The following is a 57,378-nucleotide window of genomic DNA, read 5'->3' as shown; positions in this document are numbered from 1 at the left end:
GATCGAGTCCGCGCTTGCCTTGGTTGGACGGGCTCCTATGTCTGCAAGCTTGCTGAAGGTGCTTATTCCTTATTATGAAGCTGGCGGCCGATACGGTCGGGCGGAGGATGCGATTTTCCATATGTTGGACGAATTGGAGCGATCGCAGGAAACGGAGGAGCGGCTCGAACAGCTCGGACTCGGCATTCGGATGTACGAACGATGGCTGGGCTTGGATTCGGCGGCGCTGGAGCAGGGCAACTTGTCGAAAGAAGAAGTGGAAGACGGCCTGAACGAGCTGATTCGCATAAAAAAGAACATTTTGGAGCAAGGATAAGCCGTACGCATTCTTGAGTGAAAATGCGAACTATTTCTGTTTTGAACAAAATAATGTTCGTCTTTTAGAGTTGACATGCGGTGTTAAAGACTGTTAAACTAAAGAGGATGAAAGCCTTAAAAAATCGAATAGTCTCGTATAAAGTCGGGAATATGGCCCGAAAGTTTCTACCCGAAAACCTTAAATTTTTGGACTACGAGTGAGCGAAGTTTCAGGGGTCGGCATAAGCATGCCAGACCTTAGCTTGCGCTTGTGGAGTATTCTTGTCGTCCTGCCGATAGACTGCGCTTGTCAGTACTATCCAATGGGCGTTTTGTTTTTTTTGCTTCTATAATATAGGGTCAAACATCGATGCGACCGACACGGAGGTTACCAATGTCTGTTCTTGTTGGAGTCATTATGGGCAGCCAGTCCGACTGGGAAACGATGAAGCATGCTTGCGACGTGCTGGACGAGCTCGAAGTGCCTTATGAAAAGAAAGTCGTCTCCGCTCACCGGACGCCCGACCTGATGTTCGAGTATGCGGCATCGGCGGCGGACCGCGGATTGAAGGTCATTATTGCGGGAGCCGGCGGCGCGGCGCATTTGCCGGGTATGGTGGCGGCGAAGACGGTACTGCCGGTGATCGGCGTGCCGGTGAAGTCATCGACGCTGAACGGCCTTGATTCGCTGCTGTCCATCGTCCAGATGCCGGGCGGTATTCCGGTCGGCACCGTGGCGATCGGCAATGCCGGTGCGACAAATGCAGGGCTGCTGGCCGCTCAAATGCTCGGAGCCTTCGATCCGGCGCTGCAGCGCAAAGTCGCGGAACGCCGCGAAAAGATCGCGCAAACCGTTATCGAAAAGAGCGTGCTGGAATGACGCGGCAGACCGAACAAAACCGAACGTACGACCCATCGAAAGTATTGCCCCCCGGCGCTGCGATCGGCGTGCTTGGAGGGGGACAGCTCGGGCGAATGATGGCTCTGGCGGGAAGCGGCATGGGGTATCGGTTCGTGACGCTGGACCCGACACCGGATTCGCCTTGCGGCCAAGTGGCCGACCGGCAAATCGTCGCGCCTTATCATGATGTCGATGCCGCCCGGCAGCTTGCGGAGCTGGCCGACGTCATCACGTACGAGTTCGAGAACGTGGACGCCGATGTCACCAAGCTGCTGATGGCCGAATCGTACGTGCCGCAAGGCAGCAAGCTGCTGTACACGACACAGCATCGGCTGCGCGAGAAGCGGGCGATTGAAGCCGCAGGCGTCAAGGTCGCGCCGTATGCCGAAATCGGCAGCGTGGAAGAACTGCGCGAAGCGGTCCGCCGCTTTGGTACGCCGTGCGTGCTGAAGACGGCGACGGGCGGGTACGACGGCAAAGGGCAGTGGGTCATCCGCTCGCTGGACGAAGTGCAGGAGGCGTACGATACGCTAAGCCGGGCCCGGACGGAACTGGTGCTGGAGCAGTTCGTGCATTTCACGAAGGAGCTGTCGGTCATTGCGGCCCGCAGCCCGCGCGGAGAGGTTAAAGCTTTTCCCGCTGCGGAGAATGTGCATGTGAACAACATTCTGCACTTGTCCGTCGTACCGGCGAGAGTACCGGAAGAGGTGCAGCGGGAAGCGGAGCGGATGGCGCTGCGGATTGCCGAGGAGCTGGATGTGATCGGCCTTATCGCCGTCGAGCTGTTCCTTACCGCGGATGGAGAGCTATTCGTCAACGAATTGGCGCCGCGTCCGCATAACTCCGGCCACTATACGATGGAGGCGTGCCGGACTTCGCAGTTCGAGCAGCATGTGCGGGCGATCGTGAACCTGCCGCTTGGAGACCCGGGGCTGATGACGCCGGTCGTCATGGTCAATGTGCTGGGCGAGCATGTGCAGCCGCTGCTGGACTGGATCGCCAAGCCGGAAGCGGAGCAGGTGCCGGGCGTGACGGCGAAGGTGCATTTGTACGGGAAGCAGGAGGCCAAAGCCGGCCGCAAGATGGGCCATGTGAATCTGCTCGCGACGTCGCATGAGGCGGCTTTTCGCTGGATAGAGGCTTCAAAAATATGGGACGCTATATAAATAAGAACGGTTCGGATTGAGTATTGTTAACCGGATAAAAGCGGAGGATGGAGAAACCATGATCGAACGTTATACGAGACCTGAGATGGGCGGCATTTGGACGGAAGAAAACAAATTTAAGGCATGGCTCGAAGTCGAGATTCTTTCCTGCGAAGCGTGGGCGGAGCTGGGCGTAATCCCGAAGGAAGACGTCGTCGAGTTGCGCAAAAACGCGGGCTTCAACATCGACCGCATCTACGAAATCGAGCAGGAGACGCGCCACGATGTGATCGCCTTCACGCGTGCGGTATCCGAGACGGTCGGACCGGAGCGGAAATGGGTGCACTACGGCTTGACTTCTACGGACGTGGTCGATACCGCGCTCGGTTACTTGCTGAAGCAGGCCAACACGATTTTGGAAAAGGACCTGCTCAACTTCATTGAGATTTTGAAGGACAAGGCGGTCGCTTACAAAGATACGCCGATGATGGGACGGACGCACGGCGTGCATGCCGAGCCGACGACGTTTGGGCTGAAAATGGCGCTGTGGTACGAGGAAATGAAGCGCAACCTGGACCGTTTCCGCTTTGCGGCGGACGGCGTGCAGTTCGGCAAAATTTCCGGCGCGGTCGGCACGTACGCGAACATCGATCCGTTCGTCGAGGAATTTGTGTGCGGCAAGCTCGGCACGAAGCCGGCGCCGATCTCCACACAGACACTGCAGCGCGACCGTCACGCGGAGTACATGGCGACGCTGGCGCTGATCGCGACCTCGCTTGATAAATTCGCAACAGAAATCCGCGGACTGCAAAAGAGCGAATTCCGCGAGGTGGAGGAGCCGTTCGCCAAGGGGCAAAAAGGTTCGTCTGCGATGCCGCACAAGCGCAATCCGATCGGCTGCGAAAGCATTTCCGGACTGGCGCGGGTCATCCGCGGCCACATGGTTTCCGCTTACGAGAACGTGACGCTGTGGCATGAGCGCGATATCTCGCACTCCTCGGTCGAGCGGATCATTTTGCCGGATGCGACGATCCTGCTCAACTATATGCTGAACCGCCTGGGCAACATCGTGAAGAACCTGACGGTGTTCCCGGAAAACATGAAGCGCAACATGCAGAGCACGTACGGCGTACCGTTCTCCGGCCGCGTCATGACGAAGCTGATCGACAAAGGCTTCAGCCGCGAGCAAGCGTACGACACGGTGCAGCCGCGCGCGATGCAGGCTTGGGAAGAGCAGCGCTCGTTCCGCGACATTATCGAGAACACGCCGGCGATCCGGGAGCATCTGAGCCTGGAAGAGATCGAGGACGCGTTCAATCCGAGCTGGCATTTGAAGCATGTTGATACGATTTTCAAGCGTCTCGGCTTGAGCTGATCTAAACGGGGGAGGCCTGACGAAGCGATGAGTGGAACGACGACAACGGCCATTTCGAGCGCCGAGCCTTATGTGAAGGCGCCGCTGCTCTACAAAGGCAAGGTCCGGGAGCTGTACGATCTCGGCGAGCACTACCTGATCGCGGTCACCGACCGCATCTCCGCGTTCGACTGGGTGCTGAGCCCGGCGGTATCGGATAAAGGCAACGTGCTGAATTCGCTCAGCCGCTTCTGGTTCGAGCAGACGGTAGGCATCCAGCCGAATCATCTGGTGCATGCCGACGTGGACCGGCTCGGGGAGCTGGTCACGGACCGCGAGATCATGAAGGACCGGTTCATGGTCACGAAAAAGGCGCAGCGGATCGACATCGAATGCGTCGTGCGCGGCTATATTACCGGCGGCGGTTGGCGGCAGTACCAGAAAACCGGCGAAGTGAACGGGCACAAGCTGCCGGCGGGCATGCGCAAGAACGAGCGGTTTCCGCAGCCGATTTTCACGCCTGCCGCGAAGAACGACGTCGGCCACGACGAAGACATCACGATCGAGCGGATGACCGAGCTGGTCGGCGCGGAGCTGACACAGCAGCTTCAAGAGATTAGCATTCGGCTGTACGAGTTTGCACGGGAATTTTGCGAGGCGCGCGGCATTATTTTGGCGGATACGAAGTTCGAATTCGGTCTTATTGACGGCGAAATCATCTTGATTGACGAAATTTTTACGCCGGATTCCTCCCGCTTCTGGGACAAAAGCAAGTACGAGCTCGACATCGAGATCGACGGCATGGACAAAGAACCGGTCCGGACCTATTTGTCCGGCACCGATTGGGACAAAAACAGCGAGCCGGACCCGCTGCCACCCCATGTGGTGGAGGAGACTTCCCGGCGTTACCGCGATATCTATAACCGTTTGGTGCAAGGGTAAGCTGGCTTGCCGGGGCGGTAAGCCGCCGCTCCGCGGATAATGCACTTCAGGATAGGCCCAAAATGATTAACTTAATGTGGGAGGTACTTTTCCTAATGTTCAAAGCAACGGTATACGTAACGATTAAGCAAAGCGTTCTGGATGTGCAAGGAACCGCCGTACAGGGCGCGCTCCACTCGATGGGCTTCGATGAAGTGGAGAAGGTGAGAATCGGTAAATATTTGGAAGTGGAACTGAACACAAACGACCGGGCTGCGGCGGAAGAACGGTTGAAAGCGATGTGCGAGAAGCTGCTCGCGAACACCGTAATCGAGGATTACCGTTTCGAGCTGGTACAGGGTTAATCAAAAGGAGGCGCGCGTGATGAATTTCGCGGTGTTGGTATTCCCCGGCTCCAACTGCGATATCGACTGCTACAAGGCGGTAGAGGATACGATCGGACAGCCAGTGGATTACGTATGGCATACGGAAACGGACTTATCGAAATATGATTGCATTCTTATTCCCGGCGGCTTCTCGTACGGCGACTACCTGCGCTGCGGCGCGATTGCCCGTTTTGCTCCGGTGATGAGCGCTTTGGTGAAAGCGGCGGAGGAAGGAAAATACATCCTGGGCATTTGCAATGGATTCCAGATTTTGCTGGAATCAGGTCTGCTGCCAGGGGGGATGCTGCGTAACCGGTCGCTCAAATTCCGCTGCCACGCAGCGATGCTGCAGGTAGAAAATACGAACACGCCGTTTACTTCGGACTATGCGAAGGGCGAGCTGATCAACATTCCGATCGCCCACGGCGAAGGCAACTATTATTGTGACGAGGCGACGCTGGCGGAGCTGAAAGCGAATAACCAGATCGTGTTCCGTTACGAAGCGGGCAACAATCCGAACGGCTCGGTCGACGATATTGCCGGCATTTGCAACCGGGCGGGCAACGTGCTGGGCATGATGCCGCATCCGGAGCGGGCGGTACACGAACTGCTCGGCTCGGCGGACGGACGGAAGATGTTTACATCGATTTTGAGCACCTGGAGGGAGAAGCATGGCGCAGCAGCTATCGGCTAAGGAACCAACGGCAGAGCAAATTGCCGAGCAGCAGATTTATAAGCAGTTCGGCGTATCGGATGCGGAATATGACAAAATTTGCGGGTTTTTGGGCCGGAAGCCGAACTACGTCGAGATCGGCGTATTCAGCGTCATGTGGTCCGAGCACTGTTCCTATAAAAATTCGAAAGCGGTTCTCCGCAAATTCCCGACAAGCGGACCCCGCGTCCTGATGGGACCGGGCGAAGGCGCGGGCATCGTTGATATCGGTGACAACCAAGCGGTTGTGTTCAAAATCGAAAGCCATAACCACCCTTCGGCGGTCGAGCCATACCAAGGCGCGGCGACGGGAGTCGGCGGCATTATCCGCGACATTTTCTCGATGGGCGCAAGACCGGTGGCGGTATTGAACAGCTTGCGCTTCGGTCGTCTTACCAATGAGCGCGTCAAATATTTGTTCGAACACGTCGTTTCGGGTATTGCCGGGTACGGGAACTGTATCGGCATCCCGACGGTCGGCGGCGAAGTCATGTTCGACGAGAGCTATGAAGGCAACCCGCTCGTCAATGCGATGTGCGTCGGTCTGATCGATCACGACAAGATCCAAAAGGGCGTCGCCAAAGGTGTTGGCAACCCGGTCTTCTACGTCGGACCGGCGACGGGACGCGACGGCATTCACGGCGCGACGTTCGCTTCCGAAGATTTGACGGCGGAGTCCGAAGCGAAGCGTTCCGCAGTTCAGGTCGGCGATCCGTTCATGGAGAAGCTCGTGCTGGAAGCGTGCCTGGAGCTGATCAACTCCGGCATCGTCATCGGCATTCAGGATATGGGTGCCGCAGGCTTGACCTGCTCCAGCTCGGAGATGGCGAGCAAGGCCGGCAACGGCATGGAGCTGTATCTGGACGAGGTGCCGCAGCGCGAGGAAGGCATGACGCCTTACGAAATGATGCTGTCGGAGTCGCAGGAGCGGATGCTGTTCGTCGTGAAGCCGGAGCATGAGGCTCAGGCGAAAGCGATTTTCGAGCGTTGGGGGCTGCACTGCGCGAAGGTGGGCAAAGTGACCGACGACGGCAACCTGAAGCTGTATCATAAAGGCGAACTGGTCGGCGACATGCCGGTCAAAGCGCTCGTAGACGATTGCCCGATGTATCACAAGCCTTCCGCGGTACCGGCTTATTATGAAGAGAACGGCAAGATCGATACGCTTCGTTACCCGGAAGTGACGGATTTGAACGGCGCGCTCAAGCAGGTGCTGGCTTCCCCTACGGTAGCGAACAAAGAATGGATTTATAACCAATACGATTATATGGTACGTACCAGCACGGCGGTTCAGCCGGGTTCCGACGCGGCAGTCGTAACGATCCGCGGCTCCCGCAAGGCGCTGTCCATGTCCACGGATTGCAACGGACGCTTTGTATATCTCGATCCGGAAGTCGGCGGCCGCATCGCCGTTGCGGAAGCAGCGCGCAACAACGTCTGCTCCGGCGCGGAGCCGCTGGCGATTACGGACAACCTGAACTTCGGCAGCCCGGAGAAGCCGGAAATTTTCTGGCAGCTGGAGAAATCGGTCGACGGCATGGCCGAAGCTTGCCGCAAGCTGAATACGCCGGTCATTGGTGGCAACGTCAGCTTGTACAACGAGAACGCCAAAGGCGCGATTTATCCGACGCCGGTCGTCGGGATGGTCGGCTTGGTGCATGACACCGACCATATTACGACGCAGGGCTTTAAGCGTGAAGGCGACGTGATCCTGCTGCTGGGCGAGACGAAGGCGGAGCTGGGCGGCAGCGAGTTCCAATATGTCGTACACGGCGTCACGGAAGGCCGTCCGCCGCAAATCGATTTGGACGTGGAAAAAGCGCTGCTGGATGCCGTGCTGTCGGCGATTCAGCAAGGGCTTGTCGCATCCGCGCACGATCTGTCCGAAGGCGGACTGGCCGTCGCGCTGGCCGAGAGCTGCATGAGCGGCCGTCTCGGTGCGAAAGCGAACTTCGCTTCGGAGCTGCGCCCGGATATCGCGCTGTTCAGCGAGAGCCAATCCCGCCTTCTGCTTAGTGCCGCTCCGGACAAAGCCGAAGCGCTGCAAAAGCTTCTGATAGAGCGCGGCGTGCCGGTGCAAACGCTAGGTACGGTCGGCGGCAGCTCGCTGCAGCTTCAAGTCAATGGAAAACCGGTTATTGATGCATCTGTGACGGAACTAGAAAAGGTTTGGAAGGATGCGATTCCATGTCTGATGAACAGCTGATCGGCGGACAGGGACAAGAGGCAGCGAAAATCGTTCGTTCGGCATCCGGAGAGGCTACGCCGCTCTGGACCGGACGCTACTATAACGAAGGCCATACCGGCCAAGACAGCTTTATGGACAAGCTGGGGGAAGAGTGCGGAGTTTTCGGCGTATTCGGGCATTCCGAAGCCGCTTCGCTCTCGTACTACGGCCTCCATGCGCTGCAGCACCGCGGGCAGGAAAGCGCGGGCATCTGCGTAGCGAACGGCGAGTCGTTTCATTATCATCGCGGCATGGGGCTTGTGAAGGAAGTGTTCAACAACGACAACCTCGCCCCCATGACCGGGAGCGCTTCGATCGGACATGTGCGTTATTCGACGTCAGGCGAAAGCAAGCTGGCCAATGCGCAGCCGCTCGTGTTCAAATACCGTGGCGGCGATCTGGCGATTGCTACGAACGGCAACTTGACCAATGCGCCGCAAATTAAGGAGCAGCTGGAAAAAGAAGGGTCGATTTTCCAAACGACCAGCGATACGGAAGTCGTAGCGCACTTGATCGCCCGGTCGAAGCAGAACGATATCGTCTCCGCCGTGAAGGAGACGCTGCTCCGGGTGGAGGGCGCGTATGCGTTTATGTTTTTGACGAAGGACAAGCTGATCGTCGCGCGGGACCCGCACGGCTTGAGGCCTTTTGTGATCGGCCGTCTTGGCAACGCGTGGCTGTTTGCTTCCGAATCCTGTGCGTTCGACACGGTCGGCGGCAAGTATTACCGCGACGTCGAGCCGGGCGAGCTGCTGGTGCTGGACTTCAAAACCGGCGCGGTGACGGAAGACCGGTTCTCGCCGATCAAGCAGCGTGCGATCTGCGCGATGGAATACATTTATTTTGCCCGGCCGGACAGCGACATCGACGAGACGAACATCCATTCCGCGCGCAAGCGGATGGGACGCCAGCTGGCGATCGAAGCGTTCGTCGACGCCGACATTGTCACCGGGGTGCCGGATTCCAGCATTTCCGCCGCGATCGGCTACGCGGAGCAAACGGGCATTCCGTATGAGCTCGGCCTGATCAAAAACCGCTACACCGGCCGGACGTTCATCCAGCCGAGTCAGGAGCTGCGCGAGCAGGGCGTCAAGATGAAGCTGTCGGCGGTGCGCAGTATCGTCGAAGGCAAACGCGTCGTCATGATCGACGACTCCATCGTGCGCGGCACAACCTCGCTGCGCATCGTCAACCTGCTGCGCGAGGCAGGCGCGAAGGAAGTGCACGTGCGGATCAGCTCGCCGCCGTTTGCGAACCCGTGCTTCTACGGTATCGACACGCCGAGCCGCAAAGAGCTGATCGCCGCGGTCAAATCGGTGGAGGAGATCCGCGAGGCGATCAACGCCGATTCGCTGCATTTTCTCAGCAAAGATGGACTGCTCACGGCTATTGGCCGTCCGAACGTGGAAGTCAACCGCGGGCTGTGTACGGCCTGCTTCGACAACCGCTATCCGACGCCGGTGCCCGACGAAGCCGCTCTTGGCTGCGGCTGCGATTAGGCGGCAACGCCGCAAGCATGTTTTTGACCTAACCCGGCGGTCCCGGGCTGCCCGGACCGCCTTTTTACGATAGCGCAGATTTTCCTGCGCAAAATTTTTTGACGGAGCGCTTAGGCGGAGGTTCGTGTGTCTGCCGGAGAGTCCACGTGCCGCCTTTGAAAACGGGTTATTTCCACTGCGAATATCAATGAAGATAACCCGTTTTCAAGAGCGGCCGCAGGCAGACAGCACGAACTGGAGCCGGAACAAGCGCAGCCAACCACTTTTGGGGAGGAACAATCCAAGTGTCCGATGCATACAAACAAGCCGGTGTCGATATCGCGGCCGGCAACGAAGCGGTAGAGCGCATGAAGAAGCACGTCAAGACGACCTTCCGTCCGGAAGTGCTGACAGATCTCGGCGGCTTCGGCGCGCTGTTCGGCCTGAACAAAGACAAGTACGAAGAGCCGGTGCTCGTTTCCGGCACGGACGGTGTCGGCACGAAGCTGAAAATCGCTTTTGCGATGGACAAGCACGATACCATCGGCATCGATGCCGTGGCGATGTGCGTGAACGATATTGTCGTGCAGGGCGCGGAACCGCTCTTTTTCCTCGATTATCTTGCCTGCGACAAGGTCATTCCGGAAAAAATCGAAGCGATCGTTAAAGGTATCAGCGACGGCTGCGTGCAGTCGGGCTGTGCGCTGATCGGCGGCGAAACCGCGGAAATGCCGGGGATGTACGGCGAAGGTGAGTACGATATCGCGGGCTTTACGGTCGGCATCGTCGACAAGAAGAAAATTATCGACGGCTCCACGATTCGTCCCGGCGATGTGGTTCTGGGGCTCGCATCGAGCGGCGTCCACAGCAACGGCTTCTCGCTCGTTCGGAAGCTGCTGCTGGAAGACAAGGGTTACAGCTTGCACGATACGATCGACGAGCTGGGCGGCCGTCTGGGCGATACGCTGCTCGTACCGACGAAGCTTTACGTCAAGCCGGTGCTGGCGGTGCTCGAAGAGGTATCGATTAAAGGAATGGCGCACATTACCGGAGGCGGCTTCCTGGAGAACATTCCGCGTGTACTGCCGGAAGGCGTTAACGTTGAGATCGATTACGGCTCCTGGCCGATTTTGCCGATTTTTCAATTGATGCAGCGGGAAGGCGGCATCAGCAACAACGATATGTTCCGGACGTTCAACATGGGGATCGGCATGGTCGTCATCGTGGCGGAAGAGCAGGCTGCACGGGCTGCCGAGCTATTCGCGCAGCATGGTGAGAAAGCCTATACACTCGGCCGCGTAACGGCAGGGGAGCGTATAGTTACATTTACCGGGGCGGTCGTATGAGAACCGAACCGTTGCGTATTGCCGTCTTCGCCTCGGGCAGCGGAAGCAACTTCCAAGCGATAGCGGATGCGGCAAAAGCAGGCCGGCTCGATGCGCGCATCGAGCTTTTGGTCTGTGACCGGCCGAATGCAGGGGTAGTCGAACGGGCCAAGCAGATCGACGTGCCTGTTCATACGTTTCGTCCGAAGGACTACGATTCGCGCGAAACGTATGAGCGGGAAATTTTGACAATGTTACAGCAAAAGCAAGTCGAACTTGTCGTTCTCGCAGGGTATATGCGCATTGTGACCAAAGTACTGGTAGACGCGTATTGGGGACGCATGCTGAATATTCACCCTTCGCTGCTGCCATCGTTCCCGGGTCTCGATGCCGTAGGGCAGGCGCTGCGGCACGGGGTCAAGGTGATCGGCGTGACCGTTCATCTTGTCGACGGGGGCCTCGACAGCGGACCGATTTTGGCGCAGCACGCCCTAGACATTGAACCTGGCGATACGGAGGCTTCCGTCTCCGAACGAATCCACCGCATCGAACACCGATTGTACCCCGAAGTGATACAGGCGATTGCCATGGGAAGCATCCGCTTGGAGGATGCTGCCAATAAACCTAAGGAGGACGGGACCGCACCATGAGCCAAACGACGAATCAAACGGAAGTATTGGAGCTCCGTTACGGAATGAACCCGCATCAAAAGCAGGCGAAGCTGATCGGAGAAGGGACGCTGCCGATTAAGGTAGTGAACGGTGATCCCGGCTTCATCAATCTGCTGGACGCTTTTAACGGCTTCCAGCTCGCACGGGAGCTGCGCCGCGCAACGGGGCTGCCTGCTGCCGCCTCGTTCAAGCATGTAAGCCCGGCCGGAGCAGCCGTAGCTGCGCCGCTGACGCCCGAGCTGAAGAAAGCTTACTTCGTGGAAGGCTTGGAGCTGTCGCCGCTCGCGACCGCTTATGCACGGGCACGTGGCGCCGACCGCATGTCCTCATTCGGCGATGCCGCTGCGCTCAGCGATATTGTGGACGCCTCGACGGCGCAGCTGTTGAAGCGGGAGGTGTCCGACTTGGTCGTGGCCCCGGGATATACCGATGAAGCGCTGGAGATTCTCCGCGCCAAGAAAAACGGCGGCTACCTGATTCTCCAAATCGATCCGGATTTCGTTCCGAATCCGGTCGAAACCCGTACGCTGCTCGGCATGACGCTGCAGCAGGAGCGCAACGATGCCGTCATCGACGAAACGGCGCTGGAACGCATCGTGACGAACAACAAAGAGCTTCCGGAGAACGCGAAGCGCGATCTTCTCATTGCGCTCGTTACGCTGAAATATACGCAATCCAACTCGATCTGCTACACGCTGGACGGCCAAACGATCGGAATCGGCGCCGGTCAGCAATCGCGCATTCACTGTACCCGTCTGGCGGGTGACAAAGCGGACCGCTGGTTCCTTCGCCAGCATCCGACGGCGCTGAACATGGCCTTCCGTCAAGGGCTTTCCCGCGCGGAGCAAAACAACGCCATCGATCTGTGGCTGGAAGAAGAGCTGACGCCGGTGGAGCAGGCGGCTTGGGAAGCTTGCTTCGAGCAAGTGCCGGCACGTCTGACGCGCGAAGAGAAACGCGAATGGCTGAGCAAGCTGCGGGGCGTTTCTTACGGCTCCGACGCCTTCCTGCCGTTCCGCGACAATCTGGACCGTGCCAGCCGCAGCGGCGTCAAGTACGTCGTGCAGGCAGGCAGCTCGATGCGCGACGAAGAAGTCGTGAAAGCGGCCAACGATTACGGCATGGTGATGGCTTATTCGGGAGTCCGTTTGTTCCACCATTAAGAAACGAAGCAGGCATTGCACAGCACTGTCCAAGCTTATGCTTACGAAGCGAGCATTGCTTTCACAAATGCTCTGAGGAGGAATACTCAAGTGTCGACGAATAGAGCCGCGCAAGCGGAGCAATATTTTCAAAGTTTGCGGCAAAATGTGTACCCGGGCCGCGGCATCGTGATCGGCCAGACGCCGGACGGCACCCGACTTGTGCAGGTGTACTGGATCATGGGGCGCAGCGAGAACAGCCGCAATCGCGTATTTATCCAAGAGGCCAACGGATTTGTCCGCACCGAAGCGAAGGACCCGGCGAAGCTCACCGATCCGTCGCTCATCATTTACTACCCGGTAAAGCACGCGAACGGCGCGCATATCGTCACGAACGGCGATCAGACCGATACGATTCACGAGGCGCTGCTTTCCGGCAGCACGTTCGAAGCCGCGCTGGCCACCCGGACGTACGAGCCGGATGCGCCGAATTTTACGCCGCGAATCAGCGGGTTGATCGATGTGAACGACGGACAGTTTGCCTATAAGCTGTCGATCCTAAAATCGAGTGGCAACACGGAGGATCAGACCCTTCGTCATACGTATACGTACGAGAAGGCGTTGCCGGGCTACGGCCACTGCATCCACACATACGCCGGCGACGGGAACCCGCTGCCTTCGTTCCAGGGCGAACCGGCACTTGTACCGATTGCCAGCGACGACATCTGGCTAATCGCGGATGCCTACTGGCAGGCGCTGAATGACGAGAACCGTATCTCGCTGCTCGTCAAAACGATTCAGATCGAAAGCGGAGAGACCGAGCTGCTGATCGTCAACAAAGAATAGGAGGAGCCTCAACGTGCGGATACTGGTTGTAGGTGGCGGCGGCCGCGAGCATGCGATATGCTGGGCGCTGAAGAAAAGCCCCAAGGTCACGGAACTGTACTGTGCGCCGGGGAACGGGGGCATCGCGTCGGTTGCCGAATGCGTCGCGATTCAAGTGAACCAATTTGAGGAAATTGCGCAGTTTGCGATCGACCATACGATCGATCTGGTCGTCATCGGTCCGGACGATCCGCTATCCGAAGGCATCGTCGATCATTTGGAAGCGAAAGGTCTGACCGTATTCGGACCCCGTCAAAATGCGGCGATTATCGAAGGCAGCAAAGTATTCACCAAGCAGCTGCTGAGAAAATATAACATCCCGACGGCCGCTTATGAGTCGTTCGAGCGGTACGAGGACGCGGTCGCTTATTTGCGCCGGCAGCAAGCGCCGATCGTCATTAAAGCGGACGGCCTCGCGGCAGGCAAAGGGGTCGTCGTGGCGCAGACGCTGGATGAAGCGGAAAAAGCGCTGCACGACATCATGGTTGCCAAGGTATTCGGCGAATCCGGCAACCAAGTCGTGATCGAGGAATTCCTCACCGGCCAGGAAATGTCGATTCTCTCGTTCGTCGACGGCGAAACGGTGTGCCCGATGGTGCCTGCACAGGACCATAAGGCCGTCTACGATAACGACAAGGGACCAAACACCGGCGGTATGGGCACCTACAGCCCGCTGCCGCACATCCCGCAAGCCGTGATCGACGAGTCGATCGAGACGATCATTAAGCCGACGGCCAAAGCGATGGTCGCCGAAGGGCGGCCGTTCCGCGGCGTACTGTTCGCAGGCCTGATGCTGACGCCGAACGGACCGAAGACCATCGAGTTTAACGCCCGCTTCGGCGACCCCGAGACACAGGTCGTGCTGCCGCGGCTGAAAACCGATTTGCTGGATATTTTCCTTGCTGCGGTCAACGGAAGGCTGGATCAGATGGAGATTGAATGGAGCGAGGAAGCGGCCGTTTGCGTCATTTTGGCGTCTGAAGGCTATCCGGCTTCGTATCCGAAAGGACTTCCGATCGAAGGCTTGGAGGACGTGCAAGAGTCGATCGTATTCCACGCGGGAACGGCCGTCAAGGACGGCGCAATTGTGACCAACGGCGGCCGCGTGTTGGGCGTGACCGCGCTTGGCCGCGATATTGCCGAGGCCCGCGCCAAAGCGTATGCGGATGCCGATCGCATTCGATTCCAAGGCAAGCACAATCGTACGGACATTGCGAAGAAAGCGCTCGTGTAAATGCGAACCGGGGTAAAGGAAACGTTCCTTTGCCCCGTTTTTTTTGCGTGCGGCGAAGCCTTACCTGCTACTTGCGTCCGCTACCTTTAATCATGATTTTGTCCCAATTTCGATAAACGTAAAAAACAGCCCATATCGCTCCGACTACCAATATCCCCGACAGCCAATAGTTATGCACGTAATAGGAAAAAGCGCGCAAGGCTATTCCTCCCAGTCCATTTTCGAATTAGTGTTCCCTAACCGCGGAAAAATAAAGCGCCTGACTCCTTTAAAGGAGAGGCGCTTATTCGGTATCTTTATTATTTCCCGGCAACCGCGAGCTTCGGAGTCGCCGCTTGGGCTGCCAGAGGCTGCTTGCCTCTGCCGAAAGGAACAACCATCGGCGTGCCGAACAGCGGGTCCTCGACGATTCGTGATTCCAGCTCGAACACGCTGCGGATCAAGTCTTCGTTGACGATATCCTGCGGCTGTCCTTCGGCCCATACTTTACGGTCTTTGATAGCTACGATGTTATGTGCATAGCGACAGGCAAGGTTAATGTCATGAAGCACCATGACGATGGTGCGCTGCTCGCTTTCGTTCAGCTCGTACAGCAGATCGAGTACTTCGATTTGGTGCGCCAGATCGAGGTACGTCGTCGGTTCGTCAAGCAAGATCGTCGGCGTGCCTTGCGCCAGCGTCATGGCGATCCAGGCCCGCTGCCGCTGGCCGCCGGACAAGGAATCGACCGTACGCTCGGCGAGCGGCTTCATATGCGTCAACTCAAGCGCGCGCTGTACCATGGCTTCGTCTTCCTTGGACCACTGCTGGAGCCAGCTTTGATACGGGTAGCGGCCCTGCTTGACTAGCTGCAGTACCGTCAAGCCTTCCGGAGCCGCGGGGCCTTGCGGAAGAATCGCCATGCGTCTGGCGACTTCCTTGGTGGACATCGTCGCAATGTTGCTGCCGTCGAGCACCACTTGTCCGCTCTGCGGCTTGAGCAGCCGGGCCAGAGAGCGGAGCAGCGTCGATTTGCCGCAGCCGTTGCCGCCGATAAACACCGTTATTTTTCCTTTTGGGATTTTGATGTTCAGCTCTTGAAAAATGCACGTATCCCCATAACAGAGGCACAGGTCGTTCGATTGGATGGCAGTCATAAAATCTTCTCCTTCGGTCTCAGAGCCCGGCGATAAGCAGACATGACACAGACGGAACGTTGTCGACAGTGTAGGACGACTCCCCGTTCCGCTTGGCATAGGCCGGGCTTCTCTGTTTTACATGGTGTCCGTGTTCAAGGCTTCGCATCGATATCGACTGGTTATTAACCTAGTTAACGGTTGCGGCTGCGGTACAGCAAATAGACGAAGAACGGCGCGCCGATGCAAGCGGTGAATACGCCGGCAGGAATATCGAGCGGTGCAAACAGCGTCCGGCCGGCGAGGTCGGACAGCAGCAGCACGATCGCTCCGATGAGCGCCGATACCGGCACCAGCGCGCCGAAGGCCGGGCCGACGAGCTTGCGGGCCATATGCGGCGCCATCAAGCCGATGAAGCCGATCGCTCCACCGAACGCTACGGCGGCTCCGCCCAAAGCAACGCTGAGCAGCAGAAGTAGGAACCGCTGGCGCTGGACGGCGCTGCCTACACTGCGGGCGACTTCTTCGCCAAGCTCCTGGATGTTGACATGCCGCGAATAGATAATAATCAGCGGCAGCAGCACAATAAACCAAGGCAGCAGCGGCGTGACGGACTTCTCCCAAGATACGCCGTAAATGCTTCCGGTCATGAACGTAAGCGATTGGTTCGCCAGAACGACGGGACCGGAAATTAACATCATATACGAGATCGAGCTCATAGCCGCCGCGAAGCCGATGCCGATCAGCACGAGCCGGAGCGGGGTCACGCCGTCTCCTTTCCACGAAAGGGCATAGACGACGAACGTAGCAATGAAGGCCCCGGCGATGGCGAATACCGGCAGCAGATGAATCGTAATTTTGTCCGAGAAAAAGAAAAAGAACGAGACGGCCCCGAGCGTTCCGCCCCCGGTCATGCCGACCGTATCGGGCGAAGCCAGCGAGTTGCGCACGACGCCTTGCAGAATGGCCCCGGCCACCGCGAGCGACGCTCCGATGAGCACGGCCATCAGAATGCGCGGCAGTCGAAGCGAGCGGACGATCATCTCGCTGGAATCGTCTCCGAAGCCGAAGACCGAACGGACGACTTCGCCCGGCGGAATGTAGACGCTGCCGATGCCGGTGCTGAGAATCATGACGGCAATCGCGACAAACAGCAGCAATAACGTGACGGCCAGCGCTCTTTTGCTGACAAGATACGAGAAAGCTTTTCCGCGGACGACAAAGTACCGGCTGGATTGACGGCTCATGACAGCTGCCCTCCTTTGCGCGCGATATACACGAAGAAGGGGACGCCAATCAGGGCGGTCGTGACACCGACGGGAACTTCCTTCGGCATGGCGATGAACCGCGCCCCGACGTCGGCGCTAACCAGCAGCAGCGCACCGAGCACGGCGCAGTAAGGAATGAGCCAGCGGTGGTCGATGCCTACCAGATAGCGGACGATATGCGGCACGATGATGCCGACGAATACGACCGGTCCCGCTACGGATACGGCGCCGCCGGCAAGCAGTACGATGACGACGGCCGCCGCGGCTTTGACAAGCAGGGTACGTTGGCCGAGCCCTTTGGCGACGTCCTCGCCCATGGCGAGCACGTTGATTTGCGGCGAGAGGAGCAGGGCTCCTACCAAGGCCGCGAGCATATAAGGAAGAACCGCGTTAAGCATCTCCATTGTCCGTCCGGCCACCGAGCCGACGAGCCAGAACAGCACTTGATCGAACGCTTTGCCGCTGCCGAGCAGGATGCCTTGGGTCAGCGACGCGAAGAAGGCGGTGACGGCCGACCCGGCGAGCGTAATCTTGATCGGGGTCAGGCCGTCGCGCCCGATCGAACCGAGAAAGTAGACGCCCCCGGCGCTAACGGCCGCCCCCAGAAACGCGATCCAGGTATACCGGGTCATGCCCGAAACGTCGAACAGGGCAACGGATAAAACAATGGCAAACGCCGCTCCGGCATTGACGCCGAAAATACTCGGCGATGCGAGCGGATTGCGGGTAATGGCTTGCATCAGCGCACCGGCTACGGCGAGGCTTGCGCCGACTGCGGCGGCGATAAATGCCCGGGGCACGCGCGCCGTCTGGATAATAATATGCTCGTTGGAGCCGTCGAACTGCGTATAGGACGCGATAACGCGATCCCATGAATAATAGTTAAGGCCGAACATGACGCTGGCCGCCATAGCCAGAGCGAGCAGTACGAGCGCTGCGATCAGGCCGATGATTTTGGAAGAGCGACGATGAAGTGGATTGTGCATAAAAAAATAGCCTGCTTCCTGTCTTAACCTATAGTATAAACGCTTTATTTCATTGTATGAGAACCATTATCAACTGTCAATGAATCTGAGAATCGTTATCATAAAATAGTTGACAAGCAAGCCGCTGCTCAGTAATATTAACCAAGTAAATGATAATGATTATCAATTATTTATGGCATTCGCAATTATAATGAAGACATCAAGAACAACCAGAGATCAGGAGGTCGCATATGTTTTCCCTTAACCGGTCATTTCGTCTAAAACCGGCGGCGCTGCTTGCCGTCGTCTTATTATTGTCCGTCTGGCTGACGGCCTGCGGTGAGAAGCCCGCAGCGCAGTCGGGTGCCAAATCCGGAGAAGCTGCGGCACCGGCCCAAGCGGACGGTAAGCGCAAAGTCAAGCATGCCATGCGCGAAACCGAGGTTCCGGCAAACCCGCAGAAGGTCGTCATTTTGACCAACGAAGGGACGGAGGCGCTGCTTGCGCTCGGCGTGAAGCCGATCGGCGCGGTGCAATCGTACACCGGCAATCCGTGGTTCGATCATATCAAAGCCGATATGGAAGGCGTCAAAGTGGTCGGCGGCGAGCAGCAGCCGAACCTGGAGCTGATCGCATCGCTCAAGCCCGATCTCATCATCGGCAACAAAATGCGCCACGAAAAAATTTACGACCAGCTCAAAGCCATCGCGCCGACCGTCTATTCGGAAACACTGCGCGGCGAATGGAAAGACAACTTCAAGCTGTATGCGGACGCACTGAACAAAAAAGCCGAGGGCGAGAAGATCATCGCCGCATTCGATAAGCGGATCGAGGACTTCAAGCAAAAAGCCGGCAGCAAGTTGAGCGAGAAAGTGGCCGTCGTCCGCTTCATGGGCGGCAAAACCCGTTACTACTACGGCAATATGTTTACCGGCGTTATCTTTAAGCAAATCGGCATTGCCCGCTCCGATGCCAAGAACGACGAGAAGGCGTTCGAGGACATTACGAAAGAACGGCTGACGGAGCTGGAAGCCGCCGACCGGGTCATCTATTTCACCTATGAGACCGGCGACGGCAAAGGAACCAAGCAGGAAGAAGAATGGATGAACGATCCGCTCTGGAAAAACTTGAAGGTCGTCAAAAACAATAAAGTGTTCAAAGTGGACGATGTCATTTGGAATACGGCGGGCGGCGTCAAAGCTGCCAACCTGATGTTGGACGGCTTGTACAAAATGTATGACGTGAAGCCTTAAACACCCATAGCAGCACCCGGACCGGCCGTCGAATCAGACGGCCGGCTTTTTTGCATTCTGTAATTTATTGGTGCTATCCCCTTGGAAGTTCGTGTATAATGATGTCGAATATGTGGGGCAGGAGGAGCGATCAATGATTTCATTTGAAAGGCCGATGGGGATCGGTGCGATTTTGGACAGGAGCTTTCAGATCTACCGCAAGCATTTTACGGTGACGTTCTTGCTGATGCTGCTGTTTTTCGGCCCGCTTTATCTTTTGCAAAACCTGGTGCTCTTCGATGTGAGCAGCGTTTCGCTCCTTCCGGAATCCGGGGAAACGATTGCCGATTCGATAGACCGCTTCGCCGAAGCCAGCGGATCGGGCGACGAACTGCGTATAGGGTTGCTGTTGTTTTCGTTCTTGCTGATGCCATTATACATGCTGGCCGTATTTCCGGCAGCGATCTCGTCACAGCTTCATCTGGTCCGCGCCGCCGCCGATGGAGCTTCCGTGGGCTTCAAAGAGCTGTTGAGAAGCTCGTTTTCCCGTTATTGGCCGATGGTAGGAAATACGCTGCTGTTCGGATTGATTCTCATGGGCGTATATATGGCGATCTCTACTGCTGTCGTGTTCGGGGTTATTATTGTCGCCGCGGTAACGATCGGCATCGGCGCCGGCATTTCCGAACTGGGTTCCGATCCGTTCGGCAGCAGCATCGTGCTGGTTGTTTTGCTGGTCGGTATGTATTTGCTGGTTGCGCTGCTGGTGATGGCAGGGATCGGCTTTTTCGCTATCCGTTTCGGCTTTTATTTGCCGGTCGTGGCGCTGGAGGGCGCCCGTTCGTCGCTAAGCCGAAGTTGGAGGCTGACCAAAGGGAACTTTTGGCGTATATTCGGCATTTACCTCGTCCTGTCGATTATTTACGGCGTCTTTATGATGGGGGCCTATGCGCTTCTGATCGCGGTATTCAAATTGTCTCTGCTCGGCCAATTGATTTACATTGTGCTGACGCTGCTGATCACGCCGATCTATATGATCCCTTATGCGGTGACGTACTTCGATTTGCGGGTGCGCAATGAGGGGGCTGATCTGGAGCAGATGCTTGCCGCCGGTCAGTCGTACGGGTCATACAACGGCCAGTCGGGAGAAATGGGATATGCGTCCGGTTCCGTGCAAGCCGGCGGCTCTGCCTATGCTGCGGAAGCCGGGGCAGGGCACACTGCGGACGAAGCGGCGCGAGAGGCGGCAGCAGGGCACACGAGCGGAGCTGTGCAGGACCGAGTCGGATCTGCCGGGGAAGCCGTCCGCGCTCCGGACTTGACTACGCCTGCCGGACGGGAAAACGGAAGTCCCGAGGACCCGTCGCCGGAACGCGAGTCGGCCGATGCCAACGGTTCGAAGGAGCCGGAAAAGAAAGATGAATAGCGACGATTGGAAAGCGGAAAAAAAACAGCTGGAAAGCATTCTGGAACGCGACGAATACACGGCGTATTTGCGAGGCGACGGACGGAATCCCGTCATCGAGTGGCTGGAGCGGATGTGGCGAAAGGTGATGGACTTGTTCCCGGACATGTCCGTTCCGCCCGGCACTCCGAAGGTGCTCGCCTACGTCCTGCTCGGTCTGCTGCTTGCCGTCCTTGTGGCGGCCATCGTCTGGCTTGTGCGCGGCCTGATCCTTCTTCGCCGCAGCCGACGGCGCAGCGTGTTCCGCAGTGCTGCGGAGCTGGACCGCTCCTTCGCCGCATTGCTCCGGGAAGCGGAGCAATGTGCAGCGGAGGGCGATTATCCGGAGGCGGTACGCCGGACGTTTCTGGCGATGCTTCTGCTGATGGACGAACGCGAATGGGTGCGAGCGGAGCGGTGGAAGACGAACCGCGAATATGCGGAGGAGCTGTACGAGCGGCAGCCGGGGGCGGTCGAGTCGTTCAAGCAGGCCGCTTCTTTGTTCGAGCTCGTCTATTACGGAGGCGGTACGGCGGGAGCGCACGAATACGGACGGATGACCGAGCTGTTGGCGCCGTACCGGCGGGAGGAGGCGGGTTATGTTTAAGCGGAACAAGCTGCAGATCGCTTTGGCGGTCAGCATCGTCGCCTTTCTGCTGTTCGGATACGTTCTGGTCAAGCCTGATCTGCCGGATCTTCCTCCGTATCTGTCGACTTCTGCCGACCGCGACGGTACCAAAGCGGTATTTACGATGCTGAAGGAGCAGGGCGCACCCGTCAAAGCCTGGAAACAGCCTTGGCGGTCTCTGCCAAGCGGGGGGCGTCATAAGCTGATCGTCATTCAACCGTATACGCTGGGGGCCAAGGAATGGGAAGAGATCCGCACGTGGGTAAGCGGGGGCAATGAGCTCGTGCTGTTTCATGACGCGCCGGCAGAAATGGATGGATTCTCCCTTACGAAGACGGGGGAAGGTGGTTCCGGCGCTGTGGCGATCACCGACTTGACAGGTCAGTTGGGAACTGGGCTCAGCGGGAAGGTGGCATCCGCTTACCGCCTGAAGGAAGCGCCGGGCATGAAACCGCTGCTGAAGGATGAGCGCGGCATTATTGCGGGACGCACGGAAGTCGGGCAGGGCAGCATGACGCTGCTTCTCGTCCCGGAGTGGATGAGGAACGACCGCATTTTGGAGTATTCGCATTTTGAGCTGATCCGGCCGTACATACAGACAAGCCCGGATACCGGGGGGCTATGGTTCGACGAGTATCATCACGGGCTTTACGAAAAGCCGGGCCTGCTTGCGGTATATCCCGGCTGGCTGCTCGCGGTGCTGCTGCAGCTGACGCTCGGAGCGCTGCTGTGGCTCTGGATGAAGGGCGTACGCTTCGGGCCGGCTTATACGCCGCGCGCATGGATGGTGCGGCGCGGGGACGAGACGCTGCTCGCCGCCGCAGGGTGGTACGAGCGCCGCGAGCTGGCGCGGGAAGCGCTGGCACACCAAGCGAGATATATCCGCGGGCTCATGCGCGAGCGATGGGGCGTACGCCTCGATGCGACCGTAACGCAGGTGCTTGCGGCCGCCAAGCCGCACTTGAGCAAGGGGGAGCTGGAGCAGCTTGCGGCGGTGATGCGAAGCTGGCAGGCCGCCGAGGAAGTGGCGAGCTATTCGCCGAAGCAGTTCGAGAAAGACAGCCGGATGGCCGATGGCGTGATCCGTAGACTGGAGAGGGAGTGAGCCGATTGCAGCAGTTGCTGGAACAGATGGAGAAGAGCGTGATCGGACAGCGGCACAATATTCGTCTGCTGCTGACCGCTTTTTTGGCCGGGGGGCATGTGTTGCTGGAAGGAGTTCCCGGGCTTGGAAAAACGAAAATGGTACGCACGCTTGCCGAATTGACGGACGGTTCGTTCAGCCGGGTGCAGTTCACGCCGGACATGATGCCGAGCGACATTACCGGCAGCGTGATTTTCAATATGAAAGACAACGAATTCCAGACGGTCCGCGGTCCGGTCTTTACGAACCTGCTGCTGGCCGACGAAATTAACCGTACGCCTCCGAAAACGCAAGCCGCTCTGCTGGAAGCGATGGAGGAGCGGCAGGTGACGATTCAGGGTACGACGTACCGTCTGCCCGATCCGTTCTTCGTCGTCGCGACGCAGAACCCGGTGGAGTACGAAGGCACGTATCCACTGCCTGAAGCGCAATTGGACCGCTTTTTATTCAAGCTGACCGTATCGTATCCGAATTTGGAATCGGAGCTTGCGATTTTAAAAGAACACGTTCCTTTCTTCGCCGCTGCGGAGAGGAAGGAGAACGCCGCGTTCTCGCTGGACCGGTTGAAGCAGCTTCGTACGGAGATGCAAGAGGTAGTCGTGCAGGACAGTCTGGTCGAATATATTGCCGTGATCATCCGCAAAACCCGCGAAGACAAGCGGCTCCTGCTCGGGGCGAGCCCGCGGGCGGGGATTGCGCTTATGACAGCGGCCCGTGCCTGGGCGCTGCTGGACGGGCGCAGCTTCGTCACGCCGGACGATATTAAGACCGTAGCCGTTCCGGCGCTGCGGCACCGTCTGCTGCTAACGCCGCAGGTTGAATTGGAGGGAGAGACCGGTGACCACTTCATCCAGGAAACGCTGGCCACGATTCCGGTCCCTCGTTGACGCGCTTGAGAAGCGTCTGATCGTGCCGACGCCGCGCATGGCCCTGCTGACAGGCGCGGGGGCGGTTCTTGTAGGCGTGGGTTATGCCGCCGGGAGCGGGGCTGGAGCCGCTGTGCAGTGGCTTGTCTGCGGCGTGCTGCTCGGCCTGAGCGTGCTCGATCTGTCGCTGCTCCCCAGGCGGCGCAGCTTGCGCGTCAGCCGCAGCCTCCCCGGGCAGGCCGATATCGGCAGCCCGTTCGAGGTGACGGTGCGCGCGGAAGCCCCGCAGCCGGTATCCTTGAGGCTGACGATGGCCGACGACCTGCCGCAGACGTTCGTTACGCCGGGAGAGCCGCTGACGACGGCCTGGGGAGGGAAGGCGGCGGAAATCCGCTACAGGACGCTGGGCCGCGAGCGGGGAGAATATCATTTTCGCTCGGTATGGCTCCGGCTGAGAGGGCGGATCGGGCTGTGGGAGAAGCAGGCGCGTCTGGAGCTGGAGCAGACGATCCGCATTTATCCCGATATGTCGGGGGTTCGCGGCATTTTATCTTCGATGCAAAATCAGCTGACGCTGGAAGGAAGGCGGATTTACCGGAAGGAGCGGTCCGGCTCGGAGTTTCACGCGATTCGCGAATACGTCCCCGATGACGACCCGCGGTTCGTCAACTGGAGAGCGTCGGCGCGGTCCCGTACGCTGATGACGAACGTATTCCGCCCGGAACGGGGCAAGGTCGTCACCATCCTGCTGGACTGCGGACGCATGATGGGGATCGAGCTGGACGGCCGGACCAAGCTGGACGTGTCGCTCGAAGCGGCGCTGGCGCTTGCCGCCGTAGCGCTCAAGCAGGGGGATAAGGTAGGACTGCTCGCCTTCTCGAACCGGGTGAAGGCGTATGTGCCGCCGGACAGCGGACTTCTCCATCTGCAGACGCTGACGGCGGCAGTCTACAACCTGCAGAGCGACTTTGTGGAAGCCAGTTACAGTACGGCCCTGCAGCATTTGCTGCGCGTGCAAAAGAAACGGAGCCTGACCGTCCTGTTCTCCGATATGGACAATTATATGTTCGAGGAGGGGCTGCGTCCGCTGCTGATGCGGCTGAAGCGGCAACACCGGATCTTGCTGCTCGGGCTGCGGGATGAAGTGCTGCAGCGGTGGGCGTCGGCCGAGACGGCAGGTAGGCGCCAAGCTTATGTAAAAAGCGTGGCGCACAAGTTCACCGTCGACCGGCAAACGGTTGCTGCGGAGATGGCCGCCGGCGGGATCGACATCGTGGACGTTCCCGTCGGGCAGCTGGCTTGGACGGCGGTTAACCGGTATCTGGACCTTAAATCGAACGATTCGATATAGAGGCCGGGGAGGAGAAGAGGTCCGCCGTCCTCGTTCCGGCTTCGTCCCTTGGGACAGTGTCTTCGGCTATAAGCTGCGTATGCTTGCGTTCATTCAAACGTCCGTAAGCGACATACAGTGCCAGAGCAATCAGTGTGGCGCCCGCGACGATGTACTTCGTTTCCAGAGACAACCCGGATGGCGTAATATAGCCTTCGATAATCCCGGCGATAACGAACAGCGGAATCGTGCCGACCATCAGGAGCGCCGATTCCTTGACGGAGCGCAGAAACATATATTTTCGCGTATACGGTCCGGGGTTAATCATCCGGTAGCCCATATACAAGCCGGAGCCCCCGGCAATGAAGATGGCGGTCAGCTCGATGACGCCGTGCGGCAAAATGTACGCCCAGAACACGTAGCTTTTGCCGGATTGCCAAAAGACGGCGGTTAGCGCGCCGATCAGGATGCCGTTGTAGGACAGCACGTAGACCGTCAGCAGCCCGAAGGTGATGCCGCTCACAAACGCAAGAACGGCGACACGGATGTTGTTGGTCATGATGGACGTGGACATGACGGCGCTTTGCACTTCGCCGTGGTTTTTGCCCACCGCTTCGGGATTGATGCCGTCGGCCATCTCGGGGGATACGAGTGCGTACAGGTTCAGCGGGTCCTGCCAGACGGCCGCGAAGCCGGACAGCGCTCCGACCATAAACAGCAGAAACGCAAGCGCAATGAACCGTTTGCGTTCCAGCACGTAGCCGATAAACCGGCGCTTGAAAAAATCGCCGAGCCGATGGGACGTTTTCCACTGTTCGGCATGCAGGGCATGGTGCGCCCGCGCTACGAGCTGATTGAGGTAAAGCCCGATCTCGTCGCCGGGGTAGTACGTTTGCGCGTAGGCCAGATGTGCGGAGGCCGTCCGGTACAAGAAGGTCAGCCGGTCGACCTGCGGGGCCTGTACCGTGCGGCGCTTTTTCTCGAATAGGGTCAGCAGTCCGTCAAGCTCGGTCCATACGGGCTTGTGCTCGCGGATAAAGCGCTGGATGTTCATGGGTGCGAACGATCTCCTTCCGTCTCTCGAATAGTTCAATATTACCACAAAAATGGAAAGGAGGAGCGGGGAAATGAACGAAGTTCATATCAGGGAAGCGTCAATCGTGACGCCGGAGCATGTCCGGCTCCAGTTTCGGACGGCGGGCATCGGCAGCCGGACGGCCGCTCAGCTTATAGACAATCTACTGCTGCTGGCAGCTTTCGGGGCAATCAGCCTGCTGATCGGTTTGATCCTGATGCTGCTGGACATCGGCTTGGACGATGCGCTTGGGGAATATGCCGCTGCTTTCCTGATCGTGCTCAGCTTTTTATTAATCGGCGGCTACTACGCGTTGGCAGAATATTATATGGGCGGGCATACGTTCGGCAAAAAATGGCTGGGCCTGCGCGTCATTCAAGAGAACGGCCAGCCGGTAACGCTGTTGTCGGCCATCATCCGCAATTTTTTCCGGCTGATCGATTTCCTGCCATCCTTTTACTTTGTCGGCATGCTGTGGATGTTCTTCCATCCGATGGACAAACGGATCGGCGACCTGGCCGCAGGCACGCTCGTCATCCGGGATATGCAGCATGAGCGGCTTGCTCTTCGCAAGCGGACTCAGAAGTGGCTGGACAAGAATCGCATTCGCCTGACGTATGAGCTGAAGCTGTCCGAAGCGTTCCGCAAGCGGATCGAGCGGGAGGATTGGCTGCTGCTGTCCACGTTCGTGGAACGCCTTCCCTCGCTGGATAAGTTCAAGCGCGAGGAGCTCTCCTGGCAGGTAGCCGAGCGGCTCGGAACCAAGCTGGAGCTGGAACGGGAGCTGTATGTGGCCCAATCGACGGCTTTTTTGATCGAGCTGTACGTACAGTTGTCGGAGGAATGGACGCTGTAAGCGAGGTTGGGAGCGGCAAAAAATTTTTTGCGTAGGGATGAATAAGGACGAAAGGGAGCATGCATACTAAAATGGGCTAAATGAGAAGCCAACGATTTCCAGAAAGCATGCCAAGGAGGAATTTCGTCCATGTTCAACGCTACTCAGCAATTGAACCATTGCCAGCAAATGATTCAACAATTGATCCAGCAAACGGATCAAGCGAGCGCGAATTATCAGCAGCTGCTCCAGCAAGAGCAGCAAAATGCGCAGCAGCTGCAAATTTTGTCGCAGCGCGAGCAGCATGCGGTGCAAGTGATCCAAACGGCGCTGCAAGGCCACCAGACGGCAGTACAGCAAATGCAGCAAATGGCGCAAATCTGCAATCAGCTGGAGCAGACGCTCGTACACTTGAATCAGGCGAGCTTTCAAGCACAGCAAAATCAAAACTTCGCCCGCAGCAACTTCTATCAATAATTGGGCAAATGCGGAACAGAGCCGGCTCTCGGGATGATGGGACGGCTCTGTTTTGTCGTTCAGAACGGGGCATAAGCGGATTTGACAAAAGTAACTGTTATTATTATAATTACAGTAAGCGAACGGAGAGAAGGGAGCCGCCCGGTGAACAGCGAATTTACGATTGCCGTCCACAGCCTCGTGCTGCTCGCCTATCGGCCGGATCATATGGCCACCAGCGATATGATCGCCCACAATGTGGATACGCATCCGGCCCGTGTACGCAAGGTGATGGGCTGTCTGCGCAAGCAGGGGTACGTGACGACCAAGGAAGGCAGCGGCGGAGGATTTGCGTTAAACTGCCGTCCGGACGAGGTCACGCTTGCCGAGATTTACCGCGCCACGTCGTTCGGTTCGATCAAGCCGTCCTGGTGCTCGGGGAATGTGGAGGAAGACTGCCTCGTCGCGTGCAATATGACCGAGGTGATGGATCATATATTCACGGAAGCAGAGGAGCAGATGCTAATGTACCTCCAGCGGCTGACGATTCAAGACGTACTGGAACGCGTCCTCGCGAAGCAGCAGAGAAAGAGCTAATTTTTTTTAACGCAACTGTTATCAAAATAGTTTCAGTCGTTTCAGAGACTTCATAACCGTTTAATGGTGTTAAAAAGGGAGGGTGATCAACATGGCGGCTGCAAATCATGGGCTGATTCGGGAAGGCGATTGGGTTAGCGGGACTTCCTGGAAGGACGAAAGGTTTATCGGATATGTCGAATGGACGGACGGAAATGGCGCGCTGCGGGTTCGGATTACGCAATGCGACCGCACCGAAGCGGTAGGCTTTGTGACGGAGGCCCGGCAGTCGAAAGTAACCCGGCTGCCCGAGCCCGACGGGCTGTCCGCGGATGAAGCGGCGCTGCACGATTTGATCGAGCTGGCGCTGCAAACCCGGGATCAGGCATGGTTTGAAGAATTGAGCGCCATGCTGCCCTCGGCGTCCGCGCAAGCGGCGGGAGAGCGGAAGCCGAGTCCTCCCGGACCGAGCGGGTGGAAGGCTCCGGCTTCCCGGTTTCCGTTCAGATTCAATCTGGAAAACCTGCGTTAAACTTAAAAATTAAACTAAGGAGTGGTTGAGATGGCTATTGTCAATGTGAAAGATGCGGAATTTAAGGATGCGATCCAAGAAGGTGTCGTGCTGGTCGATTTCTGGGCGCCTTGGTGCGGCCCCTGCAAAATGATCGCCCCGGTACTTGAAGAACTGAATGGCAAGCTCGGCGATACATTGAAGATCGCGAAGGTAAACGTAGACGACAATCCGGAAACGGCCGGACAATACGGCGTGATGAGCATTCCGACGCTGAAGCTGTTCAAAAACGGCGTCGAGGTCGGTACGCAAGTAGGTCTCCGTCCGCTGACGGAGCTGGAAGCTTGGGTACAAGCGCAGCTGTAATGATAGCGATAAAAAGGCCCCTTCGGAAATGAGGGGCCTTTTGCTTTAGGCTAGCGCTGCGCTTTAGTCTTCCGATTCGTCGCCGTAAATAAATCGCTCGACCTGCCGCAGCTTCTCTTCCGAGAGGGGGCCCGCGTTATCGAACGAGAGAATCGATGAGGCCGGCAGCTTCCAGCGGATTTCCCGAACCGCAAGGGAGCGGCTGAAATCGCTCCAGTTCTCCAGCTTCCATGCATCCAGGGCCAAGCCTCGACCTCGAATGCGCTCGCGGTAATGCTCTTCGCCGGGAAGCGATACGAGGATCGCTTTGACGTCCACATCGCGCAGCGACGCGCCGATCCGCAGCAGTTCCTTCTCCGGCCATACCGGATCTTCGAGCTCACGGGTAAACGGGCCGATGACGAAGGCATTCATGCCGAGGTCCACGTTTTCCAGGGCGGCGTCCATCGTGATGCGGTAGCCCAGATCCCGGCAGCGTATTTTGTAAACGTCGGAATCGCGGTCATTCGGGTCAAGCCCGGAGAGGGTCATAATCGCCTCCGATGCGGGCCGGGATAAGGTGTCCATATCAAACAAAGCCGCATGGCGTCTGCGGACCAAGGCTTTGGCCAAGGTCGTCTTGCCCGCGCCGGCGGGACCCAGGAAAAATACGAGCTTGCGCATGTCATGCCTCCTGTCCTGCTTCTTTTGCAATCTATCGTATCACAAACACGGAGGATAACGGTAACAACCGATTTTCTTTAACAAGATACGGATGGTCTAGGATGCAATTGGCGTATCATTCAAATAATTGGAATTTGGGGGATACAGGGTTTACGAAACGATGCGCATATACTATAATGAAAATCACAAGTAAACAGTTTTGCTGTGAGAAGATGAGAACAGCCATCGTCCAAAGTGGAGCTTTCCACATTTCGGATCATGGCTGTTTTTTGTCTTATCCTGGAAAGGAGGGGCTCTTCATGCAAGGGCTCGGGTGCAAAACATATTGATCTATGATCAATTAAGTGGGGAAGTCTTTCTTTAAAGCACATGTTTGAAAGGGTTTACAAAACAAAACATAATGCCAGGAGGTAGGCCGATGACTCCGTTTATGGGGGAATTGCTGGGGACGATGCTTTTAATTTTATTCGGCGATGGGGTATGCGCCGGAGTGAGTCTGAACAAATCCAAAGCGCAGAACTCGGGCTGGATTGTCATTGCGATGGGCTGGGGGCTCGCGCTTGCCATTGCGATTTTTGTGGTCGGCCGGATCAGCGGCGCGCACTTGAATCCCGCCTTTACCATCGGGCTGGCCATGGCCGGACAATTCCCTTGGGAGAAGGTTCCGTCTTACATTGCCGCGCAATTCATCGGGGCGTTTCTGGGAGCTTGTCTCGTATGGCTGCAGTACTTGCCGCACTGGAAAGCGACCGAGGATACCGGGGCGAAGCTCGGAACTTTCGCGACAGGACCTGCCATCCGCAGCCCGTTCGCGAACCTGATCAGCGAAGTGCTGGCTACGTTTATCCTGTTTGTCTGCATTTTGGCGATTGGCGCTAACAAATTTACGGACGGCTTGAACCCGTTTGTCGTTGGTTTCCTGCTGGTCGGCGTCGGGCTTTCGTTCGGAGGAACGACCGGCTATGCGATGAATCCGGCCCGCGATCTGGGTCCGCGCATCGCGCATGCGGTGCTGCCGCTCGGGAAGAAGGGCTCTTCGGACTGGGGCTATGCCTGGATTCCGATTGTCGGTCCGCTGGTCGGCGGCTCGCTCGGAACGCTATTTTATTATGCGGTTTTCGGAAGCTGACGCATAGGCTACATGTATATCCAACATTTTAACTATACGGGAGGGTATCATCATGGATAAAAAATATGTGCTTGCGCTTGATCAAGGAACGACCAGCTCGCGCGCCATTTTGTTCGATCGTAACGGCAGCATCGTCGGCTCCGCTCAAAAAGAATTTACGCAAATTTATCCCAAAGCTGGCTGGGTCGAGCATGACGCGATGGAAATTTGGGGAACGCAAAGCGGCGTTGCGCGCGAGGTGCTGGAAAAGGTAGGCGTACGCCCGCAGGAAATAGCCTCGATCGGGATTACCAACCAGCGGGAGACGGCGGTCATCTGGGACAAAAATACGGGAAGGCCGATTCACAACGCCATCGTCTGGCAGGATCGCAGAACCGCCGAGCTTTGCGACGAGCTGAAGGAGAGAGGCTTGGAGCCTTACATCCGGGAGAACACGGGGCTCGTTGTAGACGCTTACTTCTCCGGAACGAAAATCAAGTGGATGCTGGACCACGTCGAAGGGGCGAGGGAGAAGGCGAACCGTGGAGAGCTGCTGTTCGGCACCGTCGACACTTGGCTCATCTGGAATTTGACGCGGGGGAAAGTGCATGCGACGGATTACACGAATGCTTCCCGCACGATGCTTTATAATATCAAACAGCTCTGCTGGGACGAAAAGCTGCTGCAAGAGCTGGACATTCCGCATTCGATGCTGCCGGAGGTCAAGCCGTCGGTAGACGTATACGGCTCCACCGATCCGCATACGTTCGGAGGTGCGGAAATCCCGATTGCGGGTGTGGCGGGGGACCAGCATGCGGCGCTGTTCGGACAAACGTGCTTCGAATCGGGGATGGCGAAGAACACGTACGGCACCGGCTGCTTCATGCTGATGAATACCGGCACGAAGGCCGTCGAATCGAAATCCGGGCTGCTGACGACGATCGCCTGGGGCATGGACGGCAAGGTGGAATACGCGCTCGAAGGAAGCATCTTTATCGCCGGCGCGGCGGTTCAGTGGCTGCGCGACGGGCTGAAGCTGTTCGACTCGGCGTCCGATTCCGAGTACTATGCGGGCAAAGTTAAGGACACCGACGGCGTCTATGTCGTGCCGGCCTTCGCGGGACTCGGGGCGCCTTATTGGGATATGTACGCCAGAGGCGCGATTTTCGGCTTGACGCGCGGAACGAAGAAGGAGCATCTCATCCGGGCTACGCTAAATTCGCTAGCCTACCAAACGAAAGACGTATTGGGGGCGATGGAGATCGATTCCGGCTTGAAGCTGCAATCGCTGCGGGTCGACGGCGGGGCGACCGCAAACAACTTGCTGATGCAATTCCAGGCGGACATTCTCGGGGTTGCCGTACAAAGACCGCAAATTACCGAAACGACTGCACTTGGCGCCGCTTACATGGCGGGAATCGCCGTCGGCTTTTGGGATAAAGCGGAAATCGCGTCGCGCGCCGGTTCGGATACCATATTCGAGCCAGGCATCGACGAACCGACCCGGGCGAAATTGTACCGGGGCTGGAAAAAAGCCGTAGATCGTACGATGCTGTGGGAGAAAGACGAAGAATAAGCAGTGACCGGGCCGTGCTGTCGTACCCTTCTTCCGAAGAAGGGCGGCAGCACGGTTTCGCTTGTTTTCCGATTCCCGACGGGGTATGTTAAAAAGGATCGAAACGTATGCGCTAGAAGAAAATGCCTATTTTTATCGAAGGAGGATTTTATGTTGAAGCCGAACACCATGATTCCCGCTGTCCGGGGATTCAAAGAATTGGAGAAGGCGCTCGCTTCGCCGCACGAGGTCATTTTTTTGCTGGAAGGAGAATTAATCCAATTACAAAACATCGTAGGGGCGGTCAAGCAAGCGAACAAAAAAATATACCTTCACCTGGAGATGGTGAAGGGGATTAAAGACGACGAGGCATCGATTCATTTTTTATCCAAGGTGATTAAAATCGACGGGATCATCAGTACCCGGACATCCTGCCTGCTTCACGCCAAAAAATACGGGCTGAGCGCCATTCAGCGCGGCTTCATTATCGACTCCCACTCGATCCGCACGATTATTAATTCGGCCGCTCAGGTGAAGCCGGACTATATCGAGATTTTACCGAGCTTCTCTTATCCCAAATTGAATTTGATCAAAAATGAAACGGGGCTCGATATCATTTTGGGCGGATTCGTCGAAAAGAAGGAGGAGCTGCCCGTTCTGTTCAACGCCGGGGCGATTGCCGTATCGACCAGCCGGATCGAGCTCTGGAGCTGAAGTGGATTGGTGCCTCTCCGTCAGCGGATGAATACGATATAATGGATCTCGAAAAGGAGAATGATGCGCGAATGTACCCGTCCTTTTTTCTCGCTCATGGCCTGCCGACACTTGTGACGGAGCCGCATAGCTATTCCCGTTTCTTGAGATCGCTCGGGGCGCAGCTGCCGAAGCCCGCAGGGATTGTCGTATTCAGCGCCCATTGGGAAAGCGAAGTCCAGACGATCGGTGCGGCGGCCGAACCGGATACGCTGCACGATTTTTTCGGGTTTCCGGAGAAGCTGTACGGCATTTCGTACCCTGCGAAAGGGAACATTCTGCTTGCCATGGGCATTGGGCGGCTGCTCTATGCCGAAGGGATCGCCTTCGCTCTGGACGATACCCGGGGACTCGATCACGGCGTATGGACACTGCTCTCGCTTATGCACCCCGCGGCGGACGTGCCCGTCGTCCATTTGTCCGTGAATCCGCTGCTGGTGCCGGAAGAGCAGTACCGGATCGGCCGTGCACTGCAAGCTCTGCGCAGCGAGGGGATCATGATCGTCGGCAGCGGCGGGACGGTGCATCATCCCGGCACGCTGCATTGGCAGGACGATGCCGCCGAGCTGTGGGCGAAGCAATTCGACGCTTGGCTGTACGACCGGATTACGGTGTGGGACTCGGATGCCTTGTTCGATTATGAGCGGCGGGCGCCGCATGCTTCCTTGGCTGTGCCGACGGCAGAGCACTTCGCGCCTCTGCTGATCGCGATGGGCACGGCGGACCGCAGCCGACGGGCGAAGCTGCTGTACCAGAAGTATCAGTACGGGACGCTTAGTCTAGGCGCGTGGATGTTCAGTTAGCCTATTCGTGCGCCGAATGGATCAGAAAGGATACTTCGCCGCTGTTCGTATGAATCACGTAGTTGGCGCCGAGTCCTTTATAAATCATGCGCGGATGGTTCGATTGCGTAATGACATACAGCGGTTCCGAGGTCCAAGGGCGGCATATGCGGATATAGCGGCAGCACAGGGTCAGGCTGTTCTCGAACAAAAATATTTTTCCGATTGGCCATTCGGGGATGAGCCACGTATTCTCCTCGTTCGTATCCACCATCACAATTCGCTCGACCCCAAGCTCCTGCAGCCGGGTCTGTTCGGCTTTGTTGTTGACGATGACCGCAAACGGAATGCTGCCGAATTTGAGCCGCCGGATAAACGCTTCGCCGGGTTTGTTGGGGGCGGATACCAAAATATATTGCTGTTCCTGTTCCATCGTTTTCTCCTCCTAAGGGATATGAGGAGAGAAGGCAATACGAAAGAAGCCTGCGGGAGTAGAAGAGCTCCGCTGCAGCCTTCTAAGGCACGGAAACAAGCCGTGTCTTGCGCGTGAATAGCGATGCCTCTCTCGACTACGCTGACGAGGTTAGCTGACGGGTTCGGGCGGTGAGAGTCGCCCTACTTGGCGCATGTGCGGCATGCGCGATCAAGATTCACCCCAATGTGATGGGGCGGCACGGCTCTCGGTGTGCGCCTCATCGCTTGTTTTGGTTCCCCCGCTTTCCTGTTAAGGAAATTAAGCGATGTGATTGGATTTTCGAATCAACTTGAGTCGTATCATACGCCTGCGATTTAGCCGGTGTAAAGAAACGCCGCGGCGCATATTCGGCCTTAGGATATATTTGGAAGAAAAAAAGTGAGGCCGATCTTCGTTATTCTGCATGAATCTCTGTATTTCTTCGATTTTCTTGAAAATGATGAAAAGCGACGAATCGTGCAGCTTTTGTATCGATAATCAATGCCGGACCCATATGAATCCGTTTCCACATGGAAAAAAAGCGAAAAGATCAAAAATAGCGTGCGGTTTCGGATTTTACTTTGCGCCGCAACCGGCGTATGATTCATGTCAACAACTTGATATTCCAACAAACGCTGAATTCCCGAACCGGGAAGCGGGGGAACCAATCGAAACCGCCGATAGGAAGGACGGTTTCATGGGGTGAATCCTTTCGCGCTTGTTTTGCAAGTGCAAGGGTAGGGCACTCTCAAGCCCGAATCCGACAGCTAACCTCGTAAGCGGATTGAGAGAGAACGACGATCGTGCCTCTGCATCCTGTGTGATTTCCTGTGACAGAAGCCCGAGAGTAGAGTTTCTCTGCTCTTGGGCTTCTTTTTGTCTTTTTTATTTCGCTAAAATATACCATTTTAATTAAAAAAAAGGAGAAATTGTTCATGTTGAAATTAAGCGATCCCCTGCCTGAAGTTAACGAAGGTGTCTTGTCGACGAGCCGGATCGGGCTTATCGAGGTATACCGGTTCGACTGCCGGCTGATTGAGGCGCGCATCGCGGGCAATTGCCGCGATTGCAACTGCGGGCTGCTGAAGCTGTCCTGCCACGGCATGAACGGATGGACGGAATACGTCGTGCCGAACACGCAGCCGTACACAGATATCGTGCGATGGACTTCGGTCTTTCTGAAGCTGAAGGGGCTGTCCATTTGCGAAGCCGTCAGCTACGTTCGGAGTCATGCCGCGGCGTGGGGACCGGTGCGCACGGACATCGCGGAAGTCGCTCTGGCCGATTTGACCGCGCAGCTGCTTAACCCGTCGGCGGGACATGCTCATGAAGGCGCCGCCTTCGAGCGTTCGCGCTTGATCGACCGTTCGCAAGCCTACTGCTCATTCTGATATCGAGTCCGACTGAAGGGGCAAAATGATCGCGAAGGTCGTTCCGGCTCCCTTCTCGCTGTGCACTTCGGTGCGGCCGCCCAAGCTTCCGATAATGCCGAGAGCGACCATAGTACCGATCCCGGTGCCTTTTTCTTTGGTCGTATAAAACGGGGTGCCGAGTCGGTCGATCTCCGCCGGGGTCATGCCGACGCCTTGATCCGATATTTCAATCAACAGCTTGCTCTGTTTCCGATGCGCTTTGATTTCCAAGGTTCCTCCATCCGGCATCGCTTCAATGCCGTTCTTGACAATGTTGATCAGCGACTGGCTGAGCCGCGAAGCATCGGCCTTGAGCTGAAGACCCTGCTCGATGGAGCTGGCGATGCTGACCGTATTCATGAGCGCGTAAGGGGACATCAATTCAATGATTTGCCTTAGCAGCGGCTCTACCTGGATAAGCTGGATCGAATCGGTCTTCGGCTTGGCAATCGCCAAATAATCCGAGATGATCGCTTGGGCTCGCTCCAATTCGGTAATCATCACACGCAAGTAATCGGGCTTGGCTTCTTCCGCAATCTGATTTTTTTCCATCAATTGCAAAAAGCCACTTACAACGGTGAGCGGATTGCGGATTTCATGGGCAAACGAGGCGGCGAGCTCTCCGACAAGATACATTTTCTCCGCGCGTTCCACTTCTTTGCGCAGCTTCATTTTTTCACAAATTCCCTCCAGAATGAAAAGCGACATCGCCATGGTGCATGTTGTGACAAGGATTAAGTATATCGGAAACCAATTGAAGAGAAGGTCTTCCCTTCCGGCGCGTAAGTTGGAGAACAGGACGGCTATAAGTGCCCAGACGACGGTTAAAGCGGTGCCGTGGAGTACGCGCTTGAGTTTGCGCTGGGCGGGCCGGAAGGGACCGAAGATGATCATCAGTGGAAACACAATCGCATAGACGATCACCGATGTCACCATGCCTTCTCCGCCGAGCAGCGACCGGAAGGCGAGATAAGCGATGGAGATATAAAGCAGATTGCGGTGGCCCCCGTACAAATAACAAAGCAGAATCGGCACATAGCGCAAGTCGAAAATATGCCCGGAAAACAAGTGGATCGGAAAAGCCATGCACATCACCATCGCTACGGTGGAGAACAGGAGCAGGAACCATCGGTTGGTGCGCTCCGGTCTGTCCTTATCGAGACAAACGATTTGATAAAAAAAGATAGATAGAATAATAATAAAGGTGTTCAGCAGCAGGGGAAGAACTTCAATCATAAGACACCTCCTGATGGCGATGGACAAGCGAACCGCAAACATAATCTTTTGATCCAACCGGTCGTTACGATTTCGGACAACGGCGGCATCTCAAATGGTTATTTTCGACAGTTTTTCCTTTTTCCCTGCTGCGAATGGTTTGGAGATTCGGATGACGTTGGAAACCTTTGGGATGAGAACGCGTTAAATATAATGAAAAGCGCTCATTTTTCGTCTTTTTGCGCGAAATCGCTTCTAAATCAAGTCTCGCTAGAATATAGATTACTAGAGGACATGCAGATGAGGTGACGTGTATGAAACGAAGAGGATGGAGAAGATGGAGCCGGTTCTGGCGGCGGGGGAGGCTCGCGCTGTTGGCGGGCTGCCTCGCCATGACGGCGGCGGGCTGCAGCCTGACGGGCGGCGGGCAGCCGGACAAGCCCGTCGCTGCGCCGATCGAGCCGGAGAAGCCCGTCGCGGACCCGCCGCCAACGCCAACGGTTCAGCTGCCGGCCTACCAAGCGCCGCTGACCGGGATGATGCTGCTGCAGCCCAGCGAAGCCCGGCCGGTGATGGTCATGATCAACAATCATCCCGCGGCGCGGCCCCAAAGCGGGCTGACACAGGCGGATGTCTTGTTCGAGGTACTTGCCGAAGGCGAGGTGACGCGGCTCGTGGCGCTGTTCCAGAGCAGCGCGTTCGCGGAGCCGATCGGTCCGGTGCGCAGCATTCGGCCTTATTTTATCGATATCGGCAAAAGCTTCGGGGCCATTCAAGTGCATGCCGGCGGCAGTCCGGATGCCTATGAGCAGCTGCAGAAAGAGAAGATCGCCGACCTGGACGAAATTACGAATGCCGGGCCTTATTTTTGGCGGGAGAAGTCGCGGAAAGCTCCACACAACCTGTATACGAATCTGGAGAACATCCGCGCGGGCGCGCAAAAGCGGGGGCTGGACGAGCAAGGTCCGACGGGACCGGTGTACGCTTTTGCGAAAAACGAAACGGAAGCGGTCGGGACGATGGGGACGGCGGCGCAGGATGCTCCCAAGGTGGACGTTACCTTTTTGTGGAAAAGCTATGTCGTCTCATACGAGTATGACGCGGCAAGTGGCAAGTACCAACGGTCGATCAACGGCAGCAAGCATACCGATCTGAACAACGATCAGCCGCTGAGCGCTTCCAATGTGGTCGTGATGGGCACCGATCACAAGGTGCTGGATAAGGAAGGCCGGCTCGACGTCCGGCTGACCGGCAAAGGTCCGGCGCTGCTGTTCCAGCAGGGCAAGGTGAAATCGCTGGAGTGGAGGCGGGATCAGGCGAACGATCCGGTCCGCTATTACGAGCAGGGCCGCGAAGCTGCATTCCGGCCGGGGCAGACGCACATCATGATCGTGCCGCTGAATCCGTCGTTCGAAAGCCATGTGACGTATGGTGCCCCCGGCGGCGGCTCGGGAAAGCCGGACCCCGCTTAGCGGGACCGGAATGGTTGTAAGCTTGAAAAAGAGAGGCCCCGGCCTCCGCCTTCCTCAGTTGTCCAAGCCGCATATGCTTGGAGAAGGGGGACGCGGGCGCCGGGGCTTCTTTTGGGCACGGCCTGTCTGCCGGACGTTACGGCTGTGCAGGTTTCTCCAGAAGGACGCGCCAATCGTCGATTTGCAGCGATTGCAGCGCCCCGTCGGTGCCTTCGTCGGCCTGCACGGAAAAGTATTCGCGGCCGGAAGCCGGGCCGCCAAGGATAAACTGCTCGACCTGCCGCGCCTGCTCCTCCGTATCGGCGGTCCGCCGCACCCAGGACGGAAAAGCGTGCCGCTTCCGGCCCATTTGCTCGTGAACGACGCGCAATCCGGACGCTTCGGCCAGCACCTTCCATTCGCGGACCGGCAAGCAGCGGACGTGGCTCGGGTCGCGCAAGCCCTCGAAGCGGTTCATGAAGGCGGCCAAGGCATCGTCCTCCGGGGCGACGTTGTCGATGAACACGAATCGTCCGCCGGGCTTCAGCACGCGCGCCGCTTCCTGCATGAAGAGCGCGGGATTGGGGAAATGATGCGCAGCGATCCGGCAGGTGACCGCATCGAACGCGGCGTCCAGGAACGGTAGTTGCTCCGCATCCGCAACAGTATACAGAATGTTATCGTATCCCCGGCCCGCAAGGTGAGCAGCCGCCGCGGCGAGCATAGGACGGGTCAAATCGGTCGCGACAATGTGCCGGACGTGGGGAGAAAGCTTCCCGGCCGCATGGCCTCCGCCGGTCGCGATATCGAGCGCCTGCCACTCGGGCCGGGGATCGAGCCATTGAAGCATTACCTCAAGGTCGTCTCCTTGCGCGTGTCCCTCGCTTGCGACATATTTCTCCGCATGCTTGCCGAATTGCTCCTGAACACGCGCTTTAACACTCCGATCCCGATCCATCGTCATCTCTCCTTTTGTTTCATTTGATGAAACTTAGTATTGCATAATGAAACTTGATGTTTTTTATTTTATCATAATCTGTTTCATCTGACTATGGTCGGACACAAAAGAGAGTTGAGGCTTTTGTCCTCAACCCTTTTTTTGTTACGCAAATGAAATCGAAAATTGTCGAAATTTACCTAAAAAATATATATTTTATGTTGTAAATCTATTATAATGAACTAGCTATGAATAGTTAATAAGTCCTAATATGAGACTATAGAAATGGGACAGGTGAGATGAGTTTGCATTCAAAACGGAAAAAAACAACGATAGCGGCAGCTGTCATGGCGCTCTTCGTTGCTACCGGCTATTTGGGAAATGAGAGCGCTTTTGCGGATGAGAAGCCGGCGGTCAACAAAGAAATTGCAAGCCCTTACCAAACCTACACGTACGATTTAATGTCAGAGCATATCCGTAAGCTGGCGGAAGCTTATCCGGAGCTCATTCAAGTCAAGCCGATCGGCAAAACCGCGTACGGTAAGGAGATTATAGCGGTCAAGCTGGGCAAAGGCGAAGCATCTGTTCTGATTGACGGGTCTCAGCACGCCAGAGAGTGGATGGGAACGAATCTCATTTTATATATGATCGACCGCTATGCTTATGCTTACGAGCACAATATGAAATATGGCGAATATGTGGTTCGGGAGTTGTTGGATCACTGCTCGATTTGGTTTGTTCCGATGGTAAACCCGGACGGTGTGACGCTTCAACAAATGGGACTCGATGCCTTTCCCGAAGGCGCGAAGTCCGGACTGTTAAGCATGAATGGCGGCAGCTCCGATTTCAGCCGATGGAAAGCCAATGCGCAAGGGATAGACATTAACCGGCAGTATCCCGCGGAATGGACCGGAATTCGTTACTCGACCAAATATCCGATGTATAAAAATTACAAGGGCTCGGAGCCTGCGGAAACGGCGGAAGCGCAAAGCATGATCCGGTTTACCTATGACGCCGATCCGGAAATTGCCTTATCGTATCATACTTCCGGGCGCGTTCTGTATTGGCATTTTCATACCAAGCCGGAGAACATGGAGCGGGACCGGAAAATGGCTGCAACCCTAAGTGGTATGACAGGATATAGCTTGGTCAAGCCGGAGGATTATCCGTCCGGGGGAGGATTTACGGACTGGTTTATCGCTCAATTCGGACGCCCCGGATTTACCGCTGAATTGGGGCCGTATCATGAGGAAACGGCACTGCCTCTCTGGACGTTTACCGACATTTGGGCGGAAAATCAGACGATGGGCTTGTACTTGGCTTCGGAAGGCTATAAGCTGTCGCGAAAACGCTATCCTATCGAGACGGTGGAGAATAAGCTCCAGCTGCTTGAATCGGTCAAGCTGTATAACCGTCCTAACGAATCTTTTCCTACAGGGGGTGAGACTCCCGCCGGACCGGTCGTGTCGGATGCTCGTGTGGGGGATTGGTTCCGGATATCGACCTGGCTGGGCACGAAGTGGGTACATCTCAATAAGACATCTTACCTTCAAGGGCATACCGAGAAGTTCGTCCAAGAAATCGAGTTGCAGGACACAACACCTTTATTCAAACGTCCCGGTGCGGAGAATCAGGAACCGGCAGGCATGCTGACGCCTCAAAAGGTCGGTACGCTGGAACAGTGGAATGATTGGGTCTTGATCCATACTTGGGGAGGAGACTTCTGGACACCGTATAAAAAACGGACGGAAGCGCAATGAACATGATTCATAAAATGCAGCGCAAGCGAAAGGGTGAAGCTTCAATGACACGCCGATTAGGGTTTATTGTCGTTATAACGGGTTTATTGCTGAGTGCGTCCATTGCTCCGGCGGCCGGTGCTGAAGCCAAAAATTCTAACGAACCGGTCATTTGTCTGGATCCCGGTCATCAGCTTTCTGGGAACAACGGGCTTGAGCCCGTAGGTCCCGGGGCAAAGGAAATGAAGGCCAAGGTAACTTCGGGGACCCGGGGCGTTAAAACGAAAAAGCCGGAATATGTCGTAACCTTGGAGGCATCCCTGCTGATGAAAGCAAAGCTGGAAGCCCTCGGTTATCAAGTACGCATGACCCGTGACACGCATGAAGTGGACCTCTCCAATAAAGATAGAGCGGCCATGTGCAATCAGGCGCGCGCCGATTTGGCGGTTCGCGTCCATGCCGACGGGGACGGTTCTTCGAAGACGAAAGGCATTTCCTTGCTTTATCCTGCATGGAGCGAGTGGAGCCAACCGATATTCGCCAAAAGCAAAGAGGCCGCTCAGGACGTATTGAACGAAGTGCTGACTGCTACGGGAGCGGCTTCCCGAGGTATTGTGCCGCGGTCCGACTTGTCCGGATTCAACTGGTCGGAGGTGCCGACCATTTTGGTGGAAATGGGGTTCATGACCAACCCGGAGGAAGATGAGAAATTATCGGATGCCGGCTATTTGGATCAATTGACGCAGGGGGTTGTGAATGGAATCAATAGCTTTATGGCTCCGCAGGCAGAAGGAACGGAGCGGGAACAGCAGGGGCGGATTTATTTGCCGGAAACCGCCCGGCTGTACGAATCGCGGAATGGTAAAATGATCCGCACGGCGCTATCGCTGACGCCGCAAACGGTGCAAACCTCCGCGGTATGGGGCAACTGGCGCAGAGTGACCACCTGGGCGGGTGACAAATGGGTGGATGCCGGTCAAAAGCCGATTGAGGTGCAGAAAACGGATCGGATTCTTGAGCTTACAAAGGAAGCGGCGATGTATCGAAGCCCTTTGGACGAAGCTCCCGTCGGCGGACTTACGCCTCAAAAGGTACAAGCGCAAGAGCAGTGGAACGGATGGTACTCGATCGACACGTGGATGGGAAGAGTGTGGATACAGGCTGACGTTCAATAGCTTCTGTCGCGCCAAATTCTTTTCGAAACTCCCAAGGTGAATCGGCTTTTATTTGACGCAGAAACCACCGTCTTCAGGTTGACTTCCTGACACGGTGGTTTTCTTAGTTTGCGTAAAAATACGTCGGCCGCTACCCGTCCGGCCTCTGGCTCGGTGCGTCATTTGGGTGCTTGAGGCTTGCGCACCGCCTTTGCCAGAAGCGAAGCGTAATATTCGGAGCCTGCGGCGTTCAAATGGACGCCATCGGAGGCGAAAAAGGAAGCTTTGCCCTCGCTTGCGGCATGCCAATCCACAAGCGTCGTATTGGCGAAGCGGCCGGAGGTTTCTTTCAGCATGTCGTTCACCGTTCCCTCCCATGGACGGGGAACGCGCGTATTCACCAGCACGATCTGCTCCGCATCGGCAAGGGAGTGCAGCAGCGATTCCAGCTGCTTCTTGGAGAACGCACCGTTTGTGCCCAGCTCGATGATGATCCGGGAACCGAGCTTTCCTTTCGACCGGAGCCGGTCGACGACCTCCTGCGCTTGGGCCAATTGTCTTCCGACCTTGCCGTCGATGACGATACCGGGCAGCTGCTTCTCCAGCTGCGCAGCGGTGCCTAGCAGAACCGAATCGCCGATCGCGGTGATCCCTGCCCCCGGGGCGACGGGAGGGGCGGTTTCAGCGACGACCTCGGCGGTTTCTTTCGTTTCCGGACCCGACGCTTCCGTCACCGTGCCCGTCCCGTTTCCTTGATCCGGTTGGGGTGTCGGTGCCGGCGCAGCGATCCCTTCGCTTCCCTCTGCCAAGGCATTGGTAGCAACAGGCGGCTGCGGGCTCCCCCCCAGGCAGGAGACGCAGAAGAACAAGATGAGCAGCGCCGACACGACCCAGCGCATGCCCGGCTGCGGGAGCCGTTTCCGGTACCAGCCGAGCAGCTGCGCTCCCCAAGCTTTCATTCCTCCTCTGCGAATAGGCTCCTCAACGAATTTCCAAGATAAAGCCGCAAGTCCGATGGTAGCGGTCAACTGCAGGGCGGCGCTCGTCAAGCTGATTCCGTCGCCGCCTGCCGGACTGGTCAGGACGATCACAGGATAATGCCACAAATAAATGCCGTACGAGCGTACGCCGAGCCAGCGCAGCGGACGGCAGCCCAAGATGCGCCCGAGTTGGCTGGACGGGTGGGCAAGCGCCGTTACCGTAACTGCCACCGCCAGAGACAACAGTACGAATCCGCCCTGATATAAGAAGGCGTCGTACTGGCTGCTTCGGACGACCATCAGCAGAACGGCAAACAGACCAGCCGTCCCGGCCCAATCCACGATCCGCCTGACGCGGACGGATGTGCCGGCGGAGAGCTTTCCGCTCGGCCAGACGACCGCGAGCGCGGCACCGATCAGCAAGCCGAAGGCTCTCGTATCGGTTCCGTAATAAATCCGGCTCGGATCGGCGCCGGGTTCGTATAGCAGCGCCATGGCGGCTGCCGAAGCGGCTGCGCCAAGCAGCATGGCTCCGGTAAGCCAGCCCCGCCGGGGCTGCAAGCGCAGGCCAAGCGCCAACAGCAAGGGCCACAGCAAATAAAATTGCTCCTCCACCGCGAGCGACCAGAAATGACCGAGCGGGGAAGGGGGGCCAAAGCTTTCGAAATAAGACACCTCGCGATACACCAGCCACCAGTTGCTGATATAGGTGAGCGCCGCCAAGAAGTCTCCCTGAAGCGCCGGCAGCCGGGAGCGGTCGACCAGCCATATCCACGCCGCAACCGCCGAGAGCAGGACTAGTATGGCCGGAAGCAACCGCCGGAAGCGCCGCAGCCAGAAGCTTTTTAGATTTAGCCGTCCCTCTCTTCGCCATTCGGCGATCAACAAATCCGTAATCAGATAACCGGACAGGACGAAAAATATCCCGACACCGAGCAGCCCGCCGGGCGCCCACCTGGGGTGAAGGTGATAAGCGATGACGGCCAGTACGGCCAAAGCCCGCAGGCCGTCGATTCCGGGCATGTACCGGCTTTTTCCTTCGATCGGTGATGGCATCATTTTTCCCTCTTTCGTTAGCGCGTAGGACTTCATCTTATAGCGAAAAGAGGCGGATTTTGTAACAAAAAAGTTACATCTGCGCTTGATCGAACTATTTCCGTTTTCAAAGCGTATTTACTGTGAATACGGGAACCGGAGGATCGTTCATTGAAGGAATATTTGATCTCGGAAGAGCAATCGCGGGCCTGGTTTGAAGAACATTCTCCCTACGTCTACGGGATTGCCCTCATGATGACCAAGTCTGCCATGCTGGCCGACGACATTACGCAGGAAACCTTTTTGCGCGCTTACCGGAAATTTCATTTATACGATCCCGCCAAGCCTTTGCGTCCGTGGCTGTACCGGATCACGTTAAATATGGTGCGGAGCACGCTTCGCAAGCAGCGGTGGCTTACTTTTTTCGGTCAACTGCCGGTTGAAGCCGGGACGGATTCCGTAGAGGATCTGATCCTAAAAAGCGAAAGCGAGCATGAACTATGGCAGGTGGTGAACCGCTTGTCTCCGAAAAGAAGAGAGGTCCTCATTTTGGTTTACTATGTCGGGTTGTCTTTGCAGGAGACCGCCGCCTTATTGAACATTCGTTTGGGAACATGCAAGTCAAGGCTGCATGCGGCGCTTGAACAGCTAAGGAACGACGAGGCCGAGAGCTATCAACTGACGTCGATCAAGGAGGGGCTTAAATGACTCTGCAGACCGATAAGAAGGGAAAAGAGAAGGATTGGTCCACGGAATCGTCGGAGGCCGTGCAAAGCCGTTTGAAGCAGCTAGGGCCCTCCTTTACGTTTGAGGAGCTGTGGGAGCTTCACAAGCGTTCCGTCGGGAAAAGCCGGCCGTCAGGCAAGGGGAGCATGACGCTGCGGAAAAAGGGGATGATCCTAGGGTATGCGGTTATTGTTTGCGCGATTTTGCTGACGGGAATCGGCCTGTACTCCCCAAGCATAGGCGCTGCTCTGCAAAAAGTATTTTTTATCGATTTGTTCTATAAAAATGTACGAGGCGGTATCGACAGCGGGCTATATCAGATTGAGAAGCAAAATCTTGGTACGACAACTGACGTGTCGGTTACCGATCAGGATATTCGGCTTACCGTTGCCGAGGTGTTCTACGACGGAATTCAATTCGTAGTCAATTATCAAGTGGATTATCCCAAAAAGCAGAAGATTAAGGAAGAAGATGCCGCCGTGTATTACAATTACAAATTTAAAGATGCTCACCCCACGATGATAGGTACACATGCATTTACAATTACCGGTGATCATACCTTTATCGGGACGACGGTGTTCAATACCGAACCGCTACCGGAGAATGCGCGGCTTCATATCGAGATCCGGCGAATCGGGACGACGGACGGGAATTGGGATGTTACGGTTCCGATATCGCTGAGCAAAGCCAAACCGCTAACCAAAATCGTTCGGCCTCAAACTGCCGGCACTTATGAGCACAAGAAGTTTATAGTCAATCAAATTACCTTTACTCCGGTTGGAACCCAACTTGTTATCGAGACAGATGAAGAGTTGTCTTTTCTTCTGGAGGACGATCTGGAAACTCGCTTCGATAATGCCGGTGGGATGGGAGGAAAGGGAGAGGTACGCAGAAACTTTGGCCTTCCTTCTGAGGTGAATCCGAAGCCTCCTTATGTTATTTTGGTGGTCGGCGATGCGACTAACGAGCCTTTGAATACGCTGCGGCAGAGGGAGGAATATGCCGACTATACGGGTCCCGGAAGCTTGCCGGTCACGTTAAAGGGAGCTCGGGGAGGAACGGTGACCATTACCGATGTCCAATTTCTGGAGGACTCTACGGTGGTCTATTACGAAGCCAGCGATGCCGCGAATCAGAAACCTTTTCTTATTTTGGAAGATTCGTCGGGTGAGCGTTTCACATCCCAAAAAAATGATGTTCGGACTTCAAGAGATTCGTTCGCCTACAAGGTGGAATACCCGAAGCTTCCTTCGTCCCGGTTTAAATTTGAATTGGTCGTTAATGAATACAGCCAAGAGCCTAAAGAACCGGTGAAAATAAAAATTCCGATCGATTGGGAATAAGTCGATATAACGCAGCAAGTCCGGTTCCCGGGGCATGATGCCTCCGGAGACCGGACTTGCTTTCGTAAAGGACGCTAGTCGAGCGCGACCGATGCTTCTTGATTCACTTACTGCGGTTGCAAGTAAGTTTTCACCTGCCGCTTCCACAGCTCGACGTAAGATCCCATGGCCCATTGAATCATGACGACCGATTCCTTCGGTTGAAGCGGCAGCGTCATGAGAGGGATCGGAATCCACTGATCCGCATACGGGTAGATGATAATATTTTGCTCGGTGACGACGGCGACCATGTCGTGGTTCGGGGAGGAGAAGGCATCCACCGCGCCCGGCTGCACCCGCACGATATCGCGCCAGGGAACAGCCAGCTCGTCGTGGGAAACGACTGATTGGGGCAGTGCCAGCGGCACTTCCCGCAAGTGGTACGCCGTGCCTTCCGCTGCGCTGTTTGCCGGGCCGTCGTACGAAGCGAGCTGCGCCGTCCATTTCCCTTGCTTGCGGGCGATGGTCCAGCTCTCGCCGGAAAGATCGGCTGCGGTGGGCTCCGCGTGTCCCGAACCTGCCGGCGGCGCAGGCTTCAACTCCTTCAGCACGGGGACGGCTGCAGCGGCGAATACGCTGCTCAGCGTGACATGCGGCTCCGATAGCGGAGCGGGCGCCCGCCGACCCGGGGCGATCTGCTCCAGCTCCTTCACCCAGACATAGTCCTGCTGCGCCGGGGAGGGGGCTGAGCCGCTTTTACCTGCCGTCGTTTGCGCCACGGCAACGTAGCGGTTGCCAGCGAACATCAGCTTCTCCGACCGGACGACAGTTCGCGCCGGGTTTCCACGGTCAGCGCTGTTGCCTGTCTTCGGCTTGGCCGAGGCCAAATGGGCTGTCAGCGTATGCGCTTCCTGCGAGCTGTTTGCTTTCGGCTCATTCTCGATTTTCCAGAAATCAAGTTTATACGGCATTAGAATGCCTTCGCCTTCCGCCGTCTTTTGCAACCGGTTCCGGTCCGGTGCGATAAGAACGGTGCGGTACGTGCTGGGAGCCTGAGGGTTTTGCGCTGCGGGCGCATCGGAGCGCAGGCCGATCAACAGCGCCGACCGGACGGAGGCTTCCCAATCCGGGCCGTGAGGCGCGGGAGCGGCTGCGGCGGGCTGCTGCATCTCCGGCTTCTCCGCAGCTTCCTGCTGCATGAGCGGGAGAGGGCGGCTGTCCGTAACGAACAAGAATACGAGAGCCGATGCCAGCACGGCTGAAACGCCGGCACTCCAGGCACTCCACCTGCGAGGCCTGCGAACGGCGACGTGGTTATCGATGCGTTCTTCGATGCGCTTGCGCAAGCTGTCGTTGAACCCGTTTTGGCGGAACGGTCCGTGGGCCAATTCTTTCTTGAGCTCGTTATCCATCGGATCCAAGGCTTCGACTCTCCTTCATCTTCGATATTTTCCCCCGTGCGTGGAACAGCCTCGATTTAATCGTTCCTTCGCTTACGCCGAGCACCTCCGCCATCTCTTTCATAGACAGCTGATGGTGAGCGTACAGGATCAGCACCTCGCGGTATTTGACGGGCAGCTTCAGTACCAAATCCCACATCTCGTTCACGGCCATTTTGCTAAGCACCTCGTGTTCCGTAGAAGCGGCCTGCTCGCACTCCCCGCGAGAGGCGATGAAGTCGACCAGCGTCACTTTGCGGTAGAAGGCCGACTTGCGGTAATCGAGCGTCATGTTGCGGGTGATGGCGAGCAGCCACGTCTTCACCGAGGATTCGCTGCGGAACGTGCTCAAATTGCGATAAACTTTGATGAAAACCTCTTGGGTTATATCGTCAGCCTGATCCCACTTTCGTGTGATGCTGTAGGCGTAATTCCATACATCTTTCCCGTACGCGTTCATCAGCTCGTTCAAAATGGCTTTCTTGTCGGAGCTCGCGGACAGGTATTTCAAATAGTCAAAATTGACATTCGATTCCAAAGCTGCCACCTCTAATTTTAGACGATCTCCCCGACATTACGGTTCAATCGGAACGGGATCGAACCTGCCAAACGGCCCTGGCCCGTACCTTCTCTTACCCAGTGTACTGCGATCGTCCGATGAAAGAAAGGGGCAAAATGCAGTTGGCGAAACGTCGACCGCTTCCAGCGCGCCGCTTATCCGGCCATATTGTTTTTCGCGTCCTGCGGACTGAAAACGGAAATATGGTCGACCTTGCCGGTGGCAGCCGGAATGACGAATTTCAGCTCAAACTGCTCGCTTGCTTGAAAAACGTAGATCTGATCGTTGCCGTTCTTCGCCGTCTCCTTCGGTTTGCCGAGCGTCTTCTCGATAGCGGGCAGCGTCAGCTTGTGAAGCTCCGGATCGTAGGAGCGGACATCGAAGATCAGCTCGCCTTTGTTGAAGCCGAACGTGATGCCGCGTTTCTTGTAGGTGGCGTACAACCCTTTGCCGGCCGAATCGATCTGATCCGCCTTGCCCCATTTTTTCTCGACTTCGTCGATCAGACCCGTGTGTGCGGCGAAGTCGCTGCCTTTCACCTGACCTTTGCGCGCGTGGACCAGCATATCCTTGAGCTGCGTTTCGACAGACGCGGGGTCAGGCTCCGCGTTCGAAGGTGCTGCGGGAGAAGACGGTGCAGGCTTGGCCGGGGCTTCGGGCGTTGTCGCCGCTCCCGGCTGCTGCGATGGCGCCGCGGCTTCGGGCGGTTTGGACGTCCCGGACGATGCGGACGGCGCGCCGGATTGGCAGGCGGTCAGCGCAAGCAGACCGGCGGCCGCTGCGGTGAGCAGCTTCATTCTCTTGATCGTATGCATGCGGTAAGCACTCCTTTGCTGAGAGATGAGTTGCGGCTTGACCGAATCGGTGGCGCAAGCCTTACTCTTTCTTTGCCCCAAGCTCGGGAACCGTGACGAAGGCATACCCGTCCTGCTTCAACGCTTCGATCATGTGCGGCAGCGCTTCTATCGTATTGTCCAGCTTGCCGTTTTTCCCGCCAAAGCTGTGCATCAGGATGATGCCGCCGTTCTTTGTCCGCTTGCGGGCAAGCTCTACCATGTCGGCCGAAGCCGCTCCGGTCCAATCCTTCGTATCGACCGTCCAATTGACGAGCTGGCGTCCCGCGGAGGTCAGGTTGCGCTTAATCGAAGCGTTGACGGCGCCGTAAGGCGCCCGAACCATCGGGGTGGAGGAGCCGATCACTTTTTCGATCGCTTCGTCCGTGCTTTTGATTTCTTTCTGAATCTGGTCGGAAGACAGCTTGGTCAGGTTGGCATGATCCCAGGAATGATTGCCTATGGAGTGGCCTTCGTCATGAATGCGTTTCAGCACATCCGGGTGATTGACTACCTGTCTGCCCACGACGAAAAAGGTGGCCTTCACTTCATACTGCTTCAAAATATCCAGCACCATCGGCGTATACTTGCTGTCCGGGCCGTCGTCGAACGTCAGCGCCACTTGCTTCGTCGCTTTGACCGGTCCCGAATTTCCTTGCTGCGCCGCGGCTCCCGGCTTACTCTCCGGCGTCCGTCCGTCGGCGGACTGCACGGCCGGCGTCGTCGGCGAACCGGCTTCTTGAGAGGATTTCGGATCCCCCGTATATTTTGCGTGGGTCGCCTGCTCGGGGACTACCCCCGGTACAGACACGTTGTCCGGCGTCCGGGTCTCGTGCTGGCCGGCAGAAAGCGGCTGCCGCGTCTCGGCCGCATGGAGGCTGAACATTACAATCGTCGTGGCGCTGAGCAGCGAAGCGCCGAGTACGACGAGTTTTCGGTCGGATAGAATTCGTATGGCCATGTAGCATTCCTCTTTCACTGGTTCGTGCTTTGCAATTCATTTGACGAGTCGAGTCGACAAAAAGTTTAAAGTAAGTTCTCCCATTTCGACAAAAATTTTTTGTGCCTGTCCGTCGATCGTACAGAGGCCCGGACCAACCCTGCCTCCATGACATAAACTGGTGCAAAACCTTGCAAATGGAGATGAAGAAATGTCTCTCGCCCCCCCTCGTTCCCGAAGCGGCAGGATCAAAATTGATGTTCTGATCCCTGCCATTGACAAAGATCTGGAAACCTTGCCGTTCGTCATCGACGCCATCCGGAAGCAGGTTAAGCATCCGATCGGCAAAATTATGATCGTCTCTCCGGACAGTCCGAGAATCAAGGCGCTGTGCGCCCAAAAAAAATGCACTTTCGTACATGAGCGGACGGTGCTGCCGATCACCAAAAAACAAATCCGTTACCGTTCGAAACGATGGGAACGCTCCGGGTGGCTGCTTCAACAACTGCTTAAACTGAGCGGCGATCGGCTGGGTTCGAGCCGGTATTTTTTGACGATGGATGCCGACACGGTGCTCATCCGCCCGCACGTATTCCGGCAAAAGGGGAAGCCCGTGTTTTACTGCCGCAGCTGGAGCCATCCCGAATACTTCAGGGTCAGCCGAAAGCTATTGGGCCGCAGACGCGCCGCCCCCTCGTCGTTCGTCGCGCATTATATGCTGTTCGAGAAAGCGAAGCTGGCCCAGATGAAAAAGCGAATTGAAGCAAGACACGGAACGCGCTGGTACCAAGCCGTTCTTCGCAGCATTGACAGGTCGAAGCAGTTCGGCTTCTCGGAATTCGAATTGTACGGCAACTTCGTCTATACCGCCAATCCAAGCGGTGTCGTGCTCAAACGATGCTTGAACAGAAGCTTGAGCCAAAGCGTGAAGAGCATTTCACCGAAGCGCATAAAAGCTTTGGCGGGCTCTTTCCGGTCGCTTTCCTTCCACAAGCGCAGAGGGTACTCGGTCAAATCGAAGGGGCTGAGGAGATGACATCGTATCAGGTCGTATGGAAGGGCCCTGTCAGAAGGCACAGCGGGATTGGAAGAGCCAGCCGGGAATATGCGCTTGCCTTAAGCCGGCAAGGAGTGGACGTCAAGGTAGAGGGAGTAAGGTCTGGGAAGAAGAAGCCGACGGCAGGCGGCGCCTTGGCACGTCTGCTTCGCAAGCCATATGCCGCAGGCAAACGCAAAATTTTAATTTATCATTATTTCCCATATACGATACGGATGCGGAAGGAACGCCAAAAATACAACCATATCATATTGAATACCGTCTGGGAGACAACGCGCGTGCCCCGGAACTGGTTCCCGAATCTTAACCGCTTCGACGCCATACTCGTTCCCTCCCGGCATAACAAAGCCGCCCTGCTCCGCAGCGGGGTGAAGGTGCCAGTCTATATCGTGCCGCATGGAGTCAACACAAAGCAGTTTACGCCACGGAACAAGAAGCTGGCAGTAAGGGGGACGGCCGGAAGGTTTGTTTTCGTATCCGTCTTCGGCTTCCAGCACCGCAAAAATCCGGAGGGCTTGCTAAGAGCTTACTGGGAAGAATTTGGCCCGTCCGAGAAGGTCGCGCTGGTGATCAAGACGAACGGATACGGTTCCCGGCAAACCGAGAAGTGGATTAGAAATAAAATCAACGGGTACAAAAAGAGGCTAGGGTTTCGGAAAACGGCCCCGGTGATCTTAATGTCCAGCCGCATGCCGGAGCACCGGCTGAAGGGACTGTATACGCTCGGTTCCGCGTTCGTGCTTCCGACAAGGGGAGAAGGGGTCGGACTGCCGTTTCTCGAATCGCTGGCAAGCGGCGTTCCGGTCATCACAACGGGCTGGGGCGGACATATGGATTTCGTCACGCGCCGCAATTCGTTCCTGGTCAAGTACCGGCTGCAAAACCCGGCTGTCAGCATGCGAAGCAAGCATGCGATCTCAAGCCTCTTCCGCGGTTTTTTTGCGCAAAAGGGACAGCGCTGGGCTGAGCCGAATATCGGCAGCTTGAAGAGGCAGATGAGAACTGCTTTTCGGCAGCGCGCGGTTTGTCAAAAGAAAGGAAGACAAGGAAGGCAGGACGTGATGAAGCTCACGTGGAACCGTGCCGGAGCTGGTATGAAGCGGGCGGTGGAGCGAACGATCCAAAAGAAAAGCCGCCGATAACCATCGTGCTTGCGGCCCGCAGACCGGAAAAAGAACAGAGCCCCTTAGCCTGGTAAGCAGGCAAAGGGGCTCTGTGCGTAAGAAAGGCTCTTAGTTAATCAAGCTGCCGTTCTGCAGCAAATTGTACAGGACGGTTGCGGCAGCTTCCCGGGTCGTCGGAGCGGCCGGATGGAAGTGCGGCGTTCCGTCGATCTCATCGCCGCTCATCAGACCGCTTTTCGTAACCGCGTCGATGCTGTTCGTGGCGTACCCGGCAAATTCGGAAGCATCCGCATACGGCTTGCGCGAAGGATTGCTCTTCGGCGTAAGCTGGATCAGGGAGGACGCGCGGGACAGCATCACGGCCAAGTCTTGGCGGCTGATGCTGGCATGCGGATCGAATCGCCCTTCTTCTACGCCGTTCACAAGACCCGCTTCATAGGCGGCGGCAATATCGTCGGCAAACCAGTCAGAGGCGCTCACGTCCTGGAACGGAGCTTTCGAGCCGGCATGCAGACCGAGCGCGCGGACCAGCATAGCCGAGAATTGCGCGCGGGTTACCTGTTCTTTCGGCGAGAACGCCGAAGCCGAGGTTCCGTTCAGCAGCAGCCTGTTGGCCAAGGCCTGGATGTGCGATTGCGCCCAAGACGTGTCGATGTCCGTAAACGAGATCGCACGAGTTGCAACCGCATAGGTCGAGATGCCCGGGCGGTTGACGGTTACGGTGCGCGTGCCGTCCTTGTTCAGAGCGACGTTCGCCGGAACGGCATATACCTTTCCGTTGTCGATATACAAGACGCCCAGCGTGTTAGCGTCGGTATTGCCGCTCACGATAAAGGAGCTTTTCAGGAAATCGCGGTTGGATACGGCAATCGGCTGCGTATCGCTGCCGTTCACTGTGTTCACGGCAAAGGAAACCGGCGTACCGGTCACTTTGGCTCCCGGGAACCCGTCGGCGAATGCCGATGCGCGTTCCGCGTCATACCGGACAGCCACGTTCAGTCCTGCCGCTGCCGGTACGCGTTTCAATACCGAAACGGGGAGCGAAATCGATGCGTTCCCGTTGCTGACGACAACGGAGTTTTGCTCGCCCGACGCTTTCAACGTATTCACTTGATCAGGCGTTAGCTTGACGATTACTTGCTGGGACGCCGTGGCATAGACGGAGACGACCACGGCAACCGGCGTGCCGGATTCCGTTTTTAAAGCGGCTTTCAGGTCTGCGTCCGTAATGGTTGCCGTCAGCGTGTTGCCGTCCGTCGTTACCGTCCGTTTCAGCGAAGCGGAGGTTTGTCCTTGATTCACGACCGCATCGACGGAAGGAGTGCTACCGGACTGTTCCGTGCTGCCGCTGACAGATCCGCCATAATAGAAGCCGCCGCCGCTGTTGTTAATCGGCGTGCTGCTGTCATCCGTGCTGCTGAAGCGGAGCGTATTCCATGCGACATATTGAATAAGCTCGCCCTTGGCATCACGTTTCGGTTGCCCTTTCGCATCAAGAATGAGGGCGCGGACCATGAGTTTATACGTGCCTTCCTTCAGGCGCTGGACGATCGGCTTTCCGTTGCCATCCACTTTATCGTTAATATAAGTGCCGTCGACGTTCTGGAACGTATAGGTCCCCGGAGCAAGCAATTGCGGTTTCCCGCTTGCGTCTTGTTTCAGAATTTGTCCCATGGTGCCGACGTACTTGTCATCCACACCGTAAACGTTCAGATCCAAATAGTTCGAGTCCTTCGCCGTCAGGGTCACGGAGATGTCCGTCGACTTGCTTGGCGTAATGACGGTTCGGCTCAGCGTCACGTCCTGCAGCCCGAAGCCGTTGTCCGGCCGTTTTGTGCCGACATGCACGACAAACGGCAGGTGCAGCGAAGGCAATCCGGGGCTTTCCAGCAGTACCTCTCCTTCATACACGCCGTCTGCGGCTGTAGCCTTAGGCGTTACGGAAAGGGAGAACTTCTGTGTCGATTTCGCACCGGCGGCAACCGTATTGCCGCTGGCGAGGCCTTCCAGCGTCGCGACGATGTTGTTCACGTCCGGCGTCTTCACCGGGTTGTTCGGATCGGAAGTGACGTTCGGATGCAGCTTCACGGAAGCCTTGTACGTTACCGCTTTGTCCGAAGTGTTTTTGAGCTGGAGCTGCTCTTTCTTGGCGATGCTTCCGGCAGCCATCAACCCGAAGCTGGCGCTACTGCCGTAGTTGACAACCTCTTGCGGATTCAGGTTCTTGTCGAGAATGGTGATCTGATCCACCGTCTGGAGCACGGCCGGCGTATAGACCGCTTGGGACACATTGATGCGGCCTGCGCCTTGAGAGTATACATCGTATGGCGTTTCCTTAGAGTCTTTGATCCCGTCTGCGGTATTGGCAATCGCCGCGCGGATATCGAACGGCGTCCAATCCGGGTGCTGCTGCTTCAGAAGCAGAGCGACGCCCGCTACGTGCGGAGTGGCCATGCTGGTGCCGTTGCTCCGCTTATACGCTTGCGCGTAAGAGGCGCCCGGAATCATTTTGCCATAGGCCGGATAAGTCGACAGCACGTTCACGCCCGGCGCGCTGATATCCGGCTTAATGCTGAGCTTGTCGTCCGACAGAGGACCGCGGGAGCTGAACGTTGCCATCGTATCGCCCTTATCGATCGTTTGCGGATAGCTTGGGCCGAACGTCAGGCGGAACGGCTTGTCCGGATTGGCCAACACGGCGGCGGCCAATGCGCGTCCCTGCTGACCGGACATGTCGAATGCGGGAATATATTCGAAGTCGTCCCCAATGAAGGAGTCGATATGCCCGTCCCGACCCGACAAGTTGGGGGAGAGATCCGGTATGTCATTGCCATTGGCATCCTGCGTGATATTGCCGTTAAAAATCACGATGGCTTTGGCTCCCCATTTTTTCGCATTTTTAATTTTGTCTACGAAGGCCAGCGAACCGCGCGATACGAAGGCGATTTTTTCCGCCACGTTTTTGCCCTTGTAGTCGTCGTCTTGTCCGAGCCCTACATATACGGCTTCAATGGGATTCGTCCCGAGGATCGCTTTAAAGTCCTCTTGCCCGGTTTTCCAGCCCATGACGTTCAACGGATAATAAACGGCTTCGTACACGGAGCTGGTAACCGAAGCCTTATAACGGTTGGACGGGCTGGTCACCGCGCCGACGGAGATCGCAAGCTGCGAAGAGGCCGGTGAGCCCATCGAGTAGAAGTACGGTCCTTTATCTCCCGCATTGCCGCTGGCCACGACGGCGACGATGCCGCCTAGTACGGCATTGTTGATCGCGATCGAATCCGGGGCATTCGGGTCTTTCTCCTCGTCCGAGCCCAGCGATAGGTTGATCACGTCCATTTTGTCCTTGACCGCGCGTTCGATTCCGTCGATCACCTGGGCCGAGGAGCCGGAGGAGCTGCCGGTTTTGGGGTTGCGGGACAGCACTTTATAGACGTAGAGGTCCGCTTCGTAGGCAATGCCTTTTTGGACGACATCGGTGTTCGTATTCTTGGCCCGGCCGGCGATCGTACCGGATACGTGCGTGCCGTGAGACGTGCCCGCAAAGCCTTTTCCAAACGGGTGCTGATCCTTCGGAATGGGAGGCTCCTCGTAAGGATCGGATGTATTGAACGAAGAATTGTACCCGCCCTTATAGGCATCCCTCAAGTCCGGGTGCAAATAATCGACGCCGCTGTCGATGACGCCGACTTTCAAGCCTTTGCCGGTCAAGCCCTTGGCCCAAGCGTCCTGGGCGCCGATTTGCTTGATGGGCGCAACATCGTAGTTGCCGGTCACAGCATCGACCGGCTGCGGTGCTTCGACGGGCAAAGCATAATAGGTCCGGTTCTCATGAATCGACTTGACGCCGGGGATGGTAGCCAGCTCGGGAATCTGGTTGGCCGGCAGCGTAATTTCCATGCCGTTCAGCACGGTATTGTATTGGTAGTTGACTTTCAAATCGATGCCTTCGGATTTCGCCAAGCTGATCATGGACGATTGTTCGCTATTGACAGCGCTTTCTATCGATTCCGCAGAAAGCTGCTGCTGGCCCAGATCGGAAGCATACTTTCCAACGGAGACCGGCTGCCCGCTCAATTGGACGATGACGTTCACTTTGTTTGTGGAGGTGGTGTTCAGCTTGTCGGAAATAAAGGCGTTAGCTTTCGGACTTAACGAATGAGTGCGGACGAGTTGCGGATCGACGATGCTGGACGGGGTGCCCGATACCGATGTCAAAGGCGCCGCCTGTGCAACGCTTTGCATCATTAAACCTGCGGTTAATAGAGTAGACAGCAGTGAGAGACGCGAAAACTTTGCTCTTCTCATATCAAAACTCCTTTTCACTATGATTTTGAGAGCTGAAGTGAATCGTCACCCCCGATTCGGCTTTGTTTTACAGCATTTACAAGAATTTATTGTATCACCTATTTCAAATATATACCATATATTATAGTAAAATCTTTTAATAGATATATATAGATTTTGATAGATTTATTTGAACTTGGCGATGGAAAAGCGTTGACTTGACTATTTGGTTAACTTGAGTTAATTTATTTATTAGAGTATATTATTGAATAAAGGTAAATTGGAAAGGTGATTCCGATCTATGGACGCGCAATCGATACCGCTGCGGGAGCTCAAAAAAGCGCGGACCAAGCTGGCGCTGTACGAGGCGAGCTTGGAGCTGATCGGCGAACGCTCGTTTCGCGAGCTGCTGGTAGACGACATTTGCCGCAAGGCGGAAGTGTCGAAGGTGACGTTTTTTAAGTTTTTCCGGCAAAAAGAGGACGTGTTGGTCTACTTCATGCGGGTATGGCTGACTTGGCGGCGGATCGAGCTGGCGGAGCGGCCGCTACGGGGAATGGCGGCGATCCGGCACATGCTCGGGAAGGTCGTCGAAGAGGCGGAGACGAAGCCGGGCTTGATGCTGAGTCTGATCGGTTTTTTGTCGGAAATGAAGATGCACCCGTGCATGCCGGAGCTAAGTGCGGCGGAAATCGGCTTGCTGTTCCCGGGCCATGAGGAGCTGGGGGCGCAGGAGCCGGATTTGCATCAGGAATTTACGAAACGGATGCAGGAAGCGGCCGAGGACGGGGAGCTGCGTCCGGGGGTATCCGTGGAGTCGGCGGTAGCGCTGCTGCATACGATTTTTTACGGGGCTTATTTGACGGGCCATTTGTACGGAAATCCGGATTTGATGGGGGTCTACGATATGCATTTGGAGGTGCTCCGCACCGTCCGGGAGAAGGGAGATAGGGTATGAGTGGAGTGGTAAAAGGCCGTTATACGGCCGAGATCGACGGGGATTTCGTCGTTTTCCAGATCGGGATGAGGATCAACAAGCTGTGGGCGGTCCATAAGTGGCTTCCGGTATTCAAGGCGATGCCGCCGATGATCCGGGAGCTGTATGAGAACCCGGAGCTCGGGTTCCTGCACGCCAATTACTATATGACGCTGCGGGGGCCAGTCATCCTGCAATATTGGCGTTCGTTCGAGCACCTGGAGCGGTATGCGCGGCACGGCGCGGTGCATTTGCAAGCCTGGCGCGAGTTCAATCGGAAGGTGGCGGCAAGCGGAGCCGTGGGCATATTCCACGAGACGTTCATCGTCCAGCAGGGGCAATACGAGTGCTTGTACCATAACGTGCCCGTCTTCGGGCTGGCGAAGGC

Annotated in this window: 53 protein-coding genes and 3 riboswitches (2 of these 56 cut by a window edge); of the genes, 39 read left to right on the top strand and 14 right to left on the bottom strand. The window is 56.7% G+C overall.

From position 1 onward, the window contains the following. From ET33_RS23200 to purD, 14 genes are all read left to right on the top strand, one after another. On the top strand, nt 1-316 hold the 3' end of the coding sequence (locus ET33_RS23200; RefSeq protein ID WP_036687442.1) for a DUF6483 family protein. The gene continues 383 nt to the left of window position 1, outside the view; only the last 316 of its 699 coding nucleotides appear in the window; its start codon lies beyond the left edge, outside the window; it ends in the stop codon at nt 314-316. Nucleotides 317-430: 114 nt separating this feature from the next. Then, a riboswitch (purine riboswitch) is annotated at nt 431-532 on the top strand. Nucleotides 533-691: 159 nt separating this feature from the next. Next, nucleotides 692-1,177: a 5-(carboxyamino)imidazole ribonucleotide mutase gene (gene purE, locus ET33_RS23195; protein ID WP_036687439.1), complete on the top strand. Its 486-nt coding sequence runs from the start codon at nt 692-694 to the stop codon at nt 1,175-1,177. Then, nucleotides 1,174-2,364, top strand: a complete 1,191-nt coding sequence (gene purK, locus ET33_RS23190) for a 5-(carboxyamino)imidazole ribonucleotide synthase (protein ID WP_036687436.1) — start codon at nt 1,174-1,176, stop codon at nt 2,362-2,364. The genes purE and purK overlap by 4 nt, the downstream gene beginning before the upstream one ends. Nucleotides 2,365-2,422: 58 nt before the next feature. Continuing rightward, the gene (gene purB, locus ET33_RS23185; RefSeq protein ID WP_036687434.1) at nt 2,423-3,718 is read left to right on the top strand and encodes an adenylosuccinate lyase; all 1,296 of its coding nucleotides are present in this window, start codon (nt 2,423-2,425) and stop codon (nt 3,716-3,718) included. A 27-nt stretch (nt 3,719-3,745) separates the two neighbouring features. Next, the gene (locus ET33_RS23180; protein WP_036687431.1) at nt 3,746-4,639 is read left to right on the top strand and encodes a phosphoribosylaminoimidazolesuccinocarboxamide synthase; all 894 of its coding nucleotides are present in this window, start codon (nt 3,746-3,748) and stop codon (nt 4,637-4,639) included. A gap of 95 nt (nt 4,640-4,734) precedes the next feature. After that, nucleotides 4,735-4,983 carry a phosphoribosylformylglycinamidine synthase subunit PurS gene (purS, locus tag ET33_RS23175; RefSeq protein ID WP_025845489.1) on the top strand — a complete coding sequence of 83 codons (249 nt, stop codon included), beginning with the start codon at nt 4,735-4,737 and terminating at the stop codon, nt 4,981-4,983. A 19-nt stretch (nt 4,984-5,002) separates the two neighbouring features. Then, entirely contained in the window at nt 5,003-5,698 is a 696-nt protein-coding gene (gene purQ, locus ET33_RS23170; protein WP_036687428.1) for a phosphoribosylformylglycinamidine synthase subunit PurQ, read from the top strand. After that, a complete protein-coding gene (purL, locus tag ET33_RS23165) occupies nt 5,676-7,922 on the top strand; it encodes a phosphoribosylformylglycinamidine synthase subunit PurL (RefSeq protein WP_036687426.1) in 2,247 nt (748 codons plus the stop codon). The genes purQ and purL overlap by 23 nt, the downstream gene beginning before the upstream one ends. Further along, entirely contained in the window at nt 7,904-9,442 is a 1,539-nt protein-coding gene (purF, locus tag ET33_RS23160; RefSeq protein WP_036687423.1) for an amidophosphoribosyltransferase, read from the top strand. The genes purL and purF overlap by 19 nt, the downstream gene beginning before the upstream one ends. 284 nt (nt 9,443-9,726) lie before the next feature. After that, nucleotides 9,727-10,767 (top strand): phosphoribosylformylglycinamidine cyclo-ligase, encoded by a 1,041-nt coding sequence (gene purM / locus ET33_RS23155; RefSeq protein WP_036687421.1) that lies wholly within the window; start codon nt 9,727-9,729, stop codon nt 10,765-10,767. Further along, nucleotides 10,764-11,396 (top strand): phosphoribosylglycinamide formyltransferase, encoded by a 633-nt coding sequence (purN, locus tag ET33_RS23150; protein ID WP_036687419.1) that lies wholly within the window; start codon nt 10,764-10,766, stop codon nt 11,394-11,396. Before purM ends, purN begins: the two co-directional genes overlap by 4 nt. Then, nucleotides 11,393-12,580, top strand: a complete 1,188-nt coding sequence (locus ET33_RS23145) for a phosphoribosylaminoimidazolecarboxamide formyltransferase (RefSeq protein WP_036687416.1) — start codon at nt 11,393-11,395, stop codon at nt 12,578-12,580. Before purN ends, ET33_RS23145 begins: the two co-directional genes overlap by 4 nt. 90 nt (nt 12,581-12,670) lie before the next feature. Further along, nucleotides 12,671-13,405, top strand: a complete 735-nt coding sequence (locus ET33_RS23140; protein WP_036687414.1) for an IMP cyclohydrolase — start codon at nt 12,671-12,673, stop codon at nt 13,403-13,405. Between the two features lie 13 nt (nt 13,406-13,418). Further along, nucleotides 13,419-14,678 (top strand): phosphoribosylamine--glycine ligase, encoded by a 1,260-nt coding sequence (gene purD / locus ET33_RS23135; RefSeq protein ID WP_036687412.1) that lies wholly within the window; start codon nt 13,419-13,421, stop codon nt 14,676-14,678. Nucleotides 14,679-14,977: 299 nt separating this feature from the next. Here purD and ET33_RS23130 read toward each other — a convergent pair whose 3' ends face one another. The 3 genes from ET33_RS23130 to ET33_RS23120 all read right to left on the bottom strand — a co-directional run bounded on the left by ET33_RS23130 (nt 14,978) and on the right by ET33_RS23120 (nt 18,047). Further along, complete coding sequence (locus ET33_RS23130) at nt 14,978-15,814, bottom strand: ABC transporter ATP-binding protein (protein WP_036687410.1); 837 nt, start codon at nt 15,812-15,814, stop codon at nt 14,978-14,980. Nucleotides 15,815-15,987: 173 nt separating this feature from the next. Continuing rightward, nucleotides 15,988-17,040, bottom strand: a complete 1,053-nt coding sequence (locus ET33_RS23125; protein WP_036687406.1) for a FecCD family ABC transporter permease — start codon at nt 17,038-17,040, stop codon at nt 15,988-15,990. After that, nucleotides 17,037-18,047 carry a FecCD family ABC transporter permease gene (locus ET33_RS23120; protein ID WP_036687403.1) on the bottom strand — a complete coding sequence of 337 codons (1,011 nt, stop codon included), beginning with the start codon at nt 18,045-18,047 and terminating at the stop codon, nt 17,037-17,039. Before ET33_RS23120 ends, ET33_RS23125 begins: the two co-directional genes overlap by 4 nt. Nucleotides 18,048-18,277: 230 nt before the next feature. Here ET33_RS23120 and ET33_RS23115 point away from each other — a divergent pair, with 230 nt between their 5' ends. From ET33_RS23115 to ET33_RS23090, 6 genes are all read left to right on the top strand, one after another. Beyond that, on the top strand, nt 18,278-19,279 hold the full coding sequence (locus ET33_RS23115) for an ABC transporter substrate-binding protein (protein ID WP_051775548.1): 1,002 nt from the start codon (nt 18,278-18,280) through the stop codon (nt 19,277-19,279). A 133-nt stretch (nt 19,280-19,412) separates the two neighbouring features. Next, a complete protein-coding gene (locus ET33_RS23110) occupies nt 19,413-20,684 on the top strand; it encodes a hypothetical protein (protein WP_051775547.1) in 1,272 nt (423 codons plus the stop codon). Further along, complete coding sequence (locus ET33_RS23105) at nt 20,677-21,309, top strand: DUF4129 domain-containing protein (protein WP_036687401.1); 633 nt, start codon at nt 20,677-20,679, stop codon at nt 21,307-21,309. The genes ET33_RS23110 and ET33_RS23105 overlap by 8 nt, the downstream gene beginning before the upstream one ends. Further along, nucleotides 21,302-22,435 (top strand): DUF4350 domain-containing protein, encoded by a 1,134-nt coding sequence (locus ET33_RS23100; protein ID WP_036687399.1) that lies wholly within the window; start codon nt 21,302-21,304, stop codon nt 22,433-22,435. The genes ET33_RS23105 and ET33_RS23100 overlap by 8 nt, the downstream gene beginning before the upstream one ends. A gap of 5 nt (nt 22,436-22,440) precedes the next feature. Further along, on the top strand, nt 22,441-23,361 hold the full coding sequence (locus ET33_RS23095; protein ID WP_036687394.1) for an AAA family ATPase: 921 nt from the start codon (nt 22,441-22,443) through the stop codon (nt 23,359-23,361). Next, nucleotides 23,312-24,691: a DUF58 domain-containing protein gene (locus tag ET33_RS23090; RefSeq protein ID WP_036687391.1), complete on the top strand. Its 1,380-nt coding sequence runs from the start codon at nt 23,312-23,314 to the stop codon at nt 24,689-24,691. The genes ET33_RS23095 and ET33_RS23090 overlap by 50 nt, the downstream gene beginning before the upstream one ends. On the opposite strand, the gene ET33_RS23085 is transcribed toward ET33_RS23090, so the two are convergent. Next, on the bottom strand, nt 24,669-25,724 hold the full coding sequence (locus tag ET33_RS23085) for a stage II sporulation protein M (RefSeq protein ID WP_036687389.1): 1,056 nt from the start codon (nt 25,722-25,724) through the stop codon (nt 24,669-24,671). The genes ET33_RS23090 and ET33_RS23085 overlap by 23 nt on opposite strands. 73 nt (nt 25,725-25,797) lie before the next feature. Here ET33_RS23085 and ET33_RS23080 point away from each other — a divergent pair, with 73 nt between their 5' ends. From ET33_RS23080 to trxA, 5 genes are all read left to right on the top strand, one after another. Next, nucleotides 25,798-26,601: an RDD family protein gene (locus ET33_RS23080; RefSeq protein ID WP_036687388.1), complete on the top strand. Its 804-nt coding sequence runs from the start codon at nt 25,798-25,800 to the stop codon at nt 26,599-26,601. Nucleotides 26,602-26,730: 129 nt separating this feature from the next. Continuing rightward, nucleotides 26,731-27,057 (top strand): hypothetical protein, encoded by a 327-nt coding sequence (locus ET33_RS23075; RefSeq protein WP_036687386.1) that lies wholly within the window; start codon nt 26,731-26,733, stop codon nt 27,055-27,057. A gap of 144 nt (nt 27,058-27,201) precedes the next feature. After that, the gene (locus ET33_RS23070; protein WP_036687383.1) at nt 27,202-27,633 is read left to right on the top strand and encodes an RrF2 family transcriptional regulator; all 432 of its coding nucleotides are present in this window, start codon (nt 27,202-27,204) and stop codon (nt 27,631-27,633) included. Nucleotides 27,634-27,724: 91 nt separating this feature from the next. Next, complete coding sequence (locus ET33_RS23065; protein WP_051775546.1) at nt 27,725-28,144, top strand: hypothetical protein; 420 nt, start codon at nt 27,725-27,727, stop codon at nt 28,142-28,144. Between the two features lie 30 nt (nt 28,145-28,174). Next, a complete protein-coding gene (trxA, locus tag ET33_RS23060) occupies nt 28,175-28,489 on the top strand; it encodes a thioredoxin (protein WP_036687380.1) in 315 nt (104 codons plus the stop codon). A 63-nt stretch (nt 28,490-28,552) separates the two neighbouring features. Here the strand turns inward: trxA and ET33_RS23055 are convergent, their stop codons facing one another. After that, a complete protein-coding gene (locus ET33_RS23055) occupies nt 28,553-29,152 on the bottom strand; it encodes an AAA family ATPase (RefSeq protein WP_036687377.1) in 600 nt (199 codons plus the stop codon). A 418-nt stretch (nt 29,153-29,570) separates the two neighbouring features. Between ET33_RS23055 and ET33_RS23050 the strand changes: the two genes are divergently transcribed. From ET33_RS23050 to ET33_RS23035, 4 genes are all read left to right on the top strand, one after another. Then, nucleotides 29,571-30,281, top strand: coding sequence for an MIP/aquaporin family protein (locus tag ET33_RS23050; protein ID WP_036687375.1), 711 nt, complete (start codon nt 29,571-29,573; stop codon nt 30,279-30,281). Between the two features lie 52 nt (nt 30,282-30,333). Continuing rightward, complete coding sequence (gene glpK, locus ET33_RS23045; RefSeq protein WP_036687373.1) at nt 30,334-31,836, top strand: glycerol kinase GlpK; 1,503 nt, start codon at nt 30,334-30,336, stop codon at nt 31,834-31,836. A gap of 150 nt (nt 31,837-31,986) precedes the next feature. Then, nucleotides 31,987-32,529: a glycerol-3-phosphate responsive antiterminator gene (locus tag ET33_RS23040; RefSeq protein WP_036687370.1), complete on the top strand. Its 543-nt coding sequence runs from the start codon at nt 31,987-31,989 to the stop codon at nt 32,527-32,529. Between the two features lie 71 nt (nt 32,530-32,600). Then, nucleotides 32,601-33,371 (top strand): DODA-type extradiol aromatic ring-opening family dioxygenase, encoded by a 771-nt coding sequence (locus tag ET33_RS23035; protein ID WP_036687365.1) that lies wholly within the window; start codon nt 32,601-32,603, stop codon nt 33,369-33,371. A gap of 1 nt (nt 33,372) precedes the next feature. Here ET33_RS23035 and ET33_RS23030 read toward each other — a convergent pair whose 3' ends face one another. Next, entirely contained in the window at nt 33,373-33,783 is a 411-nt protein-coding gene (locus ET33_RS23030) for a hypothetical protein (protein WP_036687361.1), read from the bottom strand. Nucleotides 33,784-33,907: 124 nt separating this feature from the next. Further along, nucleotides 33,908-34,100, bottom strand: a riboswitch (cyclic di-AMP (ydaO/yuaA leader). Nucleotides 34,101-34,427: 327 nt separating this feature from the next. Beyond that, nucleotides 34,428-34,602: riboswitch (cyclic di-AMP (ydaO/yuaA leader) on the top strand. Nucleotides 34,603-34,739: 137 nt separating this feature from the next. On the opposite strand from ET33_RS23030, the gene ET33_RS23025 reads away from it, so the two are divergent. Continuing rightward, nucleotides 34,740-35,195 carry a hypothetical protein gene (locus tag ET33_RS23025; protein WP_051775545.1) on the top strand — a complete coding sequence of 152 codons (456 nt, stop codon included), beginning with the start codon at nt 34,740-34,742 and terminating at the stop codon, nt 35,193-35,195. Here the strand turns inward: ET33_RS23025 and ET33_RS23020 are convergent. Beyond that, nucleotides 35,187-36,452, bottom strand: a complete 1,266-nt coding sequence (locus ET33_RS23020) for an ATP-binding protein (RefSeq protein WP_051775544.1) — start codon at nt 36,450-36,452, stop codon at nt 35,187-35,189. The genes ET33_RS23025 and ET33_RS23020 overlap by 9 nt on opposite strands. 293 nt (nt 36,453-36,745) lie before the next feature. Here ET33_RS23020 and ET33_RS23015 point away from each other — a divergent pair, with 293 nt between their 5' ends. Continuing rightward, nucleotides 36,746-37,903: a DUF3048 domain-containing protein gene (locus tag ET33_RS23015; RefSeq protein WP_051775543.1), complete on the top strand. Its 1,158-nt coding sequence runs from the start codon at nt 36,746-36,748 to the stop codon at nt 37,901-37,903. Between the two features lie 136 nt (nt 37,904-38,039). Here the strand turns inward: ET33_RS23015 and ET33_RS23010 are convergent, their stop codons facing one another. After that, a complete protein-coding gene (locus ET33_RS23010; RefSeq protein WP_036687358.1) occupies nt 38,040-38,840 on the bottom strand; it encodes a class I SAM-dependent methyltransferase in 801 nt (266 codons plus the stop codon). 284 nt (nt 38,841-39,124) lie between these two features. Here ET33_RS23010 and ET33_RS23005 point away from each other — a divergent pair, with 284 nt between their 5' ends. Together ET33_RS23005 and ET33_RS36630 are read left to right on the top strand one after the other, a co-directional pair. After that, nucleotides 39,125-40,579: a M14 family zinc carboxypeptidase gene (locus tag ET33_RS23005; protein WP_051775542.1), complete on the top strand. Its 1,455-nt coding sequence runs from the start codon at nt 39,125-39,127 to the stop codon at nt 40,577-40,579. Between the two features lie 44 nt (nt 40,580-40,623). Further along, nucleotides 40,624-41,733: an N-acetylmuramoyl-L-alanine amidase gene (locus ET33_RS36630; protein WP_081890455.1), complete on the top strand. Its 1,110-nt coding sequence runs from the start codon at nt 40,624-40,626 to the stop codon at nt 41,731-41,733. Nucleotides 41,734-41,891: 158 nt separating this feature from the next. Here the strand turns inward: ET33_RS36630 and ET33_RS22995 are convergent, their stop codons facing one another. After that, on the bottom strand, nt 41,892-43,751 hold the full coding sequence (locus ET33_RS22995) for an acyltransferase family protein (RefSeq protein ID WP_327204066.1): 1,860 nt from the start codon (nt 43,749-43,751) through the stop codon (nt 41,892-41,894). Nucleotides 43,752-43,898: 147 nt separating this feature from the next. Here ET33_RS22995 and ET33_RS22990 point away from each other — a divergent pair, with 147 nt between their 5' ends. Together ET33_RS22990 and ET33_RS22985 are read left to right on the top strand one after the other, a co-directional pair. Beyond that, nucleotides 43,899-44,435: an RNA polymerase sigma factor gene (locus ET33_RS22990; protein ID WP_036687352.1), complete on the top strand. Its 537-nt coding sequence runs from the start codon at nt 43,899-43,901 to the stop codon at nt 44,433-44,435. Next, nucleotides 44,432-45,796 carry a DUF4179 domain-containing protein gene (locus tag ET33_RS22985; protein ID WP_051775540.1) on the top strand — a complete coding sequence of 455 codons (1,365 nt, stop codon included), beginning with the start codon at nt 44,432-44,434 and terminating at the stop codon, nt 45,794-45,796. The genes ET33_RS22990 and ET33_RS22985 overlap by 4 nt, the downstream gene beginning before the upstream one ends. A 107-nt stretch (nt 45,797-45,903) precedes the next feature. Here the strand turns inward: ET33_RS22985 and ET33_RS22980 are convergent, their stop codons facing one another. The 4 genes from ET33_RS22980 to ET33_RS36625 form a co-directional block, all read right to left on the bottom strand. Then, the gene (locus tag ET33_RS22980; RefSeq protein WP_036687350.1) at nt 45,904-47,196 is read right to left on the bottom strand and encodes a hypothetical protein; all 1,293 of its coding nucleotides are present in this window, start codon (nt 47,194-47,196) and stop codon (nt 45,904-45,906) included. After that, entirely contained in the window at nt 47,180-47,752 is a 573-nt protein-coding gene (locus ET33_RS22975; protein ID WP_036687348.1) for a sigma-70 family RNA polymerase sigma factor, read from the bottom strand. The genes ET33_RS22980 and ET33_RS22975 overlap by 17 nt, the downstream gene beginning before the upstream one ends. Before the next feature lie 176 nt (nt 47,753-47,928). Continuing rightward, nucleotides 47,929-48,588, bottom strand: a complete 660-nt coding sequence (locus tag ET33_RS22970; protein ID WP_051775539.1) for a YjgB family protein — start codon at nt 48,586-48,588, stop codon at nt 47,929-47,931. A 61-nt stretch (nt 48,589-48,649) separates the two neighbouring features. Beyond that, nucleotides 48,650-49,567: a polysaccharide deacetylase family protein gene (locus ET33_RS36625; RefSeq protein WP_051775538.1), complete on the bottom strand. Its 918-nt coding sequence runs from the start codon at nt 49,565-49,567 to the stop codon at nt 48,650-48,652. Nucleotides 49,568-49,757: 190 nt separating this feature from the next. On the opposite strand from ET33_RS36625, the gene ET33_RS22960 reads away from it, so the two are divergent. Next, nucleotides 49,758-50,582, top strand: coding sequence for a DUF6492 family protein (locus ET33_RS22960; RefSeq protein WP_036687346.1), 825 nt, complete (start codon nt 49,758-49,760; stop codon nt 50,580-50,582). Continuing rightward, a complete protein-coding gene (locus tag ET33_RS22955; protein WP_036687343.1) occupies nt 50,579-51,745 on the top strand; it encodes a glycosyltransferase family 4 protein in 1,167 nt (388 codons plus the stop codon). Before ET33_RS22960 ends, ET33_RS22955 begins: the two co-directional genes overlap by 4 nt. A gap of 90 nt (nt 51,746-51,835) precedes the next feature. On the opposite strand, the gene ET33_RS22950 is transcribed toward ET33_RS22955, so the two are convergent. Continuing rightward, nucleotides 51,836-56,035: a S8 family serine peptidase gene (locus ET33_RS22950; RefSeq protein WP_036687340.1), complete on the bottom strand. Its 4,200-nt coding sequence runs from the start codon at nt 56,033-56,035 to the stop codon at nt 51,836-51,838. A gap of 280 nt (nt 56,036-56,315) precedes the next feature. On the opposite strand from ET33_RS22950, the gene ET33_RS22945 reads away from it, so the two are divergent. Both ET33_RS22945 and ET33_RS22940 read left to right on the top strand, forming a co-directional pair. Beyond that, complete coding sequence (locus tag ET33_RS22945) at nt 56,316-56,972, top strand: TetR/AcrR family transcriptional regulator (RefSeq protein WP_036687336.1); 657 nt, start codon at nt 56,316-56,318, stop codon at nt 56,970-56,972. After that, nucleotides 56,969-57,378 carry the 5' portion of a DUF4188 domain-containing protein gene (locus ET33_RS22940; RefSeq protein ID WP_036687332.1) on the top strand. The gene runs 103 nt beyond the window's last position, so 410 of the gene's 513 nt are visible here — the first part of the coding sequence; the start codon lies at nt 56,969-56,971; its stop codon lies off the right edge, out of view. Before ET33_RS22945 ends, ET33_RS22940 begins: the two co-directional genes overlap by 4 nt.

The organism is Paenibacillus tyrphae, from assembly GCF_000722545.1.
Lineage (GTDB): Bacteria > Bacillota > Bacilli > Paenibacillales > NBRC-103111 > Paenibacillus_G > Paenibacillus_G tyrfis.
Note: the sequence above shows the minus strand (reverse complement) of the source record. Positions and strands in the feature narration are given on the sequence as shown.

What these genes read in the sequence shown, in the direction of transcription:
- purQ (WP_036687428.1), top strand. Translation starts at nt 5,003, where the DNA reads ATGAATTTCGCGGTGTTGGTATTCCCCGGCTCCAACTGCGATATCGAC.
- purF (WP_036687423.1), top strand. Translation starts at nt 7,904, where the DNA reads ATGTCTGATGAACAGCTGATCGGCGGACAGGGACAAGAGGCAGCGAAA.
- purS (WP_025845489.1), top strand. Translation starts at nt 4,735, where the DNA reads ATGTTCAAAGCAACGGTATACGTAACGATTAAGCAAAGCGTTCTGGAT.
- ET33_RS23085 (WP_036687389.1), bottom strand. Translation starts at nt 25,724, where the DNA reads ATGAACATCCAGCGCTTTATCCGCGAGCACAAGCCCGTATGGACCGAG.
- glpK (WP_036687373.1), top strand. Translation starts at nt 30,334, where the DNA reads ATGGATAAAAAATATGTGCTTGCGCTTGATCAAGGAACGACCAGCTCG.
- ET33_RS23010 (WP_036687358.1), bottom strand. Translation starts at nt 38,840, where the DNA reads ATGGATCGGGATCGGAGTGTTAAAGCGCGTGTTCAGGAGCAATTCGGC.
- ET33_RS23030 (WP_036687361.1), bottom strand. Translation starts at nt 33,783, where the DNA reads ATGGAACAGGAACAGCAATATATTTTGGTATCCGCCCCCAACAAACCC.
- ET33_RS23110 (WP_051775547.1), top strand. Translation starts at nt 19,413, where the DNA reads ATGATTTCATTTGAAAGGCCGATGGGGATCGGTGCGATTTTGGACAGG.
- ET33_RS23065 (WP_051775546.1), top strand. Translation starts at nt 27,725, where the DNA reads ATGGCGGCTGCAAATCATGGGCTGATTCGGGAAGGCGATTGGGTTAGC.
- purE (WP_036687439.1), top strand. Translation starts at nt 692, where the DNA reads ATGTCTGTTCTTGTTGGAGTCATTATGGGCAGCCAGTCCGACTGGGAA.
- ET33_RS22970 (WP_051775539.1), bottom strand. Translation starts at nt 48,588, where the DNA reads ATGCATACGATCAAGAGAATGAAGCTGCTCACCGCAGCGGCCGCCGGT.
- ET33_RS23115 (WP_051775548.1), top strand. Translation starts at nt 18,278, where the DNA reads ATGTTTTCCCTTAACCGGTCATTTCGTCTAAAACCGGCGGCGCTGCTT.
- ET33_RS36630 (WP_081890455.1), top strand. Translation starts at nt 40,624, where the DNA reads ATGACACGCCGATTAGGGTTTATTGTCGTTATAACGGGTTTATTGCTG.
- ET33_RS22985 (WP_051775540.1), top strand. Translation starts at nt 44,432, where the DNA reads ATGACTCTGCAGACCGATAAGAAGGGAAAAGAGAAGGATTGGTCCACG.
- ET33_RS23125 (WP_036687406.1), bottom strand. Translation starts at nt 17,040, where the DNA reads ATGAGCCGTCAATCCAGCCGGTACTTTGTCGTCCGCGGAAAAGCTTTC.
- purK (WP_036687436.1), top strand. Translation starts at nt 1,174, where the DNA reads ATGACGCGGCAGACCGAACAAAACCGAACGTACGACCCATCGAAAGTA.
- purN (WP_036687419.1), top strand. Translation starts at nt 10,764, where the DNA reads ATGAGAACCGAACCGTTGCGTATTGCCGTCTTCGCCTCGGGCAGCGGA.
- ET33_RS23145 (WP_036687416.1), top strand. Translation starts at nt 11,393, where the DNA reads ATGAGCCAAACGACGAATCAAACGGAAGTATTGGAGCTCCGTTACGGA.
- ET33_RS23035 (WP_036687365.1), top strand. Translation starts at nt 32,601, where the DNA reads ATGTACCCGTCCTTTTTTCTCGCTCATGGCCTGCCGACACTTGTGACG.
- ET33_RS23100 (WP_036687399.1), top strand. Translation starts at nt 21,302, where the DNA reads ATGTTTAAGCGGAACAAGCTGCAGATCGCTTTGGCGGTCAGCATCGTC.
- ET33_RS23055 (WP_036687377.1), bottom strand. Translation starts at nt 29,152, where the DNA reads ATGCGCAAGCTCGTATTTTTCCTGGGTCCCGCCGGCGCGGGCAAGACG.
- purL (WP_036687426.1), top strand. Translation starts at nt 5,676, where the DNA reads ATGGCGCAGCAGCTATCGGCTAAGGAACCAACGGCAGAGCAAATTGCC.
- ET33_RS22995 (WP_327204066.1), bottom strand. Translation starts at nt 43,751, where the DNA reads ATGATGCCATCACCGATCGAAGGAAAAAGCCGGTACATGCCCGGAATC.
- ET33_RS22950 (WP_036687340.1), bottom strand. Translation starts at nt 56,035, where the DNA reads ATGAGAAGAGCAAAGTTTTCGCGTCTCTCACTGCTGTCTACTCTATTA.
- ET33_RS23080 (WP_036687388.1), top strand. Translation starts at nt 25,798, where the DNA reads ATGAACGAAGTTCATATCAGGGAAGCGTCAATCGTGACGCCGGAGCAT.
- ET33_RS23120 (WP_036687403.1), bottom strand. Translation starts at nt 18,047, where the DNA reads ATGCACAATCCACTTCATCGTCGCTCTTCCAAAATCATCGGCCTGATC.
- purB (WP_036687434.1), top strand. Translation starts at nt 2,423, where the DNA reads ATGATCGAACGTTATACGAGACCTGAGATGGGCGGCATTTGGACGGAA.
- ET33_RS23180 (WP_036687431.1), top strand. Translation starts at nt 3,746, where the DNA reads ATGAGTGGAACGACGACAACGGCCATTTCGAGCGCCGAGCCTTATGTG.
- ET33_RS23015 (WP_051775543.1), top strand. Translation starts at nt 36,746, where the DNA reads ATGAAACGAAGAGGATGGAGAAGATGGAGCCGGTTCTGGCGGCGGGGG.
- ET33_RS23130 (WP_036687410.1), bottom strand. Translation starts at nt 15,814, where the DNA reads ATGACTGCCATCCAATCGAACGACCTGTGCCTCTGTTATGGGGATACG.
- ET33_RS36625 (WP_051775538.1), bottom strand. Translation starts at nt 49,567, where the DNA reads ATGGCCATACGAATTCTATCCGACCGAAAACTCGTCGTACTCGGCGCT.
- trxA (WP_036687380.1), top strand. Translation starts at nt 28,175, where the DNA reads ATGGCTATTGTCAATGTGAAAGATGCGGAATTTAAGGATGCGATCCAA.
- ET33_RS23075 (WP_036687386.1), top strand. Translation starts at nt 26,731, where the DNA reads ATGTTCAACGCTACTCAGCAATTGAACCATTGCCAGCAAATGATTCAA.
- ET33_RS23040 (WP_036687370.1), top strand. Translation starts at nt 31,987, where the DNA reads ATGTTGAAGCCGAACACCATGATTCCCGCTGTCCGGGGATTCAAAGAA.
- ET33_RS23050 (WP_036687375.1), top strand. Translation starts at nt 29,571, where the DNA reads ATGACTCCGTTTATGGGGGAATTGCTGGGGACGATGCTTTTAATTTTA.
- ET33_RS23020 (WP_051775544.1), bottom strand. Translation starts at nt 36,452, where the DNA reads ATGATTGAAGTTCTTCCCCTGCTGCTGAACACCTTTATTATTATTCTA.
- ET33_RS22955 (WP_036687343.1), top strand. Translation starts at nt 50,579, where the DNA reads ATGACATCGTATCAGGTCGTATGGAAGGGCCCTGTCAGAAGGCACAGC.
- ET33_RS22960 (WP_036687346.1), top strand. Translation starts at nt 49,758, where the DNA reads ATGTCTCTCGCCCCCCCTCGTTCCCGAAGCGGCAGGATCAAAATTGAT.
- ET33_RS22945 (WP_036687336.1), top strand. Translation starts at nt 56,316, where the DNA reads ATGGACGCGCAATCGATACCGCTGCGGGAGCTCAAAAAAGCGCGGACC.
- ET33_RS23025 (WP_051775545.1), top strand. Translation starts at nt 34,740, where the DNA reads ATGTTGAAATTAAGCGATCCCCTGCCTGAAGTTAACGAAGGTGTCTTG.
- ET33_RS23105 (WP_036687401.1), top strand. Translation starts at nt 20,677, where the DNA reads ATGAATAGCGACGATTGGAAAGCGGAAAAAAAACAGCTGGAAAGCATT.